General features: G+C 67.9%; 49 protein-coding genes (1 of these 49 running past the window's edge). 39 read left to right on the top strand and 10 right to left on the bottom strand.

Annotated elements, in window-relative coordinates; genetic code table 11:
* The 7 genes from ACFCV3_RS36670 to prmC form a co-directional block, all read left to right on the top strand.
* A protein-coding gene (locus ACFCV3_RS36670; RefSeq protein WP_376038434.1) for a homoserine dehydrogenase crosses the window boundary here: on the top strand, window positions 1–814 show its 3' portion. Its footprint begins 479 nt before the window's first position; 814 of the gene's 1,293 nt are visible here — the last part of the coding sequence; the start codon falls outside the window, past its left edge; the stop codon is at window positions 812–814.
* Between the two features lie 4 nt (window positions 815–818).
* Window positions 819–1,883: a threonine synthase gene (thrC, locus tag ACFCV3_RS36665; protein ID WP_376038431.1), complete on the top strand. Its 1,065-nt coding sequence runs from the start codon at window positions 819–821 to the stop codon at window positions 1,881–1,883.
* A 1-nt stretch (window position 1,884) separates the two neighbouring features.
* A complete protein-coding gene (thrB, locus tag ACFCV3_RS36660; RefSeq protein WP_376038428.1) occupies window positions 1,885–2,787 on the top strand; it encodes a homoserine kinase in 903 nt (300 codons plus the stop codon).
* A 323-nt stretch (window positions 2,788–3,110) separates the two neighbouring features.
* A complete protein-coding gene (gene rho, locus ACFCV3_RS36655) occupies window positions 3,111–5,228 on the top strand; it encodes a transcription termination factor Rho (RefSeq protein ID WP_376038425.1) in 2,118 nt (705 codons plus the stop codon).
* Between the two features lie 110 nt (window positions 5,229–5,338).
* The gene (gene rpmE, locus ACFCV3_RS36650; RefSeq protein ID WP_376038422.1) at window positions 5,339–5,545 is read left to right on the top strand and encodes a 50S ribosomal protein L31; all 207 of its coding nucleotides are present in this window, start codon (window positions 5,339–5,341) and stop codon (window positions 5,543–5,545) included.
* A gap of 86 nt (window positions 5,546–5,631) precedes the next feature.
* Entirely contained in the window at window positions 5,632–6,708 is a 1,077-nt protein-coding gene (prfA, locus tag ACFCV3_RS36645) for a peptide chain release factor 1 (RefSeq protein WP_376038419.1), read from the top strand.
* Window positions 6,705–7,526 (top strand): peptide chain release factor N(5)-glutamine methyltransferase, encoded by an 822-nt coding sequence (gene prmC / locus ACFCV3_RS36640; RefSeq protein WP_376038416.1) that lies wholly within the window; start codon window positions 6,705–6,707, stop codon window positions 7,524–7,526. The genes prfA and prmC overlap by 4 nt, the downstream gene beginning before the upstream one ends.
* Here prmC and ACFCV3_RS36635 read toward each other — a convergent pair.
* Window positions 7,523–7,648: a hypothetical protein gene (locus ACFCV3_RS36635; protein WP_376038413.1), complete on the bottom strand. Its 126-nt coding sequence runs from the start codon at window positions 7,646–7,648 to the stop codon at window positions 7,523–7,525. The two genes, prmC and ACFCV3_RS36635, sit on opposite strands and share 4 nt — an antisense overlap.
* 174 nt (window positions 7,649–7,822) lie before the next feature.
* On the opposite strand from ACFCV3_RS36635, the gene ACFCV3_RS36630 reads away from it, so the two are divergent.
* Window positions 7,823–9,652 (top strand): RICIN domain-containing protein, encoded by a 1,830-nt coding sequence (locus ACFCV3_RS36630; protein WP_376038410.1) that lies wholly within the window; start codon window positions 7,823–7,825, stop codon window positions 9,650–9,652.
* Here the strand turns inward: ACFCV3_RS36630 and ACFCV3_RS36625 are convergent.
* A complete protein-coding gene (locus ACFCV3_RS36625) occupies window positions 9,649–10,668 on the bottom strand; it encodes an adenosine deaminase (protein WP_376038407.1) in 1,020 nt (339 codons plus the stop codon). The two genes, ACFCV3_RS36630 and ACFCV3_RS36625, sit on opposite strands and share 4 nt — an antisense overlap.
* A gap of 120 nt (window positions 10,669–10,788) precedes the next feature.
* Between ACFCV3_RS36625 and ACFCV3_RS36620 the strand changes: the two genes are divergently transcribed.
* From ACFCV3_RS36620 to ACFCV3_RS36555, 14 genes are all read left to right on the top strand, one after another.
* A complete protein-coding gene (locus ACFCV3_RS36620; protein ID WP_376038405.1) occupies window positions 10,789–11,619 on the top strand; it encodes an L-threonylcarbamoyladenylate synthase in 831 nt (276 codons plus the stop codon).
* Window positions 11,619–12,740, top strand: a complete 1,122-nt coding sequence (locus ACFCV3_RS36615) for a glycosyltransferase family 4 protein (RefSeq protein ID WP_376038403.1) — start codon at window positions 11,619–11,621, stop codon at window positions 12,738–12,740. Before ACFCV3_RS36620 ends, ACFCV3_RS36615 begins: the two co-directional genes overlap by 1 nt.
* A 227-nt stretch (window positions 12,741–12,967) precedes the next feature.
* Complete coding sequence (locus tag ACFCV3_RS36610; RefSeq protein ID WP_376038402.1) at window positions 12,968–13,732, top strand: hypothetical protein; 765 nt, start codon at window positions 12,968–12,970, stop codon at window positions 13,730–13,732.
* Between the two features lie 367 nt (window positions 13,733–14,099).
* Entirely contained in the window at window positions 14,100–14,564 is a 465-nt protein-coding gene (locus ACFCV3_RS36605) for a hypothetical protein (RefSeq protein ID WP_376038399.1), read from the top strand.
* Between the two features lie 90 nt (window positions 14,565–14,654).
* Window positions 14,655–14,870 carry a hypothetical protein gene (locus ACFCV3_RS36600; protein ID WP_376038397.1) on the top strand — a complete coding sequence of 72 codons (216 nt, stop codon included), beginning with the start codon at window positions 14,655–14,657 and terminating at the stop codon, window positions 14,868–14,870.
* A gap of 118 nt (window positions 14,871–14,988) precedes the next feature.
* Complete coding sequence (gene atpB, locus ACFCV3_RS36595) at window positions 14,989–15,771, top strand: F0F1 ATP synthase subunit A (protein WP_376038394.1); 783 nt, start codon at window positions 14,989–14,991, stop codon at window positions 15,769–15,771.
* An 88-nt stretch (window positions 15,772–15,859) separates the two neighbouring features.
* Window positions 15,860–16,093, top strand: coding sequence for an ATP synthase F0 subunit C (gene atpE / locus ACFCV3_RS36590; RefSeq protein WP_376038391.1), 234 nt, complete (start codon window positions 15,860–15,862; stop codon window positions 16,091–16,093).
* A 32-nt stretch (window positions 16,094–16,125) separates the two neighbouring features.
* Complete coding sequence (locus ACFCV3_RS36585) at window positions 16,126–16,695, top strand: F0F1 ATP synthase subunit B (protein WP_376038388.1); 570 nt, start codon at window positions 16,126–16,128, stop codon at window positions 16,693–16,695.
* Entirely contained in the window at window positions 16,695–17,492 is a 798-nt protein-coding gene (locus ACFCV3_RS36580) for a F0F1 ATP synthase subunit delta (RefSeq protein ID WP_376038386.1), read from the top strand. The genes ACFCV3_RS36585 and ACFCV3_RS36580 overlap by 1 nt, the downstream gene beginning before the upstream one ends.
* A 93-nt stretch (window positions 17,493–17,585) precedes the next feature.
* Window positions 17,586–19,223 (top strand): F0F1 ATP synthase subunit alpha, encoded by a 1,638-nt coding sequence (atpA, locus tag ACFCV3_RS36575; RefSeq protein ID WP_376038383.1) that lies wholly within the window; start codon window positions 17,586–17,588, stop codon window positions 19,221–19,223.
* Between the two features lie 6 nt (window positions 19,224–19,229).
* Window positions 19,230–20,141 carry a F0F1 ATP synthase subunit gamma gene (locus ACFCV3_RS36570; protein ID WP_376038381.1) on the top strand — a complete coding sequence of 304 codons (912 nt, stop codon included), beginning with the start codon at window positions 19,230–19,232 and terminating at the stop codon, window positions 20,139–20,141.
* A gap of 5 nt (window positions 20,142–20,146) precedes the next feature.
* On the top strand, window positions 20,147–21,601 hold the full coding sequence (gene atpD / locus ACFCV3_RS36565) for a F0F1 ATP synthase subunit beta (RefSeq protein ID WP_376038379.1): 1,455 nt from the start codon (window positions 20,147–20,149) through the stop codon (window positions 21,599–21,601).
* The gene (locus ACFCV3_RS36560) at window positions 21,601–22,005 is read left to right on the top strand and encodes a F0F1 ATP synthase subunit epsilon (protein WP_132400591.1); all 405 of its coding nucleotides are present in this window, start codon (window positions 21,601–21,603) and stop codon (window positions 22,003–22,005) included. The genes atpD and ACFCV3_RS36560 overlap by 1 nt, the downstream gene beginning before the upstream one ends.
* A 129-nt stretch (window positions 22,006–22,134) precedes the next feature.
* Window positions 22,135–22,566, top strand: coding sequence for a DUF2550 domain-containing protein (locus ACFCV3_RS36555; protein WP_344154731.1), 432 nt, complete (start codon window positions 22,135–22,137; stop codon window positions 22,564–22,566).
* A gap of 14 nt (window positions 22,567–22,580) precedes the next feature.
* Here ACFCV3_RS36555 and ACFCV3_RS36550 read toward each other — a convergent pair whose 3' ends face one another.
* On the bottom strand, window positions 22,581–22,931 hold the full coding sequence (locus tag ACFCV3_RS36550) for a TraR/DksA family transcriptional regulator (protein WP_376038376.1): 351 nt from the start codon (window positions 22,929–22,931) through the stop codon (window positions 22,581–22,583).
* 72 nt (window positions 22,932–23,003) lie between these two features.
* Between ACFCV3_RS36550 and ACFCV3_RS36545 the strand changes: the two genes are divergently transcribed.
* The 4 genes from ACFCV3_RS36545 (at window position 23,004) to ACFCV3_RS36530 (ending at window position 29,203) form a co-directional block, all read left to right on the top strand.
* Entirely contained in the window at window positions 23,004–23,819 is an 816-nt protein-coding gene (locus ACFCV3_RS36545; protein WP_376038373.1) for an ATP-grasp domain-containing protein, read from the top strand.
* A 161-nt stretch (window positions 23,820–23,980) separates the two neighbouring features.
* The gene (locus ACFCV3_RS36540; RefSeq protein ID WP_376038370.1) at window positions 23,981–24,607 is read left to right on the top strand and encodes an RNA polymerase sigma factor; all 627 of its coding nucleotides are present in this window, start codon (window positions 23,981–23,983) and stop codon (window positions 24,605–24,607) included.
* Entirely contained in the window at window positions 24,607–25,722 is a 1,116-nt protein-coding gene (locus tag ACFCV3_RS36535) for a CU044_5270 family protein (protein ID WP_376038368.1), read from the top strand. Before ACFCV3_RS36540 ends, ACFCV3_RS36535 begins: the two co-directional genes overlap by 1 nt.
* Before the next feature lie 88 nt (window positions 25,723–25,810).
* A complete protein-coding gene (locus ACFCV3_RS36530; RefSeq protein ID WP_376038366.1) occupies window positions 25,811–29,203 on the top strand; it encodes a S8 family serine peptidase in 3,393 nt (1,130 codons plus the stop codon).
* Between the two features lie 58 nt (window positions 29,204–29,261).
* Here ACFCV3_RS36530 and ACFCV3_RS36525 read toward each other — a convergent pair whose 3' ends face one another.
* On the bottom strand, window positions 29,262–30,014 hold the full coding sequence (locus ACFCV3_RS36525) for an SGNH/GDSL hydrolase family protein (RefSeq protein ID WP_376038364.1): 753 nt from the start codon (window positions 30,012–30,014) through the stop codon (window positions 29,262–29,264).
* 112 nt (window positions 30,015–30,126) lie between these two features.
* On the opposite strand from ACFCV3_RS36525, the gene ACFCV3_RS36520 reads away from it, so the two are divergent.
* The 3 genes from ACFCV3_RS36520 to ACFCV3_RS36510 are packed head-to-tail and all read left to right on the top strand — an operon-like array spanning window position 30,127 to window position 32,671.
* The gene (locus tag ACFCV3_RS36520) at window positions 30,127–30,801 is read left to right on the top strand and encodes a response regulator (RefSeq protein ID WP_376038361.1); all 675 of its coding nucleotides are present in this window, start codon (window positions 30,127–30,129) and stop codon (window positions 30,799–30,801) included.
* Window positions 30,798–32,198, top strand: coding sequence for an ATP-binding protein (locus ACFCV3_RS36515; protein ID WP_376038359.1), 1,401 nt, complete (start codon window positions 30,798–30,800; stop codon window positions 32,196–32,198). Before ACFCV3_RS36520 ends, ACFCV3_RS36515 begins: the two co-directional genes overlap by 4 nt.
* Window positions 32,195–32,671: a hypothetical protein gene (locus ACFCV3_RS36510; RefSeq protein ID WP_376038357.1), complete on the top strand. Its 477-nt coding sequence runs from the start codon at window positions 32,195–32,197 to the stop codon at window positions 32,669–32,671. The genes ACFCV3_RS36515 and ACFCV3_RS36510 overlap by 4 nt, the downstream gene beginning before the upstream one ends.
* On the opposite strand, the gene ACFCV3_RS36505 is transcribed toward ACFCV3_RS36510, so the two are convergent.
* A complete protein-coding gene (locus ACFCV3_RS36505) occupies window positions 32,664–33,863 on the bottom strand; it encodes an acyltransferase family protein (RefSeq protein ID WP_376038355.1) in 1,200 nt (399 codons plus the stop codon). The two genes, ACFCV3_RS36510 and ACFCV3_RS36505, sit on opposite strands and share 8 nt — an antisense overlap.
* A 103-nt stretch (window positions 33,864–33,966) precedes the next feature.
* On the opposite strand from ACFCV3_RS36505, the gene sppA reads away from it, so the two are divergent.
* A complete protein-coding gene (gene sppA / locus ACFCV3_RS36500) occupies window positions 33,967–35,619 on the top strand; it encodes a signal peptide peptidase SppA (protein ID WP_376038353.1) in 1,653 nt (550 codons plus the stop codon).
* On the opposite strand, the gene ACFCV3_RS36495 is transcribed toward sppA, so the two are convergent.
* The gene (locus ACFCV3_RS36495; RefSeq protein WP_376038351.1) at window positions 35,616–36,200 is read right to left on the bottom strand and encodes a cob(I)yrinic acid a,c-diamide adenosyltransferase; all 585 of its coding nucleotides are present in this window, start codon (window positions 36,198–36,200) and stop codon (window positions 35,616–35,618) included. The two genes, sppA and ACFCV3_RS36495, sit on opposite strands and share 4 nt — an antisense overlap.
* Window positions 36,201–36,250: 50 nt before the next feature.
* Between ACFCV3_RS36495 and murA the strand changes: the two genes are divergently transcribed.
* Complete coding sequence (murA, locus tag ACFCV3_RS36490; RefSeq protein ID WP_376038349.1) at window positions 36,251–37,537, top strand: UDP-N-acetylglucosamine 1-carboxyvinyltransferase; 1,287 nt, start codon at window positions 36,251–36,253, stop codon at window positions 37,535–37,537.
* 70 nt (window positions 37,538–37,607) lie between these two features.
* A complete protein-coding gene (gene fabV / locus ACFCV3_RS36485) occupies window positions 37,608–38,801 on the top strand; it encodes an enoyl-[acyl-carrier-protein] reductase FabV (protein ID WP_376038346.1) in 1,194 nt (397 codons plus the stop codon).
* On the opposite strand, the gene ACFCV3_RS36480 is transcribed toward fabV, so the two are convergent.
* Window positions 38,756–39,340, bottom strand: a complete 585-nt coding sequence (locus ACFCV3_RS36480) for an NADAR family protein (RefSeq protein ID WP_376038343.1) — start codon at window positions 39,338–39,340, stop codon at window positions 38,756–38,758. The two genes, fabV and ACFCV3_RS36480, sit on opposite strands and share 46 nt — an antisense overlap.
* An 80-nt stretch (window positions 39,341–39,420) precedes the next feature.
* Complete coding sequence (locus ACFCV3_RS36475) at window positions 39,421–41,928, bottom strand: DEAD/DEAH box helicase (RefSeq protein WP_376038340.1); 2,508 nt, start codon at window positions 41,926–41,928, stop codon at window positions 39,421–39,423.
* Between the two features lie 76 nt (window positions 41,929–42,004).
* Here ACFCV3_RS36475 and ACFCV3_RS36470 point away from each other — a divergent pair, with 76 nt between their 5' ends.
* A complete protein-coding gene (locus tag ACFCV3_RS36470; RefSeq protein ID WP_376038338.1) occupies window positions 42,005–42,907 on the top strand; it encodes a hypothetical protein in 903 nt (300 codons plus the stop codon).
* On the opposite strand, the gene ACFCV3_RS36465 is transcribed toward ACFCV3_RS36470, so the two are convergent.
* Window positions 42,890–43,213 (bottom strand): hypothetical protein, encoded by a 324-nt coding sequence (locus ACFCV3_RS36465; protein WP_376038335.1) that lies wholly within the window; start codon window positions 43,211–43,213, stop codon window positions 42,890–42,892. The genes ACFCV3_RS36470 and ACFCV3_RS36465 overlap by 18 nt on opposite strands.
* A 136-nt stretch (window positions 43,214–43,349) precedes the next feature.
* Between ACFCV3_RS36465 and ACFCV3_RS36460 the strand changes: the two genes are divergently transcribed.
* From ACFCV3_RS36460 to ACFCV3_RS36450, 3 genes are all read left to right on the top strand, one after another.
* Entirely contained in the window at window positions 43,350–43,664 is a 315-nt protein-coding gene (locus tag ACFCV3_RS36460; protein WP_376038332.1) for an STAS domain-containing protein, read from the top strand.
* Between the two features lie 79 nt (window positions 43,665–43,743).
* Window positions 43,744–45,726, top strand: coding sequence for a protein meaA (locus ACFCV3_RS36455; RefSeq protein WP_376038329.1), 1,983 nt, complete (start codon window positions 43,744–43,746; stop codon window positions 45,724–45,726).
* Between the two features lie 94 nt (window positions 45,727–45,820).
* Window positions 45,821–47,863 (top strand): sialate O-acetylesterase, encoded by a 2,043-nt coding sequence (locus ACFCV3_RS36450; RefSeq protein WP_376038326.1) that lies wholly within the window; start codon window positions 45,821–45,823, stop codon window positions 47,861–47,863.
* Here the strand turns inward: ACFCV3_RS36450 and ACFCV3_RS36445 are convergent.
* Window positions 47,856–48,356: a pyridoxamine 5'-phosphate oxidase family protein gene (locus ACFCV3_RS36445; RefSeq protein ID WP_376038323.1), complete on the bottom strand. Its 501-nt coding sequence runs from the start codon at window positions 48,354–48,356 to the stop codon at window positions 47,856–47,858. The genes ACFCV3_RS36450 and ACFCV3_RS36445 overlap by 8 nt on opposite strands.
* An 86-nt stretch (window positions 48,357–48,442) precedes the next feature.
* Between ACFCV3_RS36445 and ACFCV3_RS36440 the strand changes: the two genes are divergently transcribed.
* The 3 genes from ACFCV3_RS36440 (at window position 48,443) to ACFCV3_RS36430 (ending at window position 57,533) form a co-directional block, all read left to right on the top strand.
* On the top strand, window positions 48,443–50,299 hold the full coding sequence (locus ACFCV3_RS36440; RefSeq protein WP_376038320.1) for a hypothetical protein: 1,857 nt from the start codon (window positions 48,443–48,445) through the stop codon (window positions 50,297–50,299).
* A gap of 134 nt (window positions 50,300–50,433) precedes the next feature.
* The gene (locus ACFCV3_RS36435; protein ID WP_376038317.1) at window positions 50,434–51,417 is read left to right on the top strand and encodes a LuxR C-terminal-related transcriptional regulator; all 984 of its coding nucleotides are present in this window, start codon (window positions 50,434–50,436) and stop codon (window positions 51,415–51,417) included.
* A 113-nt stretch (window positions 51,418–51,530) separates the two neighbouring features.
* Complete coding sequence (locus ACFCV3_RS36430; protein ID WP_376038314.1) at window positions 51,531–57,533, top strand: DNRLRE domain-containing protein; 6,003 nt, start codon at window positions 51,531–51,533, stop codon at window positions 57,531–57,533.
* Window positions 57,534–57,671: the final 138 nt, after the last annotated feature.

The following is a 57,671-nucleotide window of genomic DNA, read 5'->3' as shown; positions in this document are numbered from 1 at the left end:
CAACGGGACCACGAACTTCATCCTGGACAAGATGGAGTCGACCGGGGCGGGCTTCGACGAGGCGCTGGAGGAGGCCCAGGCCCTCGGGTACGCGGAGGCCGACCCGACCGCGGACATCGAGGGTTTCGACGCGGCGGCCAAGGCGGCCCTGCTGGCCAGCCTGGCCTTCCACACCAGGGTCTCGATCGCCGACGTGCACCGCGAGGGCATCACCGAGGTGACCGCGACCGATATCGCCTCGGCCCGGGAGATGGGCTGCGTGGTGAAGTCGCTGGCGATCTGCGAGCTGGACGAGCTGACCGACTCGGTCAGCGCCCGGGTCTACCCGGCGATGATTCCGCTCACCCACCCGTTGGCCAGTGTTCGCGATGCGTACAACGCCGTTTTCGTGGAATCCAAAGCGGCCGGCGAGCTGATGTTCTATGGTCGTGGTGCCGGCGGCGCCCCGACGGCCAGTGCTGTCCTCGGGGATCTCGTGTCCGCCGCGCGCAACCGGCTCAAGGGTGTGCCGGGGGTCGGCGAGTCGTCGTACACCCAGCGGGCCGTCCGCCCGGTGGGCGAGGCGGTGACCCGCTACCACGTGTCCCTGGACGTGGCCGACAAGGCCGGTGTCCTCGCGGCAGTGGCCCAGGCCTTCGCGGAGCACGACGTGTCGATCCAGACCGTGCGCCAGGAGGGCCGGGGCAGTGACGCCGAGCTCGTCGTCGTCACGCACCGCGCGACCGACGCCGCGTTGTCCGCGACCGTGGAGGCCCTGCGCGACATGGACATCGTTCGTGAAGTCAGCAGTGTGATGCGGGTAGAAGGCGAGTAGAACAATGGCGCACCAGTGGCGTGGCGTGATCGAGGAATACCGCGACCGGCTCCCGGTCTCGACGGACACCCCGGTGGTCACGCTCGGCGAAGGCGGTACGCCGCTGGTGGCCGCGCAGTGGCTGAGCGAGCAGACCAACTGTGAGGTCTGGCTCAAGATCGAGGGCAACAACCCGACCGGGTCGTTCAAGGACCGCGGGATGACGGTGGCGATCTCGCTGGCCGCGCAGGCCGGTGACAAGGCCGTGGTCTGCGCGTCGACCGGTAACACCTCGGCGTCGGCCGCGGCGTACGCTGCCCGGGCCGGGATGCTGCCGCTGGTGCTGATCCCGGCCGGCCGGATCGCGAAGGGCAAGCTGGCCCAGGCGATCCTGCACGGGGCCAAGCTGGTGTCGATCGACGGGAACTTCGACGACTGCCTGCGGATCGTCCGCGAGCTCGGCAAGCACTACCCGGTCGCCCTGGTGAACTCGGTGAACCCGGTCCGCCTCGAGGGGCAGAAGACCGCGGCCTTCGAGGTCTGCGACGCGCTCGGCGACGCCCCGGACCTGCACCTGCTGCCGGTGGGCAACGCGGGCAACATGCCGGCGTACTGGAAGGGCTACCGCGAGTACGCGAAGGACAAGGTCGCGACCAGGACGCCGCAGATGTGGGGTTTCCAGGCCGAGGGCGCGGCGCCGATCGTGCGCGGCGCGATCGTCGAGAAGCCGGACACCGTGGCGACCGCGATCCGGGTCGGCAACCCGGCGTCCTGGACGCTGGCCGAGACCGCGCGGGACGAGTCCGGCGGCCGGATCGAGATGCTCACCGACCAGCAGATCCTCACCGCCCAGGGTGAGCTCGCGGCCAAGGAGGGCGTCTTCGTCGAGCCCGCGTCGGCGGCCGGGGTCGCCGGTCTGCTGCACGCGAAGGCGCAGGGCTGGCTGCCCGGCGGCTCGACCGTGGTGATCACGGTCACCGGTCACGGCCTGAAGGACATCGACACGGCCCTCGACCACGCCAAGGCGGATGAGACTCCGGTCACGCCCGCGGACACCGACGCGGTGGCACGCGTCGCGGGTCTCGTCTGACATGGGCGAGGGTGGCCGTCCGTGTAACCAGGTGCGCGTCCGCGTCCCCGCGACGAGCGCGAACCTCGGCCCGGGGTTCGACGCGTTCGGGCTCGCTCTCAGCCTGTACGACGAGTTGGTCGTGATGCCGGGCGGATCCGGGGTGACCGTCGAGGTCACCGGCGAAGGGGCGGACGACGTACCGCGGGACGAGTCGCATCTCGTGGTCCGGTCGATCCGGGCCGGACTCGAGGCGCTCGGAGTGCAGGTCCCCGGTTTCACGCTGCGGTGTGAGAACCGGATTCCGCACGGGCGTGGGCTCGGGTCGTCGTCGGCCGCGATCGTCGGCGGACTGGCTGCGGCGTACGGGCTGGCCGGTGAGCCGGTGGATCGGGAGCGGCTGCTCCGGATGGCGAACGAGCTCGAGGGCCATCCGGACAACGTGGCTGCTGCCGTGTACGGCGGATTCACCGTTGCCTGGCTCGAAGGTGAGGACGGACGGGCAGTCCGGCTGGACCCTTCGGACGGTCTTGGCGCGGTCGCGTATGTGCCGGCGAACCGGGTGCTGACGAAAGAAGCCCGCGGTCTGCTGCCGAGCGCCGTACCGCATGGAGACGCGGCAGCGAATGCCGGTAAGGCCGCGTTGCTCGTGGTGGCGTTGACGCAGCGGCCGGATCTGCTGCTGACGGCGACCGAGGATCGGCTGCACCAGGAGTTCCGTGCGCCGGCGATGCCGGAGAGCCTGGCGCTCGTGCACAAGCTGCGGGGGAGTGGGCTGGCCGCGATCATCAGCGGGGCCGGACCGACGGTCCTCGTGGTGGGCAGCCCTGACCGGACCTCTCCGGCCCCGCCGGACGGCTGGGAACGGCACGACCTGCGCGTCGATCCAGTCGGTGTACAGGTCTGGTCGATGGAGGCCGGGTGAGCCAGGGAATAGCGGGGAACTGACACGCGTTGAACCCCCTGAGCCAGGCGTACGACCCCTCGGGGTGCTAGTCTCGACTCACCCGATCCCCTCCAGGTGATCGGTGAACTCTCGTCACGATCCGGGCTGTGCTCCCGGCACCCTGTGTTGTGTGGCGACCCCCCAGTGAACGTGATCTTGCGCCGCCTGCGCCGGGGATGTCCGGGGGGACTCAGATCGAGCGAGAGTCTCTTGAACCCCACGTGCCACTTCGTTCGGCCGTGGGCGCTGAAACGGTCGATGGTGCTGTCGCACCTCGACGATCCGTGTGGGAAGGACCTCACGTGACAGAAACTGTTGAAGCCTCCAGCTCCGACGCCGCGGCTGGCACCGCGACGCGTCGCCGCAAGGCTGGTGGCGGCCTCGAGGGCATGCTGCTCCCCGAGCTCAAGCAGCTCGCCGGGACGCTCGGCATCAAGGGCACCGGCGCACTGCGCAAGGGCCAGCTGATCGAGGCGATCAAGGCCGCCCAGACGGGCGGCTCTTCCAGGGCGAAGGCGACCCAGCCCACCCTGACAGAGTCGGTCGTGGAGGGGGGCGCGGAGGCGCCCGCCAAGGCTTCCGCCGTGAAGCAGGCGCCGGCCAAGCGTGAGGGCGGCAGCCGCCGGACCCGCGCCGCCGCCGCGGCCACGGCCGAGGAGACTCCGGCCGTCGAGGCCCCGAAGGTGGCCGAGCGGCAGCAGCCGGCTCCGGTCGTGGAGACTCCGGCTGCCGAGGCGCCCGCCGTCCAGGCGGCGCAGAACGGCACGGCCGTCGAGGCCCGGACCGAGCAGCCGGCCGACCGCGAGCAGAACCGGGAGAGCCGGGACCGCAACCGCGAGAACCAGGGCCGCGACCGGGACCGCAACCGCGACGGCCAGAACCGCGATGGCCAGAACCGCGACGGCCAGAACCGGGACAACCGCGACGCGAACCGCGAGAGCCAGGGCCGGGACCGCGACCGCGACCGCACCCAGGGTCGCGACGGGGGCCGGGACGGCAACCGCGAGCAGAGCCGGGACCAGAACCGCGACCAGGGTCGCGACAACCGGCAGCAGGACCGGCAGCAGGAGCAGGGCGGCGAGGAGGGCGACAGCCGTCGCCGGCGCCGCCGGGGCCGCGACCGGGACCGCAACCGCGACGGCCAGCCGGTCACGTCCGGGCGCGACTCGGGCCGGGACTCCGGCCGTGACTCGGGCCGCGATCCCGGCCGCAACCGTGGCCGCGGCGAGCGGTTCGACCCGGAGCCGACGATCAGCGAGGACGACGTACTCGTCCCGGCCGCCGGCATCCTCGACGTACTGGACAACTACGCCTTCGTCCGGACCAGCGGCTACCTGCCCGGCCCGAACGACGTGTACGTCGCCCTCTCGATGGTCAAGCGCTACGGCCTCCGCAAGGGTGACGCGATCACCGGTGCGGTGAAGCAGCCGCAGGAGGGTGAGCGCAAGGAGAAGTTCAACCCGCTGATCCGGATCGACACCGTGAACGGGTCGGACCCGGAGATCGCCAAGCAGCGGCAGGACTTCAACAAGCTGACCCCGCTGTACGCGACCGAGCGGCTCCGGCTGGAGACCGAGCCCGGCATCCTGACCACCCGGATCGTCGACATCGTCAGCCCGATCGGCAAGGGCCAGCGCGGCCTGATCGTCTCGCCGCCGAAGGCCGGTAAGACGATGGTGCTGCAGGCGCTGGCGAACGCGATCACCACGAACAACCCCGAAGTGCACCTGATGGTGGTGCTGGTGGACGAGCGGCCCGAAGAGGTCACCGACATGCAGCGCACGGTCAAGGGTGAGGTCATCGCCTCCACCTTCGACCGTCCGGCCGACGACCACACCACGGTCGCCGAGCTGGCCATCGAGCGCGCCAAGCGGCTGGTCGAGCTCGGCCACGACGTGGTCGTGCTGCTCGACTCGATCACCCGGCTCGGCCGCGCGTACAACATCGCGGCCCCGGCCAGCGGCCGGATCCTGTCCGGTGGTGTCGACTCCTCGGCGCTCTACCCGCCGAAGCGGTTCTTCGGTGCGGCCCGCAACATCGAGGACGGCGGCTCGCTGACCATCCTCGCGACCGCGCTGATCGAGACCGGCTCGAAGATGGACGAGGTGATCTTCGAGGAGTTCAAGGGCACCGGCAACATGGAGCTCCGGCTGCGCCGCGAGTTCGCCGACCGCCGGATCTTCCCGGCCATCGATGTCGTCGCCTCCGGTACCCGCCGCGAGGAGCTGCTGATGAGCAAGGACGAGACCCAGGTCGTCTGGAAGCTGCGCCGGGTGCTGTCCGCCCTCGACGGCCAGGCCGCCCTGGAGCTGCTGATCGGCAAGCTCAAGGAGAGCAAGTCGAATATCGAGTTCCTGCTCCAGGTCAACAAGACCACCCCGTCGGCCGGTTCGACCCACAGCACCACGAACGGCGACTGAAGCACCCCTGATTACCAGTTTGCCGCCGCAAAGTGGCAAACTGGTACGTCGGTTCCGGTTCACGTTCACGCCGTGGACGACCCGGAGCACCTGATTCCTAGGAGATTGTCTTGAAGAGCGACATCCACCCGACCTACGTGGACACGAAGGTGACCTGTTCCTGCGGCGCGCAGTTCGAGACGCGCTCCACCGCGGAGAGCGGCTCCATCCACTCCGACGTGTGCTCGCAGTGCCACCCGTTCTACACGGGCAAGCAGAAGATCCTCGACACCGGCGGCCGGGTCGCACGCTTCGAGAAGCGCTACGCAAAGAAGTAGCTGTCCTACCGCGCGCCGGTTCGCCCTCACGGGTGGACCGGCGCGCGGTTTGTATGTCCAGGGGTTCCCGAGAGGAGGAGTGCGCAATGTTCGAGGCGGTTCAGACGCTCAAGGCGGAGTACGCCGAGCTGGAACGGCAGATGTCCGACCCGGAGCTGCACTCCGACCAGGCGAACGCGCGTCGCGTCGGCAAGCGGTACGCCGGCCTGGCGCCCGTCGTACGGACGTATGACGAGTGGCTGCAGACGGCGGACGACATCGAGGCGGCTCGGGAGCTGGCGGCTGAGGACCCGGCGTTCGCCGAGGAGGCCGTGAAGCTGGCCCACCGGCGGGACGAGCTGGCCGAGAAGCTGCAGATGCTGCTGGTGCCGCGCGACCCCAGTGACGACAAGGACGCGATCCTCGAGATCAAGGCCGGTGAGGGCGGCGACGAGTCCGCGCTGTTCGCCGGGGACCTGCTGAAGATGTACCTGAAGTACGCCGAGTCGCAGAACTGGAAGACCGAGATCATCGACGCCGCCGACTCCGATCTGGGTGGGTACAAGTCGATCACGGTCGCGGTCAAGGCGAAAGGCACGCCGGAGCCGGGCGAGGCGCCGTACGCGAAGCTGAAGTTCGAAGGCGGCGTGCACCGGGTGCAGCGGGTGCCGGTGACCGAGTCGCAGGGCCGGATCCACACGTCGGCGGCCGGTGTCCTGGTGCTGCCGGAGGCCGAGGACGTCGATGTCGAGATCGACCTGAACGACCTGCGGATCGACGTGTTCCGCTCGTCCGGTCCTGGTGGGCAGAGCGTGAACACGACCGACTCCGCCGTCCGGATCACCCACCTGCCGACCGGCATCGTGGTCTCGATGCAGAACGAGAAGTCCCAGCTGCAGAACCGCGAGCAGGCGATGCGCGTGCTGCGGTCCCGGCTGCTGGCGGCGGCGCAGGAGGCGGCCGACCAGGAGGCGTCCGACGCCCGCCGGTCGCAGATCCGGACCGTCGACCGCTCCGAGCGCGTCCGCACCTACAACTTCCCGGAGAACCGGTTCTCCGACCACCGCGTCGGCTACAAGGCGCACAACCTCGACCAGGTGCTCGGCGGCGAGCTGGGCCCGGTCATCCAGGCGCTGACCGAAGCCGATCTGACCGCACGGCTCGAGGCTGTCGACTCCAAGTGAAGGCTCTGATCGCTGCGGCCGCGGACCAGCTCCGGGCAGCCGGGGTCGCGTCTCCGGAGTTCGACGCGGCCGAGCTGCTCGCGTTCGTCACCGGTTCGAGCCGGTTGAACCTGCGCGCGCCTTCCGACGCAGAGCGCCGTACCTATGAGGAGTTGATCGCGCGGCGGGCTGCCCGGGAGCCGTTACAGCACCTGACCGGTACGGCGGCCTTCCGGTACCGCGAGCTCGCCGTCGGACCGGGCGTCTTCGTGCCGCGGCCCGAGACCGAGGTCATGGTCGGCTGGATCCTCGACCGGATCGCCTCCGTGAAGTCCCCGCTGGTGGTCGACCTGTGCTCGGGTTCCGGCGCGATCGCCGGTGCGGTCGCGACCGAGCGGCCGGACGCCGTCGTACACGCCGTCGAACTGTCGCCCGAGGCATGCGTCTGGGCCCGCCGCAACCTGGCCGGTACCGGCGCCACCCTGCACGAGGGTGACATCGACGGCTGCCTGCCCGAGTTCGACGGCACAGTCGACGCCGTCATCAGCAACCCGCCGTACATCCCGCTGACAGCCTGGGAGTCAGTCACCGCTGAGGTCCGCGACCACGACCCGGCGCTGGCGCTCTGGTCCGGCGACGACGGCCTCGACGAGGTCAAGGTCGTCGCAGTCACTGCAGCCCGCCTCCTGAAGCCCGGCGGCTGGTTCGCCTGCGAACACGCCGACGTCCAAGGCGAATCCGCCCCCGCCGTCTTCGCCGCCACCGGCTACTTCACCGAAGTCCGCGACCAGTTGGACCTGGCCGGCCGCCAGAGGTTCGCAACCGGCCGCAGAGTCTAGAACTCGAACGCCACCACCGCGAGCACCAACAGAACCCCCGCCAGCACCAGCTCGGCCCGGGCCCCCTTCACCATCCAGAACGCACGCACCCGGTCGACAACGTCGTACCAACCACTGGTCATCACGGAGTGTCCTGTAACCCGCCTCGGCCGTGGCTAAACGTTGTCATCACAGTCGAAAGTCTCGCTTGTGAACCCTTTTTCGCGCAGGATGGCGCGGGATCGTGGTTGGTTCGTCGCCCACTGTCAACAGCCCGCTGACAGTCGGACCGGCCGCGGGTGAGGAGTGAACTTCCCATGTCCGTCCTGCCCAAACTGGGGGTCCTGGCCGCGACGGTCGCGCTGGCGATCAGTACGCCGATCCTGACTCCGCCGGCGCAAGCGGCGCCACCGGGGCCCAAGCCGAAGACCGAGGCTGAGTTGTGCGCCGGTATGCACCGGCTGGTGCTGCCTGGGACCGACCAGTGCACGCGGGGGCCTGAGCTGCTGCCGAACGCTGATCTGAGTGAGGAGGCGAAGCCGCTGCCGAAGGCTGTTGCCGAAGCGACCATGGCTGCCAATGCGATCGTCTGTGACGGCAATGGCGTGGCAGGTAAGCGGGTGCAGGTTCTGTACGCGCGGGAGTCGCAGCAGGCCAGCCGGTTGCAGCTGTTCCTGCCGTCGTTCCGGGCGTGGTCGCACGAGATCGACGCGGCCTACAACGACAGTGCCTTCCAGACCGGTGCCAGCCGGCACATCCGCTATGTCACGGACGCGGTGTCCGGTGGCTGCCAGGTGAATGTGAAAGAGGCCGTTCTGCCGACCGGCGGGCTGGAGACCTGGAACTCGATGGTCACCGCGCTGCAGAACCTCGGCTACAAGGACAGCACCCGCAAGTACCTCGTGTACGCGGACGCTCAGAAGGTCTGTGGTGTCGGGACTCTGTACGGCGATGACCGGCCGGGCCTGGACAACGCGAACAACAACAACACCGGCTACGCCCGCGTGGACGCGTCTGCCAACTGCTGGGGCTTCAATGCCGCGGCACACGAGCTCGGCCACAACTTCGGCGCCGTACAGTCGTCTGCCCCGAACTACAACGGGCACTGCAACGACGAGTACGACCTGATGTGTTACGGCTCGGACACTCGGGTGGTGTGCGCCGACAAGGACAACGACCGGCTGCTGGACTGCAACAAGGACGACTACTTCAACACCAACCCGCCGGCCGGCAGCTACCTCGCCACGCACTGGAACCTCGCCAACAGCGACTGGCTGATCAAGAGCGCCACTCCGGACCCGCGGCCCGGGCCACGGCACGGACAGATCTACGAGTTCGTCAGTCCGTCCAGTGGTGAGGTGATCGACGTTGTCGACGGTTCGACGGCCAACCTGGCGAACCTGAGCCACCGGCCGCGCAGCGGTGCGACCAGCCAGCAGTGGCGGTTCCAGTACGAGACGGGCTGGCAGCTGCAGAACGTCAACAGCGGCAAGTGCGCAGACAGCGCCTTCAGCGGTACGGCGCCGGGCACGAAGGTGCTGCAGTACTCCTGCAACGGCCAGGACGGTATGCGCTGGACACTGCACCCGCTCGGTGGTGACGTCTACGGCATCATCAACACCCTGTCCGGACTGGCCATGACGGATGCGGGACCGCACCCGGCAGCACTCGAGCAGCAGCCGTTCACCGGCGCCGCCACCCAGCAGTTCAAGCTCCGGCCGGTCAGCGTGCCCAACGGTACGTACCGGATCCGCTCCGAGCTCGGCAAGGACCTGGACGTCGTCAACTGCCAGGGCACCGACATTCGGATGTGGGACCGCGTCGTCGGCAGCCCCTGCCAGCGGTGGCAGGTCACTGCGGTCACCGACAACGTCTACAAGATCGTCGACAGCAACACTGGCAATGCGGTCGAGGTCAGTGGCTGTGTGACCACGGATGCCAGGCCTGTGCAGCTAGCGCCCAGCTCCACCAACACCTGCCAGCAGTGGCGGATCAGTGCGCTCTCGAACGGCGCCTATCAGATCCTCGGCGTCGGTAGTGGCAAGTCACTCGACGTTGCGGGCTGTAGTGCGGCAGCAGGAGCCGACGTGATCATCTGGCCGTTCCACGGCGGCGCCTGCCAGCGCTGGTACTTCGACGCCGTCTAGCTGTTCGCCGCGACGTAGGCGTCGATCTCGGCCGTCAGGGTGTCCTTCACCGCGTCCTCGGCGAAGGACACCCGCACGGCGGTCTTGGCGAGCTCGCCGACCCCTGCGTTGTCCAGACCGAGCAGATCCGCGGCGACGGCGTACTCATTCGTCAGCGTGGTGCCGAACATCGGCGGGTCGTCGGAGTTGATCGTGACGACCAGTCCGGCCTCGACCATCGCCTTCAGCGGGTGCACGTCGTACGACGCGACCGCGCGCGTGGCGAGGTTGGAGGTCGGGCTGACCTCGAGCGGGATCCGGTGCTCACCCAGGTAGTCGACCAGGGCCGGGTCCTGCATGGCCGAGGTACCGTGGCCGATCCGCTCGGCACGCAGTACCCGCAGGGCGTCCCAGATCGTCTCCGGACCGGTCGTCTCACCCGCGTGCGGGACGCTGTGCAATCCGGCTGCGATGGCCTCGTCGAAGAACGGCTTGAACTGCGGCCGCGGTACGCCGATCTCCGGGCCGCCGAGCCCGAATCCGATCAGCCCGTCCGGACGGATCCTGGTCGCGACCCGCAGCGTCTCCTCGGCGCCGGCGAGGCCGGTCTCACCGGGGATGTCGAAGATCCACCGCAGGGTGATCCCGAGCTCCTTCTCGGCCGCCGTCCGGGCGTCCTCGATCGCCTCGCAGAACGCCTCCGGCGCGATCCCGCGCAGCTGCGACGTGTACGGCGTCACGGTCAGCTCGGCGTACCGCAGGTTCTGCGCGGCCATCTCGCGGGCGATCTCGTAGGTCAGCAGCCGGACGTCGTCCGGTGTCTTGATCAGGTCGACGACGCTCAGGTAGATCTCGACGAACTTCGCGAAGTCGGTGAACTGGAAGTACTCGGCCAGCGCGGCCACGTCGGCCGGTACCGGCGAACCGGGGTGCCGGGCGGCCAGCTCGGCGACGATCCGCGGCGAGGCGGAGCCGACGTGGTGGACATGCAGCTCGGCCTTCGGCAGCCCTTCGAGGAACTCACGCGTCACAGTCATGCCGTGGATCCTAAGGAGATGCGGGGCTGGTTGGCCGGAAAATTAACAATTGACGGTCAAGTTTGCCGGGAAGTCGGGCCGGTTTAGGCGTGGGACCGGGTGAGTGGCACGATTCGGTGCGTGAGTGAGCGCTTCGATTTCACGGGTGACGAACTGGCCCCGGCGTACCGTGCGGCCGTGGACGCGATCGAGGCCGGCGACCTGGTGGTCCTGCCGACCGACACCGTCTACGGACTGGCCGCGGACGCCTTCAAGTCCGACGCCGTCCAGCGGCTGCTGGACGCGAAAGGCCGCGGCCGCGACATGCCGCCGCCGGTGCTGATCTCGGTCGTCGAGTCGCTGGACGCGCTCGCCACCGACGTCCCCGAGGCCGGCCGCAAACTGTGCGAGAAGTTCTGGCCCGGCCCGCTGACCGTGATCTGCCACGCCCAGGGCTCACTGATGTGGGACCTCGGCGAGACCCAGGGCACCGTCGCCCTCCGCGTGCCGGACCACGAGAACACCCGCGAACTCCTCTCCCGCACCGGCCCCCTGGCCGTCAGCTCCGCCAACAAGAGCGGCCAACCAGCAGCCCTCGACGTCTACGACGCCGAAGAACAACTGGGCGACACGGTCGCGGTCTACCTGGACGGCGGCGAGGTAACCGGCGGAGAGCCCTCCACCATCATCGACATCACCACCGAAACCCCCCGAGTAATCCGCCTAGGCGCTCTCTCCCTCGCCCAACTCCGCGAAATAGTCCCCGAGGTCACCGCGGACGACGAGCCCACAGCTGACAACAAGCCCGCCGACGACAAGCCCGCCGACGACAAGCCCGCCGACGTGGTTGCCGACGAGAAGCCGGCCGATGTGGTTGCCGACGAGAAGCCGGCCGAGCCAACCGACGTGGCCGCGGAGGCGTCCAAGCAGGGTGAGAAGCCTGCTAACCCTGATGTGAGGCCTGCGGACTAGTGCGCGAGTACCTGCTGGTCCTGTTCGTGGCGATGGCCACGACCTTCCTGCTGACCGGTGTGGCCCGGCAGATCGCGCTTCGGTACGGCGCCGTGGCCAAGGTCCGCGCCCGGGACGTGCACAAGGTCCCGATCCCGTACTTCGGCGGCGTCTCGATCCTCGGCGGCCTGATCGCCGCCTTCGCGGTCGCCTCCAGCCTGCCGTTCCTCGGTGACAGCCTGCAGGTCGCCCACGACGGCCGCGCGATCCTGATCGGCGGCGCGGTGATCTGCGCGGTCGGCGTGATCGACGACCTCTACGAACTCGACGCGATCACCAAGCTCGCCGGTGAGGTCCTCGCCGTCGGCGTGATGGTTGTCCAAGGCATCCAGCTGTACTGGCTCCCGCTCCCCGGCGGCGTGGTCTCACCCTCAGCAGCACTCCTCGCCGTACTGACCGCAGGCATCCTGCTCGTCTCCTGCAACGCCGTGAACTTCGTCGACGGCCTCGACGGCCTGGCCGCCGGTGTGACGGCGATCGGTGCCCTCGCGTTCTTCACCTACTCCTACCTGCTGAACGTCGAGCAGGACCTCGACCGCGCCACCACCTCGACCCTCATCACGGTCGCCCTGGCCGGCGCCTGCCTCGGCTTCCTGCCGCACAACTTCTTCCCCGCAAGGGTCTTCATGGGCGACTCCGGCGCCCTCCTGATCGGCCTGATGCTGGCCGCGTCCACCATCAGCCTCACCGGCCAGATGGACCCGTACGCCGTTCCCTACGAGGTAGGCGGTTCCAGCCTCCTGCCCGCACTCCTGCCACTCGTCCTGCCGATCGCCGTCCTCGCGATCCCCGCACTGGACCTGACGCTGGCCTACATCCGCCGTACCAAAGCCGGCCGCTCACCCTTCGCCGCCGACAAGCTCCACCTCCACCACCGCCTCATGCAACGCGGTCACTCCCACCGCCGAGCCGTCCTCCTGATGTACCTCTGGACCATCCTGATCGCCTTCGGCGTAGTCGTCCTAGGCCTGGTCCTCACCTGGTGGACCGCCCTGATAGTCCTCACCATCGCCGTCATCGCCGTAGTCCTCACCACCGGCCTCCCGCACCGCCGCACGGCCAAACCCCTCAGCAAAGTCTGATCCGGCAGCAGCTGACGCCTCACCCCGGCCTCACCGATCGGTTTGGGCCGGCTACGGCCAGAGCATGACCACGGCCGGCCTGCAGCTCCGCCACTCCGGGTACGGCCAGCAGGTTACGGACTCGAGTAGCACCAGGTACGGGCGGAGTACGGGCAGTGCCGAGTTGGTGGTGGGACGTAATACTCACCTCCTCGAAACTCGACCGGCTTCTGAAGGAACGACCAGTCATGAACGAAACTACGTATCGGCGAGTCGCGGTGATCAGCCGCCGAGTCGTCTTCGTCCTGGGCAGTGTCCTGTTCGTGGGCGGGGCTCTCGCGTTGCTCAACGGCCGCGTGGCGCTGGGTATCGCACTCGTCGTGGTTGCCGGCCTCGCCGTCGTGGCGCGTGGTCTCATGACGTTGAAACGTGGGCTGCGTGCCGTGGCCGCCCAGGAGCGGGCCGACGTGCCTGACGGCCCGGTGCGCGGCAGTGATGCTCCGGCGCCGGTGGACGAGGTGGTCGGGGCGCTGGTTGGGATGAACAGCGACGGGCTGCCCTACCGGATCGAGGCCACGCGGACAGCCGGCGGCGTTCGTGTCGACGTGCGTTGGCGGACCGAGGAGATGCGTTGGCAGACGCTCTTCGTCCGTGGTTCGCAGGCTTACGCCTGGCGCATGGAGGTCGACCTCGATCCGGCCACGGCGCGCTACAAGTTCGTCGAGTACTCCGGCCAGGCATCCTTCCGTGGAGCGGCTGGACCTCTGGGGGCGATGGCCGAAGCCGACTGGACCTGGCGGAAGGGCAAGACGTCCGGTTCGAGGTCGGCGACCTTCGTCGAAGGAGCCGACGGGCAAGTCCGGGTGACCGGGGCGGGCGGGACCCGTACGTCGTGGGAAGGGGCCGTCACGATCAGGCCGGCTGACGCCAAGATCCCGGTGTTCACCGTCTTGCGTACCAACGGCTGGCGACCACGCTTCGACTGGTTCGGAGCGCGGCTTTTCGAGAAGTAGCCCGCTGGTCGGTCGTTGCACGTTGTGGCAAATGGGTCGGCTGTACGGGTTTGTACCTGTCTGGGGCCTGCGGTCAGCTGAGATGGTCTTGCCGCCCGGGGGTGGTCCCCTGTCCCGCCCCCGGGCACCGTTCACCTTTCGCCGTGCAGCCTCCGGCGCTGGACAGCGGCCGGGTGGGGACCAGACCACTGGGGTGGGTGGGCTACCGATAAGGTGTGGCTGTACAGCGGCAGGGGACTCGTTTTGCTGACGGTGCAGACTTTGTGCTAGTTTTCACAAGCACCAGCAAAGAACTTTGACACCCCTGACCCCGCCCACCCGACGACCTGGCCGCGAGACCTGGTCGCCCGCAGGACGGAACCACCAGATGGCTCCCATGGCCCACACCCCGAAAGTCGCCGGCCAAGTCACTCGGCACCCGGCGCTGGCGATGCTGCGCGGCGCGTTGGTCGCGGCACTTGTGGTCGGCCTCAACGCCGCCGCTGTCTCGGCCGTTGCCGCTGGTCTGAAGGGTTTGTGGGGCGCGCTGCTCGGGTTGCTGATGGTGATCGTGTTCTCCGGCCTCGGGCTGTTCGCGCTGCACCTTTCGCGGCACACGTCGCCGCAGATGCAGCTCGCGATGGCGATGGCGTCGTACACCGGCCGGATCGCGATCTTCGGCGGTCTGCTGGCCCTCGCGATCAACTCGGAAAGCCTTGCCGCACACGTGAATCTGACCGTGCTCGGCATCGTTGCCCTGGTCGTCGTACTGGGCTGGATGGCCGGCGAGATGTGGGCCTGGTCCCGGCTGCGGGTGCCGATCTACGACCTCGACAACGAGGTGAACCCATGACCACGCCCTGTAACGGTTTTGAGGCTGTGACTGAGGTCGCGGGTGCCGATGTGACCCGGCGTGTCGCGGGCTGGTACCTTTCGGGTGCCAATGAGCGAGCACAAGGATCCGAAGCCGACACCCAGCAATTCGGGCGACGGCTGGCGGGTCCTGTCCTACTTGATCGGCGGTGTCCTGATCTACGGGGGCATCGGCTTCGGGCTGGATCGCTTGTTCGGCACCCAGTTCCTGTTACCGGTGGGCATCGTGCTCGGTGCCGGGCTCACCATCCTGATGTTGCACTTCCGGTACGGGTCGCGGTCCTGATCCCTTCGGGGAACGGTCCGATCCGCACCGGGTCTGACGTTGTTGACCGCCATGCCCTGAGCCGCCCTGCCCTTAGCCACAAGGCGTCCGACTTGAGCACGACGCGAGAGGAGACCCGGTGATTGCCGGCGTTCCGACCGAGTTCACCCCGCCCGGTCCACAGAATTTCGACACCCCGCCGATCTTTCACGGCGTGGACTGGTTCACCAAGCCCGTCCTGGTGGCCGCGCTGACCGTCGTCGTCATCGTCTGGTTCTTCTGGGGTGCGTCCCGTAAGGCGGCCGTGGTCCCGAGCAAGCTGCAGTTCGCGGGCGAGCTGGGCTACAACTTCGTCCGCAACTCGATCGCGCGCGACGCGATCGGCAGCCAGGACTACATGAAGTTCGTGCCGTACCTGACCGGCCTGTTCTTCTTCATCCTGCTGAACAACGTTGCCGCGACGGTGCCGCTGATCCAGTTCCCGACCTTCAGCCACATCGGCTGGGCGTACATCGCCGCCATCATGAGCTGGGTCATCTACAACGCGGTCGGGATCAAGAAGAAGGGCCTCTGGGGCTACTTCAAGCACCAGACGATGCCCGCCGGTGTGCCGGTCTGGCTGATGCCGCTGATGATCCCGATCGAGTTCATCTCGAACATCCTGGTCCGGCCGATCTCGCTGAGCCTGCGGTTGTTCGCGAACATGTTCGCCGGTCACATCCTGCTGCTGGTGTTCGTTCTCGGCGGCGAGTACATGGTGTTCGAGTCCGGCAGCCTCGCGCTGGGCGGCGTCGGCATCATCACCTTCCTGATGGGCCTCGCGATCGCCGGCCTGGAGCTGTTCGTCCAGTGCATCCAGGCGTACATCTTCGTGGTCCTGACCGCGCAGTACATCGGCAGTGCCATCGCCGACGAGCACTGACCCCAAGTACGCAAGGCCGCAGTACCCCTAGACCCGTAGTTGACGGAAACCCGGATAGCCCCTATCCGTACCGAAAGGAAACACCGAAATGAGCATGGCTCTCGAAATCACCGGTGACATCGCCGTTCTGGGCTACGGCCTGGCCGCGATCGGCCCGGGTGTTGGCGTCGGCCTGATCTTCGCTGCCGTCATCAACGGCACCGCTCGCCAGCCGGAGGCTCAGAACAAGCTCCAGTCGATCGCGTGGATCGGCTTCGGCGTCACCGAGGTTCTGGCCATCATCGGTATCGCCCTGGCGTTCGTGTTCAAGGCACAGGGCTGACCTTCTCTTCCTCTGACTGACAGGACACAGATATGACGACGATGGTGCTACCGCTGGCCGAGGCGGGCGAGACTGCCAGCCCGCTGCTGCCGCACACCGCCGAGATCATCTTCGGGTTCGTCTTCCTGATCCTGCTGGCCATCGCCTTCGCCAAGGTCGTCGTACCGAAGTTCGAGAAGGCGTACGCCGATCGGACCGCGGCGATCGAAGGCGGGATGAACGAGGCCAAGCAGGCCCAGGCCGAGGCGAAGGCGGCTTTGGAGAAGTACAACGCGCAGCTGGCCGAGGCCCGCTCGGAGGCTGCGAAGATCCGTGAGGACGCGCGTGAGCAGGGTGCGCAGATCATCGCGGAGATGCGCGAGCAGGCGAACGTCGAAGCCGAGCGGATCGTTTCGCACGCGCGCACCCAGATCGACGCCGAGCGGACGCAGGCGGTGGCCTCGTTGCGCGGTGAGGTCGGGACGATGGCGACCACGCTGGCCGGTCGGATCGTCGGGGAGTCGCTGGAGGACGAGGCCCGGCAGCGCCGGACCGTCGAGCGGTTCCTGGCCGAGCTCGAGGCATCGGAGTCGGCGCGCGCGGCCGTCGGAACGGACGGCTGATGCGCGGGGCATCGAACGCGTCGCTCGCCAAGGCCCAGGAGGCCCTGGCGAGTGGCGCCGTCACCGAGGGGCTGGGTGCCGAGCTGTTCTCGGTGGCACGGCTCCTGGACAGCACCGGTGCGTTGCGCCGGGCGCTGACCGACCCGGCTCGTTCGCAGGACCAGCGCACCGCGCTCGTCCAGCAGTTGTTCGGTGGCAAGATCTCCGCCCAGGCGCAGGAGATCCTGACCATCGCTGTGGCCGGTCGCTGGGTCAGCGGCCGTGACCTCGGGAACGCGCTGGACCAGCTGAGCGTCGAGGCCGAGGTGGCCTTCGCCGACAGCGGGCGCAAGCTGGACGACGTCGAGGACGAGCTGTTCCGGCTGGAGCGGATCGTCACGGCCGAGCGGGGGCTGAGCGACAGGCTCAGCGACCGCAACATCCCGGTGGCTGCCCGTCAGGAGCTGCTGGCCGGACTGCTGCGTGGCAAGGCCGACCCGGTGACGGTGCGGCTGGCCGAGCGGGCCGTCGACGGCCGCGGACGCAGCTTCGCCGGCTCGCTGCGGTCCTACCAGGTCGCGGCCGCGGCCCGGCGCAGCGCCAGCATCGCCACGGTCCGGGTCGCCACCGACCTGTCCGAGGCGGAGCGGACGCGGCTCGCCACGGCGCTCGGACGCCAGTACGGCCGGGACATCCAGCTGAACGTGATCGTCGACCCGAAGGTGATCGGCGGCGTGCGGGTGGACATCGGTGACGAAGTGATCGACGCAACCATCGCGGCCAGGCTCGACGAGGCGCAACGGCGCATCGCGGGCTGATCGCCCCCTTAACGACAGAACAGCGGCGCTAAGGGCGGCAAACCTTTAGAGCCACAACAGGCCAGCAAGGGTCAAGGAAGCAGGAAACACGAAATGGCTGAGCTCACGATCAGGCCGGAGGAGATCCGGGACGCCCTGGATCGGTTCGTCACCGACTACCAGCCGGCCGAGGCGGCCCGCGAAGAGGTCGGCACTGTAATCGACGCCGGTGACGGCATCGCGCACGTCGAGGGCCTGCCCTCGGCGATGACCAACGAGCTGCTCGAGTTCGAGGACGGCACCAAGGGCATCGCCCTGAACCTCGATGTCCGTGACATCGGTGTGGCCGTGCTCGGTGAGTTCGGCGGCATCGAGGAGGGCCAGCAGGTACGGCGTACCGGCCAGGTCCTGTCCGTCCCGGTCGGTGACGGCTACCTCGGTCGCGTCGTGGACCCGCTGGGCGCCCCGATCGACGGCCTCGGCGAGATCGACGGTATCGACGGCACCCGCGCCCTGGAGCTGCAGGCGGCCGGCGTGATGGACCGCCAGGAGGTCCGCGAGCCGCTGCAGACCGGCATCAAGGCGATCGACGGCATGATCCCCGTCGGCCGCGGCCAGCGCCAGCTGATCATCGGCGACCGCAAGACCGGTAAGACGGCGATCGCGGTCGACACGATCATCAACCAGAAGGCCAACTGGGAGTCCGGCGACCCGAAGAAGCAGGTTCGCTGCATCTACGTCGCCATCGGCCAGAAGGGCTCGACGATCGCCTCCGTGCGCGGCGCGCTCGAAGAGGCCGGCGCGATGGAGTACACCACCATCGTCGCCTCCCCGGCGTCCGACCCGGCCGGTTACAAGTACGTCGCTCCCTACACCGGCTCGGCCATCGGCCAGCACTGGATGTACCAGGGCAAGCACGTCCTGATCGTGTTCGACGACCTGAGCAAGCAGGCCGAGGCCTACCGCTCGATGTCGCTGCTGCTGCGCCGCCCGCCGGGCCGTGAGGCCTACCCGGGTGACGTCTTCTACCTGCACAGCCGTCTCCTCGAGCGCTGCGCGAAGCTGAGCGACGAGCTCGGCGCCGGTTCGATGACGGGTCTGCCGGTCATCGAGACCAAGGCGAACGACGTCTCGGCGTTCATCCCGACCAACGTCATCTCGATCACCGACGGCCAGATCTTCCTGCAGTCGGACCTGTTCAACGCCAACATCCGCCCGGCCATCGACGTCGGTATCTCGGTGTCGCGTGTTGGTGGCGCCGCGCAGGTCAAGGCGATGAAGAAGGTCTCCGGAACGCTGAAGCTCGACCTCGCGCAGTTCCGCGCGATGGAGGCGTTCGCGATGTTCGCCTCCGACCTCGACGCCACCTCGCGCCGCCAGCTGGACCGTGGTCAGCGTCTGGTCGAGCTGCTCCGCCAGCCGCAGTACTCGCCGTACGCGGTCGAGGACCAGGTCGTCTCGATCTGGGCCGGTACCACCGGCAAGTTCGACGACGTACCGGTCGCCGACGTGCTGCGCTTCGAGCGTGAGTTCCTCGAGTTCCTGCGCCGTGACGGCAAGGTGCTCGACGGCATCCGCGAGTCGAACCTCTTCGAGGACGACGCCCAGCAGGCCGTGGTGGCCGCGCTGGACGCGTTCAAGCCGACCTTCCAGACCTCCGACGGGCAGCTGCTCGTGGGTCGCGAGGAGAGCGAGGCCCTGGCCGAAGAGGACGTCGAGCAGGAGCAGATCGTCCGGCAGAAGCGGGGCTGATCGTCCATGCCGGCAACCCAACGCGAGCTGAAGGATCGCCGTGACTCCGTCACGACGATCAAGAAGCTCACCCGTGCGATGGAGCTCATCGCGGCGTCCCGGATCGTCAAGGCGCAGCAACGCGCCCAGGCGGCCGGTCCGTACGCGCGTGAGCTCACCCGTGCCGTGTCGGCGGTGGCGACGTTCTCGAACGTCGACCACCCGCTGACCACGGAGAAGCCGAACCCGAAGCGTGCCGCGGTGCTGTTGATCACCTCGGACCGCGGCCAGGCCGGCGCCTACTCGTCCTCGGTCATCCGCGAGGGGGAGCGGCTGAACCAGCTGCTCCGCGAGGACGAGAAAGAGATCGTGCCGTACCTCACCGGCCGCAAGGGCATCGCGTACTACACCTTCCGGCAGCGCGAGGTCGCGCAGTCGTGGAGCGGCGAGTCCGACGCGCCGTCGTTCGCCCGGGCCCGCGAGGTCGCGGACAAGCTGATCGAGGCCTTCCTGACCCCGACCGAGGAGGGCGGCGTGGACGAGATCCACATCGTCTTCACCCGGTTCGTGTCGATGCTGACGCAGAAGCCGGACGTGATCCGGTTGCTGCCGCTGGAGGTCGTCGAGGGCGAAGAGGCCCCGGCCGACGAGGACGTGCTGCCGCTGTACGAGTTCGAGCCGTCCGCCGAGGACGTGCTGGACGGGCTGCTGCCCAAGTACGTCGCCAGCCGGATCCACTACTGCATGCTGCAGGCGGCGGCCTCCGAGCTGGCCAGCCGGCAGCGCGCGATGAAGTCGGCCACGGACAACGCGCAGGATCTGATCGAACGACTGACCCGCGAGTACAACCAGGTGCGGCAGTCGGCCATTACCCAGGAAATCAGCGAGATCGTCGGTGGCGCCAACGCGCTGGCTGACGCCAACGCCGGGAGCGAGTGAGAGAGATGACAGCGACGGTTACCGAGAAAGACAACAGCGGCGCGGCCGGTGCCGTGGGCCGGGTTGCCCGGGTCATCGGCCCGGTCGTCGACATCGAGTTCCCCGCGGACGCGATGCCGGAGATGTACAACGCCCTCGAGGTGGACATCACGCTGGCCGATGTCACCGCGACGATCACCCTCGAGGTTGCGCTGCACGTCGGCGACAACATCGTCCGGGCGATCTCGATGAAGCCCACCGACGGTCTGGTCCGGGGTACCGAGGTGCGCGACACCGGTGCCGCGATCTCCGTCCCGGTCGGCGACGTCACCAAGGGCCGCGTGTGGTCCGTGACCGGCAAGTGCCTGAACCAGGACGAGTCCGAGTTCGAGATCACCGAGCGCTGGCCGATCCACCGCAAGGCGCCGGCCTTCGACCAGCTCGAGTCCAAGACCGAGATGCTCGAGACCGGGATCAAGGTCCTCGACCTGCTCACGCCGTACGTCCAGGGTGGCAAGATCGGCCTGTTCGGCGGTGCGGGTGTCGGCAAGACCGTCATGATCCAGGAGATGATCTACCGGATCGCCCACAACTTCGGTGGTACGTCGGTGTTCGCCGGTGTCGGTGAGCGCACCCGTGAGGGCAACGACCTGATCCACGAGATGGAAGACGCGGGCGTGTTCAAGGACACCGCGCTCGTCTTCGGTCAGATGGACGAGCCGCCGGGCACGCGTCTTCGCGTCGCGCTGTCGGCCCTGACGATGGCGGAGTACTTCCGCGACGTGAAGGAGCAGGACGTACTGCTCTTCATCGACAACATCTTCCGGTTCACGCAGGCCGGTTCCGAGGTCTCCACGCTGCTCGGCCGGATGCCCAGCGCCGTGGGTTACCAGCCGAACCTGGCCGACGAGATGGGCGTTCTGCAGGAGCGGATCACCTCGACGCGTGGTCACTCGATCACCTCGATGCAGGCGATCTACGTGCCCGCCGACGACTACACCGACCCGGCGCCGGCCACCACGTTCGCGCACCTGGACGCGACCACCGAGCTGTCGCGAGTGATCGCGTCGCGTGGTCTGTACCCGGCCGTCGACCCGCTGACCTCCACGTCGCGGATCCTCGACCCGCAGTACATCGGCCAGGAGCACTACGACGTGGCCGTCCGGGTGAAGCAGATCCTGCAGAAGAACAAGGAACTGCAGGACATCATCGCCATCCTCGGTGTCGACGAGCTCTCCGAAGAGGACAAGATCACCGTCGCCCGCGCGCGCCGGATCGAGCAGTTCCTCTCGCAGAACACCTACATGGCGGAGAAGTTCACCAACACGCCGGGTTCGACGGTGCCGCTGAAGGACACCATCGAGTCGTTCAAGAAGATCGCGGACGGCGAGTGCGACCACATCGCCGAGCAGGCCTTCTTCAACGTCGGTTCGCTCGACGACGTCGAGCGGCGTTGGGCTGAGCTCCAGAAGGAGCTGTAATGGCTGAGGAAAGCAGCAAGCACCTCGAGGTCGCGCTGGTCGCGGCCGAGCGGGTGGTCTGGGAGGGGCAGGCGACGATCGTGATCGCCCGCACCACCGACGGTGACGTCGGTATCCTCCCCGGCCATGCCCCGCTGCTGGGTCTGCTGCAGGGTGGCACCGTCCAGGTGCGGACCGTCGACGGGGACTTCCTCGTCGCGGCCGCCCCGGACGGCTTCATCTCGGTGGCGAACGACCGGGTCTCGATCCTGGCCGAGAACGCCGAGATGGGTCACGACATCGACCTGGAGGAGGCCCGTCGCGAGCTCGAGCAGGCGCTCGCGACCGGTACCGCCGGTGAGGCCGACGCGGACGAGGTCCGCGCCGCCGAGGCCCGGGTCCGGGCCGCCGAAACAGCATCCTGAAGTACCGCGGGTGGGGTGGGGCCGATCACGGCTTCACCCCACCTGCCATAATCGGACAACGTCACTGACAGTACGGGTTCTCCGGCGGTGCCGGGATCAAGTGGGCACCGGAAATGGGGTCGGCAGGGTATGAGAACAGTCCTCGATGTCGTCGGGGTCTGTCTGGCTGCCGCCGTACTGCTGATCATCGCTTTCGCGTGCCGTCGTCGCTGGTTGACCAGGGACGGCGGCACGTTCGATTGCAGCCTGCAGCTCGCCGAGAAGGACCACGGCCGCGGCTGGGCCCTCGGCCTGGCCCGCTATGTCGGTGACGACCTGCAGTGGTTCCGCGTCTTCAGCCTCGCCTGGTGGCCCAAGCTGACCGTCAACCGCCGCCAGCTCGAAGGCATCAAGACCCGCCGCCCGATGGGCAACGAGCCCCTCGTCACCTACGCCGGCCACGTCATCGTCGACGCCGAGCTCCGCGATCGCACCGTCCATTTCGCGATGACCGAAGAAGCCCTCACCGGCGTCCTCGCCTGGATGGAATCCGCACCCCCCAGCACCCAGACCTACCTCTGACGTCGCCTTCTGCGCTAGGACGCGCAGGTGATGCAGGTGCGGGCTGCCGGGCGGGCTAGCAGGCGCTCTGGGGCGATAGGCGCGCCGCACCGCTCGCAGCTGCCGTAAGTGCCGCTGGCGATGCGTTCCAGGGCTGCATCCACCTCAGCCAGGTGGCTGCTGGCCGTCACGAGCATGGAGCTGGTCTGGGAGCGTTCGAAGGCGATGGTGGCGCCTTCGGGATCGTGCTCGTCGTCGGTAGCGGTGAGCAGGGTGGCCTCGACGATCGCTGTGAAGTTTCGGGTGAGGGATGCGATCAGGGCGGACGTGCGCTTGCGGTCCGCGGCCAGCAGGTCGCGGAGTTCGGTGAGGTCGGTTGTTGGCACCTGACCAGCGTCGCACCGAATCACGACACCCGCTGTCGCGTATGGCGGGCGAGATTTAGGGAGGATGGGGGCATGCTGCTGGTGCCTGGTGATCCCCTGAACCCGCGGCGCGTGGATCCGCACTTCGCGGCACAGGCGGCTGCCGCGCGGGAGCTGGGCGTGCCGGTGGCTCGGATCGACCATGACGCGCTGACGGTCGATGGCGTGCCGGCTGCCGACGATGCGGTGTATCGCGGGTGGATGCTGACGACCGGGCAGTACGACGGATTTGCGGGCGCGCTGGGGGAGCGTGGGGTCTCGCTGAGGACCGGTGCGGACAGCTATCGGGCGGCGCACGAGCTGCCGGGCTGGTACGACGCGCTGCGTGAGGTGACGCCGGAGTCGGTGTGGACGGTGGGGGACGACGTTGCCGCGTTGGTGACTGCAGTGGGTGAGCTGGGAGAAGGCCCTGCGGTACTGCGGGACTACGTGAAGTCGATGAAGCACTACTGGGACGAGGCTGCCTACATCCCGGACGTTGCGGACGCGACTGCGGTTGAGCGGGTGGCGCGGCGGTTTCTGGAGCTGCGGGAGGACTCGTTCGCCGGAGGGTTCGTCGTACGGCGCTTCGAGCGGTTCACCGGCGTGGAGGCGCGGACCTGGTGGGTTGGCGGGCGATGCGTGCTGGTGACTCCGCACCCGGACACGCCAGACGACGTACCGGACGGGCTGGACCTGGTGGAGGTCGAGCCGCTGGTGGCAGACCTGGCGCTGCCGTTTGTGACCGTAGACCTCACGAGGCGTGCCGACGGCGCATGGCGCGTTGTGGAGCTGGGAGACGGGCAGGTCAGTGACTGGCCTGCATCGCACGACCCACACGAGCTGATGGCCGTGCTGTTTCAGCGCTGATTCCTTCGCGCCGCATGTCCTCCAGCGGGCGTGGCTGCGCGTCTACCCGCAGGCACTGGTTGTGCTGACGCGGGTGTGACGGGGGTCACGAGAAGGGGTCTGGGGACATCGGGCAAGAACAGGGCGAGCCGATTGGCGACCCAGCAGATGTGAGGAGTCCGATGACGCCCGACGTGGCCTTGGCGGCCATCGCGTTCCAGGGCCGGGTGCATGCTGCCCCCAGCTCGGCGGACGAGGACAGTCGAGTGCTGGAGGCGTCAGTGCGTGAGCCTGACCGGTTCACGCACATCTTCGACCAGTACTTCGGGCAGGTGCACTCATACGTTGCCAGACGGCTCGGCAGCGACCTGGCGGACGATCTGGCCTCGGAGACGTTTCTGATCGCGTTCCGGCAGCGGGAGCGGTTCAACAGCCGCAACGGAGTCGTCCGGGCCTGGCTGTACGGCATCGCGACCAATTTGATCCGGCGGCACCGCCGCAACGAGGTCCGGGCCTGGAGAGCGACCAGCAAGCTACCGCTCCCGGAGCCGACCAGCGGGCACGAGGAGCGGGTAGCGGCGCAGGTGACCGCGCAGGGCGTCAGCCGTGAGCTGGCCGCTGCACTGGCCAAGGTCTCCGCCAAGGACCGCGAGGTGCTGTTGCTGGTCGCTCTCGGCGAGCTCACGTACGACGAAGTCGCCGCCGCGCTCGGAATTGCGTACGGCACGGTCTGCTCGCGGTTGTCCCGGGCCCGGCGCATCATCCGCGAATCTCTCGGCCACACCGATCCGACAGGAGCTGACTCCTGATGAACGAGCTCGAGTCGATCCGCAAGGCCTTTCCCGAGGACGACGGGCCCAGCCCGGAGGTGTCGGCCGCCGCACGCCGGCAGCTGCAGTCCCTGATCCACGAGGAGAAGCACCGCAGCCGATCCACGCTGGCACGGGCCGGCTGGATCGGCGGTGCCGTCACAGCGACCACGGCGATCGTGACGGTGGTGGCCCTCGGCGTACCACTGCTGCAAGGTGCCGGCTCCGGAGACGTCGGTGTGGCACCCGCGACCCTGACACCGCCGCGGCTGGCCAGCGCCAGCGAGGTGCTGATCGCCGCAGCCGTCAAGCAAGAGGCCGACGAGAAGGTGTCCGGCAAGTACTACCGGGTCCGCACCTTGCACGTGGACACAGGCACGCGGGTCGGCAACCCGAAGTACACGCTGAAGCGCCAGAGCATCACCGAGCGGTGGATGCCGATGAAGCCCGGTGTCGAGTCCTGGTTCGGCTGGGTGGAGCTCGGCTACAGGCCGGCCACCGCCGGGGACGAGGCCAAGTGGCGCGCGCAGGGCGCACCGAAGTCCTGGGTGCAGAGCGAGCTGGTGAACCCGATCACCACTGAACCCACCAAACCGGTGGTCAACAAGATGTCCTTCGAGAACGTGCCGCCGGGCTACTACCTGTCGGGGGACAAGCCGCTCACCGCGCAGCAGATCGCCGCTCTGCCGACCGATCCGGTCAAGCTGCGTGCGATCCTCGCGCGCGGAGCGGACAGCAGGAACGAACAGCTGGTGAACTACACCGTGTACGCCGCGGCCGGGCGACTGCTGTTCGAGGCGCCCTCGCCGCCGAAGCTGCGCGGCGCCGCACTGCGGGTGCTGTCGACGATCCCCGGCGTGACGATCCAGCAGAACGTCAAGGACCCCCTGGGCCGCGTCGGGACGAAGGTCTCGCTGAAGACCGACTTCGGCCGGATGAAGCCCGGTGCCGAGCCCACGCTGTTCAGCGACGGGCGGATGGACTACATCATCGATCCGGTCCACGGCCGGCTGCTCGCCTCCGAGACCGGCGGGTTCAAGGCCGGCGCGGACATCGTCCTCGAGTCCGGCTGGACCGACGACCGCCCGATGCCGCCCTCGATGGCTATTCGCTGATCCACCCCTAAGACCCGGTGCCGGCTCTCCCCGAGCCGCCGCCGCGCTTCACCCTGCCCGGAATACGCCCTTCCACCGAGGTGAATCCTTGCCCAAGAAAGCCCTAGCAACCGCAATAGCGGTAGCACTCGTCGTATTGTCCTCGACCGTCCCACCTGCTGCAGGTGCTGAGAAGTCAACCGTCACGAGCGATTCGCTCGCCTTCACGCTGGTGACCGGCGACAAGGTGTTCGCCCGGCGGACCAGTAGCGGTGTCGTTCCCATCGACGTCCGGCCCGGTCCCGGCCGGGACCGGATGGCGTTCCACAAGCTTGCCTTGGGCAAGCAGCAGTTGGTGGTACCGCTGGACGCCATGCCACTAGTGAACTCCGGTGTGGTCGACTCCCGGCTGTTCGACGTTGCCCTGCTCGGTGAACTCGGGCTGGAGGACAAGTCAGCGCCGAAGCTCCCGCTCCTGGTCCAGTACGCCGCTAGCGGTACCGCTAGCGCAGTCCGGAGCGCGCTGCCGGAGGGAACCGAGGTCAAGCGGGACCTGCCGATCATCGACGCCGTAGCGATCGGTCAGCAACGCGCTCAGGCCGGAGACCTGTGGTGGAGCTGGCTGAACAGCCCCCAGGCCAAGCGTCGTACCGGACTGGCCGGCACGGTGAAGAAGGTCCTGCTGGACGGCGGTGTCACACCGAACCTGGACCGCAGTGTGCCGCAAATTGGCGCACCGACCGCGTGGGAGGCCGGACTCACCGGCAAGGGGGTCAAGGTCGCCGTACTCGACAGCGGGTACGACGCCACCCACCCGGACCTCAAGGACCGAGTCGTTGCCACCAAGGGCTTCACCGGTGACGACGTGCTGGACGTCATCGGGCACGGTACGCACGTTGCTTCGACTGTGGCGGGCACAGGCGCCGCATCGGACGGCAAGTACCGCGGGGTCGCGCCGGACGCCGACCTGCTGATCGGCAAGGTCTGTGGCGGGCGCAACTGCGAAACGTCCGCCATCATCGCCGGCATGGAGTGGGCTGCGAACTCCGGTGCGCGGGTCGTCAACATGAGCATCGGCGGCGGTCCGTCCGACGGCACGGACATCCTGTCGGAAACACTCAACAAGCTGACGGCTGACACCGGCACGCTGTTCGTCGTCTCGGCAGGCAACTTCGGTGCTGCGTCGACGGTGTCCGAACCAGCCGCCGCAGATGCCGCACTGGCGGTCGCGTCGGTGACCAAGTCCGACGGGCACAGCGCATTCTCCAGCCAGGGACCGCGATTCGGCGACCTGGCCGTCAAGCCCGACATCTCGGCACCGGGCAGCCGCATCGTCGCTGCGCGGGCCGCGAACACCCCACTCGATCCGTTCGCGATCAATGCGTCGTACGCCGAACTCTCGGGCACCTCGATGGCCGCACCGCATGTCGCGGGCGCTGCTGCTCTCCTGGCGCAGGCGCACCCGGACTGGAAGGCGCCCCAGCTGAAGTCGGCCCTGATGGGCGCGTCACTGGGTCTGCGCGACCAGAGCATCTACACCCAGGGCGCAGGGCGCGTGGACGTCGCAGCAGCGCTCAAACAGCCGGTGCTCGCCATGCCGAGCAGTCTGAACCTGGGACTGCAGGCTGCGCCGCACAGCGACGACAAGCCGGTCACCAAGCCGGTGACCTACTTCAACAACAGCGCGGAGCCGGTGCGCCTGTCGCTCAAGCTCAACGGCGCCAAGCTCTTCAAACTGAGCACCGCCTCGCTGCTGGTGCCGGCTAACGGCAGTGCGACGGTCGACGTCACCGCAGACACCTCGGGGCCGGAGGCCGAGGGTGCGTACGGCGCCTGGCTGGTTGCCACCGGCAACGGCAAGGCTGTTCGTACCAACGTCGGTGTGGGCAAGGAGATCACCAGCTACGAGCACAAGGTGCAGATGCTCGACCGGAACGGTGAACCTGCAGTCAACGACGACAAGCACGTCTCCGGCACCTATCTGATCGATGTGGAGCGTCTGGCGATGTACTCCGTCTCGGCGGGCGAGTCGGAGAAGCTCCCGCCCGGCCGCTACATCGTCGACGGCTACACCGCGACGCTGAACGACAACGGCGTCGGCTTCGCTGAGGTCACCTACTTCACCGAGCCCAACCTGGTCATCGGTGCCGCCGGCCCGATCACGCTCGACGGCCGTCAGGCACGCAAGCTCGCGGTCCGGCAGCCGGTCACCGACGCGACCGCGGCGGCCACCGGGATCGGCGTCGCCCGGACCATCGGCGACGGTACCTACGTCGGCGGCGTCGGCGTCGACAACGCCGGTACGGCGAACTTCGTCCCCACCATGTACGTCGTTCCGAACCGGACTGTGGCGCCGAACAAGTACACGGCCTACGCCCATGTCGCCTGGGTCGGCATGGCGGACGGACAGGACCCTGGCGGCGACCAGTACCTCGACAGTCCGTACTTCTACCACGACTCCGCGGTCTGGCCCGGCCAGATCCCGGCCAACCCCTCGGTCATCACCGACCCGCGTGACTACGCGCACGTGGACGCGTCGTACGCCGGAGAGCCCGGCTACCGCGCCAACAACTACACCTTCCCGGCACTGCCGCAGCGGGACGCGAGTGGGCACTGGGTGCCGGCGTTCGTCTTCACGCCGGCCGCCGGGATGAACCTGCCGTTCCGCCGCGACGAGTACTACTCGACCAAGAACGTGTTGTGGTCCTTCAGCAACGAGGTCTACAAGTACACGCCGGAGGGAGGCTATGAGTACCTGACTCTGGTCGACTCGGAGCCGAAGGCCTACCCGGCCGGCCGGACGACGCAGGTCGACTGGCAGCGTGGTGTCTTCGGCCCCAGCCTGCCCGACCCCCGGATCGGCAACCCGGGGCGCGACGCACTGCCCTGGTCAGCCCGGGACGGCGACAGTCTGGGCATCTACGTGCCGTCCTTCGCGGACGGCGTGCCCAACCGACTGGGTGACGCCACCCTCGCGTCTGAACACACCACGCTGATCCGCAACGGTCAGGAGATCGGTGCGTCCGATTCACTCGGGATCCAGACGTTCGCGGTCCCGCCGGACGAGGCGACGTACCAGCTGACCAAGGTGACCAAGCGGGCGGACAGCTGGACCAAACTGTCCCCGGAGATCTCGTCACGGTGGACCTTCCGGTCCAAGCGGACCCCGGACGGTGTGGACACCGCCCTGCCGTTGCTGAACGTGCGTTACTCGCCACAGCTCGACGAGCGGAACCGTGCGCCACAAGGGCGATTCGAGTTCCCGGTGACTGTGCAGACGGCGTTCCAGGCACCAGTCCGGCCGATTGTCGGCCTGCAGCTGTCGGCGTCCTTCGATGACGGCAAGACCTGGCAGGAGGTGCCGGTACGACGTACCGGGGCGGCGGTTTGGAAGGCGTCGCTCGACCAGACGCCCGGTTTCGTCACGCTGCGGGCTCAGGCGCTGGACGCAGCCGGCAACCGCGTCGACCAGACGATCACGCGGGCTTACGAGGTGAAGTAGGGCCAGAACTCCTGGTGGCTCACGGTTGAGGGGCCGTGAGCCACCAGGCCCGACCTGGTCAGCAGCCCTTGAAGCGCTTGTCGGTGGCCCAGCCGGTGTTCGCCCAGCTGTCTGCGGCCGCAGGGGTGAACGTGGGTGTCGCTGTTGCGAGCTGGCCGACCAGCCAGTTGGCGAAGCGGGCGGCGCCTTGGGGGCAAGTGTGGATGCCATCTGAGCTGCGGTCGGCCTTGCCGTTCTTCTGCTGCGCGTAGGTGGTTCCCCAGACTGCTGAGGCGTCCAGTACTCGCGCCTGGCCGGCGGATTCGGCTGCTACCTCGCGCGCTACTGCCGTCGTACGGGCGAGCTCTGCCAGGTGCGGTCGGTAGAAGTCGTCGGCCTTGATCGGCGGGGCGGTGACGAAGACAAGCTTCGCACCGGCTGCCTTGACCGCGGCGAGCAGCTTCCGGTACGCCGCCTTCTGCTCCGCGTGAGTGCCCCAGTCGTACGTCGTCACCTGGTAGACGACCGTGGTCGGCCGGGTGGCGGTGATGGCGGCCGGGAGCTTCTTCCAGCCTTCGGCGGCGAACGGCCCGACCACATTGCCGCCACCGGCTGCGGCCAGCGACTGGAAGCCGACCCCGCTGGCTTTCAGCGCCGCTCCCAGCGCCAGTGACTCGCCCTCCGCGATCGAGTCACCCAGCAGCAGCACCTTGGCGCTGCTGCTCTCGGCCGAGGTCTTCGGTGGCTCGGCCCCGGAGCTGGTGGTGGTGGAGCAGGCGGCGATCGACAACAGGCCCAGCAGGCCCAGAACAAGGTTTCGCGTCTTCGTCATGAGGTGAAGCCTGCCGACGCGATGTCCTGGTCCGGCCGCCGCAATGTCGCGGTTGTGTCGCAGGAGCTCGCGGTGCGCACCGATCGCTGCGCATCCTGCCCATACTGGCGAGGTGCCGGCCATCTTGCTGATCGAGGACGACCCGCTGGTACGTCGTGGACTCGAACTCGCGCTGAGCCGGCACGGCCATGACATCCGGACAGCCGAGACCGGGGAGGACGGTCTGCGCGAGTTCAGCTCGGACGCACCCGATCTGGTGGTGCTGGACCTGATGCTGCCAGGTGTCGACGGGCTCCAGGTGTGCCGCCGGATCCGGGCGGCCGGTGCGGTACCGGTCATCATCCTGACAGCACGCGGTGACGACTTCGACGTGGTCGAGGGGCTCGCGGCCGGCGCGGACGACTACGTGATCAAGCCGGTCCAGCCGACTGTCCTCGATGCCCGGATCCGCGCCGTACTGCGGCGCACTGACAGCACTCCGGATGGTGTCCGCAGCTACGGCGAGCTACAGATCGACACCACGGCTCTCACAGTGGCGGTGCGGGGCGCTCCGGTGCTGTTGACGCCGACCGAGCTGCGGCTGCTGCTCACGCTGTCGCAGTCACCAGGCCGGGTGTTCAGTAGGCAGCAGTTGCTTGAGGCGGTGTGGGAGCACGACTACCTCGGTGACTCGCGACTGGTCGACAACTGCGTGCAGCGGCTGCGGGCAAAGATCGAGACCAGCCCGACAGCACCGCAGTACGTGCAGACCGTTCGAGGGTTCGGCTACCGCTTCGGACCGCTGTGACGCTGCTGACAGGTTTGCGGGCTCGGCTGGTGGTCGCATTCGTGCTGGTGACGGTGGCGGGTGCTGCCGCCGCGGCGTGGTCCAGCGCCCGATCGGCAAGCGATGCGCTGGTCACCTCGAACCAACAGCGCCTGACTGAGTCCACTGCGCAACAGCTTGCGGCGATCACGCCGGAGCTCAGCTATCCGCCGGATCAGGCCGCTCTCGACCGGGTCCGGCTTGCGGTGGGGGAGAACACGCTGGTCACCTTCCGGAGCCTGCGATCCGCTGACGGAGCTACGGCGTTGATCACCGACGCGCTGCGCACCGCCGTACGTGAAGAGCAGCGCCTGGTGGCACAGCGCATCACCGCCGACGGCAAGTCCTGGCTACTGATCGGCACACCGGTCATGGTGACCGCAGTGGACGGATCACGGACCCCATCCGGCGTCGAGGTGTATTCGGTCCGGGACCTCACCGGCGTCGAGCAGCAGATCGACCACCTGACCAGAAGCGCGATCGGTACGTCGGCGCTCGCGCTACTGCCGGCTGTTCTGCTTGCGCTGCTCGCCGCCCGCAGTGTGCTCAGACCGGTGCGCGAACTGCGCGACACTGCCCACCGGCTCGCTGCGGGCGACCTGTCGGCGCGGACAGCGCCACAGGGTGCGGATGAGCTCGCCGACCTCACGCACACGGTGAACGACATGGCGGCGTCGTTGCAGGAGTCGATGGCGGCGATGCACCGGATGCAGAGCGATGCACGCCGGTTCGCGGCCGATGTCTCGCATGAGCTCCGGACTCCCTTGAGCACGCTCACCGCAGTCGTCGAGGTGCTGGCGGCGACAACGGCCGAGCTGGAGCCGGACGCCAGAGAGTCCGCAGAGCTTGCCATCACCGAGACCGAGCGACTGGTCCGCCTGGTCGAGGACCTGATGGAGGTCTCCAGGTTCGATGCAGGTACGGCCCAGCTGCGGCTGGAGGAGACCGACCTCGCCGGTGCGGTTCGCGACTGCCTGCGCGCCCGCAGCTGGCTGGACCAGGTCGACCTGGTCGCCGCGGACGACGCCGTACTGCGGTGCGATCGGCGGCGGCTGGACGTGATCGTGGCCAACCTGGTCGGCAACGCGTTGCGGCATGGCGCACAGCCGGTCATGGTGCGGGTCTCTGTCGACGCCGACGAGGCAGTGGTCGAAGTGACCGACAACGGCTCAGGGTTGTCGGAGGAGGTGCTCCCGCATGTGTTCGACCGGTTCTACAAAGCCGATGCTGCCCGGACCCGTACGCCGGGCAGCGGACTCGGGCTCGCCATAGCGCTTGAGAACGCCCGACTGCACGGCGGTGACCTCACCGCTGCCAACAACCCGCGTGGTGGCGCCCGCTTCACCCTGCGGCTGCCGCGCGATCCGGAGCGGACATGAGACGGCTCCTAGCCCTTCTGGGCGTACTCACGCTGGCAGGCTGCGGGATCCAGCCATCTGGCGTGTCGGACGGCGGCGAAGCCCCAACTGGTCTGGCTGCAGGCCCGACCCTGTACTTCGTTGATGCGTCCCAGCACCTGGTCGCTCAGCCACGCATGGGCGGTCGACTGGGCACCATCGCCGACGCGCTCGCCTTGCTCATGACCGGCCCCGGCGATTCCGGCAACCTGCACACGGAGATCGCTTCCGGCGGGACGACCCGGTTCGGTGTGGCAATCAATCCAGACGTCATCGAGCTGACCGTGCCGCTGACAGCCGACGACGTCACGTCGCTGGGCATGGACCAGATCGTCTGTACGGCGGTCGCCGTGCACATCCAGAGCGGCGGATCGCGAAGTATGAAGGTGCGGCTCGTCTTCACGCTCACCACACCGGAGTCGGACCGCTTGCGGACGTGCCCGCTGATCAGTTGAGACCGGTGATGTCGATCAGCGTCGGGTCCGGTGCGGGCAGCAGCAGCCACAGCGCGGCCAGTCCGACCATCACCGCCACGAACGCGATCAGTCCGGTCCGTCCCTTGGCCCAGTTCGCCCGGAAGCGGATCGGGTCCTCGACCAGGTACTTCGACAGGGTCGCCAGAGCGATCGAAACCGCGCAGACGACGACGGTGCGGAGCCAGCCGGTGATGTGGTCCGGCAACAGCACGATGACGGGCCAGTGCCACAGGTAAAGGCTGTAGGAGATCTGTCCCAGTCCGCGCAGCGGACGCCAGCCCAGGCCTTTGGCCAGCAGCGAGTCCGGGGCTTGCGTGCACAACACGATCAGTAGTGCCGCGGCCAGCGAGTGCGCGAACAGTCCGCCGGTGAACAGCCACTGCGACTCCACCCCGTCGACCAGGACCCACGCCGTACCAAGACCTGCTGCCAGCAGCGCCACCACTGCGCCGATCCGACCGCCGACGGCTTTGAGCACTGCAGTGCGGACTGGGTGGGTTGCCACCAGAGCGCCTAGCAGCAAGGAGAACGCACGGGTGTCCGTGCCGGTGTAGACCCGTGTGGGATCCGCCGGGCTCAGCAGCACGATCATCAGCACCAGCGAGGCCACAGCTCCGGCCGCCGCGACCAGCGCGACTCGCTGGTGCGCCTGCCGCGACAGCCGGGCGATACCGAGGACGACGAGTGGCCACAGCAGGTAGAACTGCTCCTCCACGGCGATGCTCCACAGATGCCCGAAGACTCGCTCTGCGCCGAACCGTTCCCAGTAGCTGGCCGACTCGGCCAGCAGGTGCCAGTTGATCAGGTTGGCCTGGACCCACGGCCCGTCAGTGAGCGCTGTGCGTACCAGGTCCGGTGCGCCCACGAACCACACCAGTACGGTCACTCCGACGAGCATCACGGCCAGTGCGGGCAACAGACGCCGGATCCGGCGGCCCCAGAACCCGGCCAGCGACACCACCCCGGTTCGTTCGACCTCGCGAAGCAGGAGATCCGTGATCAGGTAGCCGGACAGCGCGAAGAAGAGATCGACTCCGAGGAACCCGCCGCCCAGCTGGCCGGTGTGGAACAGCAGGACCCCGGCGATCGCCACACCTCGCAGACCGTCGAGCGCGGGCAGGTGCGCCCTGCGCCGAGTCGTCACAGGTCTGGTCAGCTCTGCTTGCGTCATGCCTCCGACGATCGCCGTCGCGAGTGGCGAGAACGTCCGCGGACTGTCGCAAACTGGTCGCAGCTGGTCCCATCGGCTTGATGGTCCGGTCTAGGGTCGAGATATGGGCCTACTGCTGGAACTGGATCTGACTCGGGGCGTGCTCGAGACGCCGCCCGCCTCACCGGTGGCCGCGTTCCGTGCGCGGCACCTGCCGACGCTGCGTGAGCTGGTCGCAGCGCTGCGCAAGGCGGCACGGGACGACTCCGTGGCCGGTCTGGTCGCGCATCTGGGTGGTGCGCGGCTCTCGCTGTCCCAGGTGCAGGACCTGCGGGACGCACTGGCGGACTACCGCACGTCGGGGAAGCCCGCGGTCGCGTGGACCGAGTCGTTCGGTGAGACCGGTGGCGGGACAGTGCCCTACTACCTCGCGACCGCGTTCGACGAGATCTGGGTGCAGCCGTCGGGTGAGCTCGGCATCACTGGTGTCACCATGCAGGCGGTCTTCATTCGTGGGGCGCTGGACAAGGCCGGAGTGATTCCGCAGTTCGGCAAGCGGCGTGAGTACAAGACCGCTGCAGACACGTTCACCGAGAAGGAGATGACCGGTCCGGCCCGCGAGATGGCGTCGCGGCTGGCAGAGTCGGCGTACGAGCAGATCGTCGACGGAATCGCCGTACGGCGTCGGCTGTCGCCGGAGCGGGTTCGCGAGCTGGTCGACAGCGCGCCCCTGCCTGCACAGGCCGCTCTGGACGCCGGACTGGTCGATCGGCTCGGTTACCGGTCGGATGTCTACGACGAGCTGGAGAAGACGCTCGGCGAGACCCCCAGGCTGCTGGCGGAGCGCTATGTACGGCGTGGGCCGCGGACCCTGGACGAGCTGCAGCGACGACTCCCGTGGCCGCCGAAGCCGGTGGTTGCGGTGGTGCGCGTCTCCGGCGGCATCACGGTCGGCCGGAACGCGAACAGTCCGCTCGGCGGGCCCGGATCCGGCTCGGACACGATCGGTGCGGCTCTGCGGGCGGTTGCGGACGACGACAAGGTCAAAGCCGTCGTACTGCGCGTGGACAGCCCAGGTGGCTCGTACGTCGCTTCTGACGCGATCCGGAACGAGGTTCTGCGCCTGCGGTCGACGGGGAAGCCAGTGATCGCGTCGATGGGCAGTGTGGCCGCATCAGGCGGGTACTTCGTCGCGATGCCGGCCGACGTGATCGTCGCGCAGCCCGGCACCATCACCGGTTCGATCGGCGTGCTGACCGGCAAGGGCGTCGTACGGGATGCACTCGCGCGGATCGGGATCTCGCAGCAGGCCGTGTCCGAGGGGGAGAACGCGCGGATGTTCTCCGCGCAGGAGGAATTCAGCGACGATCAGTGGGATCGGCTGGAGGAGACGCTCGACCGGATCTACCTGGACTTCGTCGCCAAGGCCGCGCTGGACCGCGGGCTACCGGAGGAGAAGCTGGAGGCGTTGGCACGCGGTCGGGTGTGGACGGGCGCGGACGCGTTCGACCGCAAGCTGGTCGACGAGCTCGGTGGCTTCCAGCACGCGCTGACCCTGGCCTGCGACCGCGCTGGGCTCGACCGCGACAACATCCAGCTCACTACCGTCCCGCACCGCAATCTGCTCGACCAGCTCCGGGCACCGACCACTACGGACGACCTGGCCGTCACAGCACAACCGCTGACGCTGGACGGCCTGGCCAGTGGGCTCTACACCGCGCTCGGTCTCCCACCGGCCGGACTGCTCCGGATGCCGCTGAACTGGCAGCTGGCTTAAGAGGTTCGCTCGCCGCCCGGCACCCAGAGGACGTCGCCGCCGGAGGACAGGTTGGCGACGCGGCCCAGGATGAAGAGCAGGTCGGACAGCCGGTTCAGGTACGTGATGGCGAGCAGGTTCACGGTCGGGCCGTGCACTTCGACCGCTGCCCAGGCGGTGCGCTCGGACCGGCGGACCACCGTGCGGGCGACGTTCAGGTAGGCGGCACCGACAGCGCCGCCGGGCAGGATGAACGAGCGCAGCTTGGTGAGACGGCCGTTGTACTCGTCGCACCAGCCCTCGAGGCGGTCGATGTACTCCTGCGTGATCCGCAAGGGCTCGTAGGCCGGGTTCGGCGTGATCGGGTTGCACAGGTCCGCGCCGACGTCGAACAGGTCGTTCTGGATCCTGGTCAGCAGCAACACCAGGGTGCTGTTCAGGTGTCCGGCCGCGATCGCGACCCCGATCGCCGAGTTCGCTTCGTCCACGTCGCCGTACGCCGCCAGCCGCGGATCCGTCTTCGAGGTGGTCGAGTTGTCGCCCAGGCGGGTCTCGCCTGCGTCACCGGTGCGGGTGTAGATCCGCGTCAAGTTCACAGCCATGGCAGGGACTCTACGCAAAGGTCGGTACGTCTAAACGCTACAGTCGACCAGTGGAACGGTTTCGGATCGCGGGTGAGGCACGGCTCGAGGGAGCTGTGGAGGTGGCTGGGGCGAAGAACAGCGTGCTCAAGCTGATGGCGGCGGCACTGCTGGCGGAGGGGACGACGACGCTGCGGCAGGTGCCCGGCATCCTGGACGTCACCTTCATGGCGCAGCTGCTGGACACCCTGGGCTGCTCGGTCACCGTGGATGCGGAGGCCGGGCTGGCGACGATCGCCGTACCGGCGGAGATCGGCTACCAGTGCGACTACGACCTGGTGCGCAAGCTCCGGGCCTCCATCTCGGTGCTGGGGCCGCTGCTGGGCCGCTGCGGCCGGGCCGAGGTCGCCCTGCCCGGTGGGGACAACATCGGCTCCCGTGGACTGAACATGCACGTCGCCGGACTGGAGGCGATGGGCGCGAAGGTGCACATCGAGCACGGTTTCGTCATCGCCGAGGCGCCGCAGGGCCTGCACGGTGCTGAGGTGTGGCTGGACTTCCCGAGCGTCGGGGCCACCGAGACGATCATGATGGCCGCCGTACTGGCCCGCGGGACGACGGTCATCGAGAACGCGGCCCGCGAGCCGGAGATCCAGGACATCGCGGCGCTGCTGGTCTCCATGGGCGCCCAGATCGACGGTGCCGGGTCACCGCGGATCGAGGTCACCGGTGTCAGTGGACTGCTGAAGCCGGTCGAGCACGTCGTCGTACCGGACCGGATCGTCAGCGGCAGTTGGGCCTTCGCGGCTGCCATCACGCGTGGTGATATCACGGTCACGAACGGTCACGCCGAGCATCTTGAGTTGCCGCTGGACAAGCTGCACAAGGCCGGCGCCGAGATCGAGGTCCTGAGTTCCGGCTTCCGCGTCCGGATGAACGACCGGCCGAAGCCGGTCGACGTGGTGACGCTGCCGTACCCCGGGTTCGCCACCGACCTGCAGGCTTTCGTGATCGCGCTGAACGCGCTCAGTGACGGCGCCGCGATGGTGACTGAGAACCTGTTCGAGGGCCGCTTCACGTTCGCCCAGGAGCTCACCCGGCTCGGCGCCCAGATCCAGACCGACGGTCACCACGCGGTCGTCCGCGGCGTTCCGCGGCTCTCTGGAGCCCCGGTCGTCGCCTCCGACATCCGGGCCGGTGCTGCCCTGGTCCTGGCCGGCCTCGCCGCCGAGGGGGAGACCCTGGTCTCCGCCGCGCACCACGTGCACCGTGGCTACACCGACTTCGCCGGCAACCTCCGCCGCCTGGGCGCCGATGTCACCGTCGAGCCGGACGACGCGGAACTGTACTGGAACTGAGTCGGCGTTCTTCCGGCACTCTTCCGGAACTCCTGGCCGGTAGCTTCGTTCGGCGGGTTAGGGTCCTGGCATGAGTGAGCGCGTGGTCAAGCCAGTAGGCCGAGGTTTCCTGTTCCTGGACTCGCATCCGGCGGGGTGCGCCCGGGTGGTCAGAGACCTGGCCGCCGCGGTCGTGCCACCGATCGTCGAGCCGTGCGTGCCCGAGGAGTCCCCGGTCGTGCTGGTGATCGGGTCCAGCTCGGGCTACGGGCTGGCCACCACGATCGCCGGTCTGACGGCCTTCGACGTCAAGGGCATCGGGATCGCCTTCGAGAAGGACGCGACCGCCCGCCGGACGGCGACCGCCGGCTGGTACCGCACAGCCGAGACCGCGAAGCTCGCCGACGAGCTCGGCCGGGACTTCACCTTCGTGAACGCCGACGCCTTCGCCGACACCACGAAGACCGAGGTGCTCGACCTGATCGCCGAGCGGTTCGGCAAGATCGACCACCTGATCTACAGCGTCGCCGCACCGCGCCGGACCGACCCGCGCACCGGCGAGACCTACCAGTCCGCGCTGAAGACGATCGGAGCGCCGTACACGACCAAGTCCCTCGCGTACGACGGCACCGAGCCGCAGCTGACCGAGGTCACGGTCGACCCGGCGACGGACGACGACCTCGCCCAGACCGTCAAGGTGATGGGCGGCGAGGACTGGGCCCGCTGGGTGGCCGCCCTGCAGGAGCGCGACCTGATGAGCGAGTACTTCAACACCGTCGCGCTCACCTACATCGGCTCCGACCTCACCAGCGCCATCTACCGCCAGGGCTCGATCGGCGCCGCCAAGGCCGACCTCGAACAGACCGCTCTCACGCTCACCAAGGAAGGCATCCGCGCCTACACCTCGGTCAACGGCGCCGCCGTCACCCAAGCCTCCTCCGCCATCCCCGGCATCGGCCTCTACACCAGCCTCCTGCACAAAACCCTCGGCGACACCATGCAGACCCCCATCCAGCAGTCGGTCAGCCTCTGGAACCAACTCACCGGCGCCACCCCCAAGGATCTCGACGAGGACAACCGCATCCGCCTCGACCGCTGGGAGCTCACCCCCGAAACCCAGGCCGAGGTCCGCGCCGCCTGGCAGTCCGCCACCCAGGAAACCCTCACCGAAGTAGCCGACACCGCCTGGTTCTTCACCGAAATCCGCCGCCTCTACGGCTTCGACGTACCAGGCGTCGACTACGAAGCCGAGGTCGAGGTCAACGTCCCCTGGCCGGCCAAGTAGTCGCGAGCCGCCATCAAAGCAAACCCGAGCAGATTGGTCCCGCGCCATCGGGCCGGGGCCAGGGCCGCCTCGTCGTCTGCTGCCAGGCCGATGCCCCAGACCCGATCGACCGGGCTGGCCTCGACCAGGACGCGTGATCCGGTGCCGAGCAGGTAGTCGCGCAGCTCCGGATGGGCGCTGAACTTGTGGATCGAACCATCCACGACCAGCCCCATCCGGTGCTCCTGCCAGGTCGCCTCGTCGAAGTTGCGTACGGCGCGACCGGCAGCCTTCGCGGCGCCGGCATTGCGGGCCGAGCCCACGGCCTCGAGAGCAACGTCGTCGCCGAACAGCCGGGCCTTTCCAGCCATCATCCAGTGCTCGGCCGTCGGATAGCGGACGTCATCCACGACGAACGGCGCCGGGAACCACTGACTGAAACAGCTCGCGTCGACAACTCCAGGACGCCGCGGCCGATGCCCCCAGAACGTCACATAGCGGTACCGCCGACCCCGCGCGAGCCCTTCCAGCAGCTCGGCAACACTCCGCGGGCTACTCATGGAGAGCAGTATTCGGGAAGGGGCAGTCGCAGGCGAACCATTTGATCAACAGCACCTGGAGTTCCACTACTTCGGTGCGGCTACAACGGTTTGAAGGAGACCATTTCGAGGGCTAGTTCGCCGGCTTCGTCGGAGGCGGTGAGGTCTACGGTGGCGGTGATGCGCCAGTCGTGGTTGCCTTCGGGGTCGTCGATGATTTGCTGGACTTCCCAGTAGCCGGGGTGTTCTTCGACGATGAAGAGAGCCGGGCCGCGGGCGGCGGGGCCGGTGTTGAGGGTGTCGTGTTCGGCGTAGTACGTCGTACCGGCTTCGGCCCAGCGGGCGGCGTCCCAGCCGGAGTCGGTGTCGAGCTGGCCCAGCTCGGCCCAGCGGTGGCGGGCGACGAGTTCGACGCGGCGGAAGACGGCGTTGCGGACGAGGACGCGGAAGGCGCGGGTGTTGAGGGTGATGCGGCGCGGGCCGACCGGGGTGACCTCGACCTCTTCGGTGACCGGGTTGGTGAGCTCTTCCCACTCGTCGAGCAGGCTGGAGTCGGTCTGGCGAACGACCTCGCCGAGCCACTCGATCAGGTCGGTGAGATCGTCGTTCGCCTTGTCCGGCGGGACGGTCTGGCGCAGCGCCTTGTAGGCGTCGCTGAGGTAGCGCAGCACGATGCCTTCGGAGCGCGCGAGACCGTAGTACTGGATGTACTCGCCGAACGTCATCGCCCGCTCGAACATGTCCCGGACCACGGACTTCGGCGACAGCCCGGCCTCGGCGATCCACGGGTGGGTCTGCCGGTAGATCTCCAAAGTTGCCTCGAGCAACTCTTCGAGCGGCTTCGGCCAGCTGATCTCCTCGAGCAGTTCCATCCGCTCGTCGTACTCGATGCCGTCGGCCTTCATCCCCTGGACCGCCTCGCCCTTGGCGTGGTGCAGCTGCGCCATCAGGATCGCGCGCGGATCCTCCAGCGTCGCCTCGACCACCGACACCACGTCCAGCGCGTACAGCGGGTCCTCGGGATCGAGCAGGTCGAGCGCGGCCAGCGCGAAGGTCGACAGCGGCTGGTTGAGCGAGAAGTCCTTCTGCAGATCAACGGTCAGCCGCAGCGACCGGCCGAACTCGTCGGGCTCCGGCAGCCGCTCGACGACACCGGCGGTCACTAGCGTGCGGTAGATCTGGATCGCACGGCGGATCAGGTGCCGCTGCTGCTTGGTGTCCTCGTGGTTGTCCTGCAGCAGGTGCCGCATGCTCGCGAACGCGTCGCCGTCGCGGGCGATCACGTTCAGCAGCATGGCGTGGTTGACCCGCATCCGCGACTGCAGCGGTTCGGGTTCGGCGGCGACGAGCCGGTCGAAGGTGTCCTCACCCCAGGTGACGAAACCCTCCGGCGGCTTCTTGCGCTGGACCCGGCGCTGCTTCTTCGGGTCGTCACCGGCCTTCGCGAGCAGCTTCACGTTCTCCACGACGTGGTCGGGCGCCTGAACGACGACCGTGCCGGAGGTGTCGTACCCGGCCCGCCCCGCCCGGCCCGCGATCTGGTGGAACTCGCGCGCCTTGAGGATCCGCTGCCGGCGCCCGTCGTACTTGCTGAGCGCGGTCAGCAGCACCGTCCGGATCGGCACGTTGATGCCGACGCCGAGGGTGTCGGTACCGCAGATGACCTTCAGCAACCCGGCCTGCGCGAGCTGCTCGACCAGCCGCCGGTACTTCGGGAGCATGCCGGCGTGGTGGACGCCGATCCCGTGCATGATCAGCCGCTGCAGTGTCTTGCCGAAGCCGGAGCCGAACCGGAAGTGCCCGATCAGCTCCTTGATCTTGTCCTTCTCCTCCTTCGTGCAGACGTTGATGCTGGTCAGCGCCTGGGCGCGTTCCAGGGCCGACGCCTGGGTGAAGTGGACGACGTAGACCGGGGCCTGATGGGTGACCAGCAGCTCGGCGAGCGTCTCGTGCAGCGGCGAGGTGACGTACTTGTAGATCAGCGGAACCGGGCGCTCGCCCGAAGAGACGATCGCGGTCGGCTGGCCGGTCCGGCGGGACAGGTCGATCTTGAACCGCTCGACATCGCCGAGGGTCGCGGACATCAGGATGAACTGCGCCTTCGGCAGCTCGAGCAACGGCACCTGCCACGCCCAGCCACGATCCGGCTCGGAGTAGAAGTGGAACTCGTCCATCACCACCTGACCGACATCGGCCGCGGCGCCCTCACGCAACGCGACGTTCGCCAGGACCTCCGCCGTACAGCAGATGATCGGCGCGCCCGCGTTCACCGACGCGTCGCCGGTCAGCATCCCGACCTTGTCCGCACCGAACACGTCGCAGAGCGCGAAGAACTTCTCCGACACCAGCGCCTTGATCGGCGCGGTGTAGAACGTCCGCTTCCCGTGCGCGAGCGCAGCGAAGTGCGAGCCGGTGGCGACCAGGCTCTTCCCGGACCCGGTCGGGGTGGACAGGATCACGTTCGATCCGGTCATCACCTCGATCAACGCCTCTTCCTGCGCCGGGTACAACGAGATCCCCTGCTCCGCCACCCAGCGCGCGAACGCGTCGTACAGCTGGTCAGGCTCGGTCGTCCCCGGCAACATCTCGGTCAGCGTCATCGGGGCCATTGTCCCTCACGCGCCGAATCGTGTTGCACACAGCTGCGGCCCGGCCGCACCATGTGACGCAGGGGATGGGGGTTCCATGGCAGCGACCGTCGATGCGAAGACAGTGATCCAGTCCGTCGACCCGAAGCGTCTGGCGGGCTCCGCGCTCATCGGCACGTTGACCCTGGAAGCGATCCTGCTGTTCTCAGCGGGAGCCAACAACGCCTTCACAGCGCGGCAGTTGCCCAGTCACGTGCTGGCCGTGATCGTGGGCACGCTGGGCGGCTGGATCTTCGAGCTGTTCCGGCAGCTGCTGTCGGCGACGTCCAACTCGCTGACAGAGCTCGGTCGGCTCAACGCGAGCCTGGGCGCGCTGACCGAGCGCATCGACTACCAGGAGACCGCGCTCGGCATGCTGACCAGCTGCCCGCGCCACAACGACGCCCTCTCGAAGCTCATCAGGTCCTCGATGAGTGACAACTTCCGGAACATCCCGTACGTCGGTCCGGCCGCCTACCTGGGGTATCTGCGGAGCGCGGTCGAGCACGCGGACGGATACGAAGGTGTCCAGCGCAACACCCTGCGGTGGTACCAGGAGGGGGCCGCGACGGCGTACCTCCAGGAGCTGAAGAGCAAGCGGATGAAGTTCAAGACCCGCCTGTTCGTCATCGACGACGACGAGGCCGAGCAGATGGAGCGCGACCTCGCGGACCAGGCCCTGCTGGCGTTCTACTGGGAGCACACCGGGGACGTCGCCAGCTACTGGATCACCGTCTCCGACTACCGGCGTAACTACCCCGCACTCATCATCCCGCGCGACTTCGCGCTGTACGACCGCACCCTGCTGATCTCGTACGACGAGGGCCGGCAGATCCTGTCGTTCGACGTACTGGATCCCGGGCAGTCGCCACAGGGGCAGATCTTCCGGACCCTGAACGAGCTCACCCGGCACCAGGACGCCGCGTTCCGCCCGGTCCCGCGCTCAGCGGGTGTCGAGTAGCCCGCGCGCGGCGGCTTCGTCCTTGGGCCAGACGTAGACGGTCCAGCCGTCCTTCGTGCGGGCCGTGGTGGCCTTGATACCGAAGTCCTTGAGTTTCGCGACGGTGATCCGGGCCTCGTTGTGACTGGCCTCGGTCCGTACGTCGATCAGCAGGCCGAAGGCGTCCCGCTCGGCCGGGTGGAGGTCGACGCGGCGGACCAGGGAGCCGCGTTTGGCCTTCGAGAAGGCCCAGCGGCACAGCAGCACCATCACCCCGGCGAAGGCCAGGGCCACGACGGGGAACAGGAAGTACCGCTCGGCGGACACATACCCCATTGTGGCGCAGAAGAAAATCTCGTGGGGTCTTGGCAACCTTCCGTGTCTCCAGGGAGTCTTTACGAACACAACGCTATGCACAGCGGCCGATCACTCGGGGGCCGCCGGACGAGCGGAGGGCACGGACATGACAGCACCGACCCATGACAACGTCATACACCTGACCGGCATCCTGGACGTCCGCTCGGTGGGCGATGTCCGGCAGACTCTCAACCACCTGATCGACACCTCACAGGGCGACGTGATCGTCGACCTCGAAGCCGTGGACGCGGTCGACGCCACCGGCCTGGGTCTCTTGGTGGCGACCCATCGCCGGACCCAGCTCCTGGGCCGTCAACTCGTCCTGTGGCACCCCCTCCCGTCCGTGGTGCGGATCCTGGCGGTCACCCGCCTGCACCGCATCCTGCACGTGGAGCGCACACCGCTACCGATGACGGCCTGACCGAATGTGACGCAGCCCCCTCGTGACACGAGTCACGAGGGGGCGACTCACAAGCTCACACAGTCCTACTCTCGGGTACATGACGACTGGTGAGCGGGACCGGCCGTGGGTGATGCGGACCTACGCGGGGCACTCGTCCGCGGCGGAGTCGAACGCGCTGTTCCGGCGGAATCTGGCCAAGGGGCAGACGGGGCTGTCGGTGGCGTTCGATCTGCCGACGCAGACCGGGTACGACGCCGACCATCCGCTGGCCAAGGGCGAGGTGGGCAAGGTCGGCGTACCGGTGGCGCATCTGGGTGATGTGCGGGCGCTGTTCGACCGGATTCCGCTGGCGCAGATGAACACCTCGATGACGATCAACGCACCGGCCATGTGGCTGCTGGCGCTCTACCAGGTCGCGGCGCAGGAGCAGGGTGCGTTGCCGTCCGAGCTGACCGGTACGACGCAGAACGACATCGTCAAGGAGTACCTGTCCCGTGGCACGTACGCGTTCCCGCCGGACGCGTCGCTGCGGCTGACCACCGACCTGATCGCGTACACGGTCGCGAACGTGCCCAAGTGGAACCCGATCAACATCTGCAGCTACCACCTGCAGGAGGCCGGGGCGACTCCGGTGCAGGAGCTCGCCTTCGCGCTCTCCACGGCGATCGCCGTACTGGATCGGGTGCGGGACGGTGGTCAGGTGGATCCGGAGCGGTTCGGTGACGTCGTACAGCGGATCTCCTTCTTCGTGAACTCGGGTGTGCGGTTCATCGAGGAGATGTGCAAGATGCGTGCGTTCGTCCGGCTGTGGGACGAGCTGACGCTGGAGCGGTACGGCATCACCGATCCCAAGGCGCGACGGCTCCGGTACGGCGTCCAGGTGAACTCGCTCGGTCTGACCGAAGCGCAGCCCGAGAACAACGTGCAGCGGATCGTGCTGGAGATGCTCGGAGTCACGCTCTCCAAGAACGCCCGGGCGCGCGCAGTGCAGTTGCCGGCGTGGAACGAGGCGCTCGGTCTCCCGCGGCCGTGGGATCAGCAGTGGTCGCTCCGGATGCAGCAGGTGCTTGCGTACGAGTCCGACCTGCTCGAGTACGACGACATCTTCGACGGCTCGCATGTCATCGCGGCCAAGGTGGATGAGCTGGTAGCGGGAGCGCGTGCCGAGATCGACCGCGTGCAGGCCATGGGCGGTGCGGTCGTGGCTGTGGAGAGCGGCTATCTGAAGTCGGCTCTGGTCGGTTCACACGCCGAGCGCTGGCAGCGGATCGAGTCCGGTGAGCAGGTCGTGGTCGGCGTCAACAAGTTCGAGAACACCGAGCCGTCGCCACTGACCGCTGACCTGGACACTGCGATCCAGACCGTCGACCCGGCTGCCGAGCAGGCCGCTCTGACCTCTCTGCGCGAGTGGCGGTCGCAGCGGGACCAGAAGGCGGTCGAGACGGCCCTGGCGAAGCTGCGCGACACTGCGAAGGGTACCGACAACCTGATGCCCGCCACGCTGGAGTGCGTCCGGGCCGGCGTGACCACAGGCGAGTGGTCCGGCGTGCTGAGGGAGATGTTCGGCGAGTACCGTGCGCCGACTGGCGTGTCCGGATCGGTGGGTGTGTCGGCCGGTGGTGAGGCGATCGCTGCGGTCCGGGAGAAGGTGTCCGAGACTGCGACCGAGCTGGGCGGCCGGCTGCGGTTCCTGGTTGGTAAGCCTGGACTGGACGGTCACTCGAACGGCGCTGAGCAGGTCGCCGTCCGGGCTCGTGATGTCGGCTTCGAGGTCATCTACCAGGGCATCCGCCTGACACCCGAGCAGATCGTGGCGGCCGCAGTGGCCGAGGACGTGCACTGCGTCGGGCTGTCGATTCTGTCCGGCTCGCACATGGAGCTGGTCCCGGCCGTCGTGGCCGGTCTGCGCGAGGCTGGGCTCGAAGACGTTCCGGTGGTTGTCGGCGGTATCGTCCCCGACGCTGACGCCCGGGCGCTGCTGGCGTCCGGTGTGGCCGCCGTCTACACGCCGAAGGACTACGACCTGACCGGGATGATGTCCGACATGGTCGATGTCATCCGGGCTGCGAACAAGCTCTAGCGACGCGCGAAGGATTTTGCCGGGCAATCGTTGTCCAATGGTAGGTTTCCGACTCCCGTACGTCGACATCGCCCCTCTGTCGAGAGGTCCTCATATGCCCCGCTCGTCGCCCGCCGTCCTGACCACGATTCTCGCCACCGTCGCGGCCCTCGGAGCTGTTGTCAGCCCCGCGTCGGCTGATCCCCAGGCCGCCGGTTGCGACGCAGCCGCCGCGGGATACACCACGGCCCTGCAGATCAACCTGCCCACGTCCGCGAGCTGGCTCAACACGACCCCGCCGTACACGGTGAACAACACCGCGGCGATCGGCTCGAACTTCGATCGCGTCGGCTACTGCCTCGAGCTGAACGGCCCGAACGGCGTCCAGTGGGTGTGGACGGCGATGGCGCCGTTCACCAGCGACGCCAAGCGGCTGGGCCTGCAGACGTCCACCGGACACATCTTCCGGCAGCAGGTCGGCGACCTCGAGGTCGCTTCCAACGTGGCCGGCGTGACGACCGGAACGGGTCAGACCGGGTACGTCGAGATGTGGCCGAACCGGTACGACGGGTCTGTCAGTGGCCAGGTGCCCAACGCCTCTGGGAGCACGTACGACGCCGACGACAGCCCGACGACGGTTCTCGGCCACGGCTCGTTCCAGATCCACCAGATCGGGGCCACCAAGCCGTCGAGCGTGCCGGCCAAGCCGGTGCTCTCGATCAACAGGTTCAGCGAGTCGACCAGCAACACCCTGTCGCTCGGCATCGGCGCCAACACCTCCGGAGCGCCCGACTGGACGCTGACCAACAACGCGGCGACGTACACGCAGCGCAAGCTGACCGTCTACGCCCGCCCGTCGCTGGTGAAGCTGACCGAGATGCCGCAGGACCTGAAGCTGATCCCGCGCGACAGCCAGAACGGCGCCAACCCCGCAGTGGCCGGTGAAGTCACCGCAGCGGGGGTCGATCAGGTCGAACTGCGCGTCACTGGTCACGGCGAGACGCAGACCTTCACCGCTCCGGCCGGCGCGCCGTTCCGGTTCACGCCCCGCATCGAGGCGGGACTGTGGGACTACACGTTCGAGCTGAAGGCCATCGGGCCCGGTATCGACCGGGTCGTGGCCAGGCGCACCGGCATCGTCTCCGGTGACGTGTATGTGGTGCAGGGGCAGTCGAATGCCCAGGCAGCCAAATACACCGGCGCTGCGAACGTCGAAGAGTCGCGCTATCTCAGGAGCTTCGGCAGCTCGACCATCGAGTCGGCGCTCTCTGGCACCGACCGGGTCTGGCACTACGCGACCGGCGACATCACCAAGCAGCCCGGCTCGGCCGGCCAGTGGGCGATCCGGATGGGCCGCCGGATCACCGACACGTACGGGGTTCCGGTCGCGCTGTTCAACGGCGCCCACGGCGGGAAGCCGGTCAGCTTCTTCCAGCGCAACGACACCACCCCGAACGACCTGACGACCAACTACGGACGCCTACGCAGTCGCTTGCAGGCCTCCGGAGTGCTCAGCAAGGTCAAGGGCGTGTTCTGGTACCAGGGCGAAGCGGAGAGCGACAACGCGTCAGTCCACGTCTCCGGCTTCACCTCACTGCTGGCGGACTGGCGCACGGAGATGACAGCTGCGAAGTACTTCGTCTACCAGGTCCGGACGTCGCCCTGTAACAACACCACGACCATCAACCTCCGCGAGGCGCAGCGCAAACTCGGCCCCTCCCATGGCGTCACCCTGCTGTCGACGACCAGCCTGTCCGGCCACGACGGTTGCCATTTCGCCTACGCCGACGGCTACCGCGAGATGGGCGACCAGACGTTCGCAGTAGTAGCCAGGGAGCTGTACGGCGGCCCGTCGGCCGGTGTGGCTCCGCCGAACCCGGCCAGTGTCACCAAGAGCGGCGCGACCCTCACTGTGAAGCTCCGGTCGGCTGATCCGCTCACGGTGGAAGCCGGAGTGCGCGCGGACTTCCGGCTGGTCGGCTCCAACGTCACGGTCAGCGCGGTGGCCTACCAAGCCGATGGCTCGCTCAAGCTCACTCTGTCCGGTACGCCGACCGGTGCGACCGCACTCGTCTACCAGGGGCACCTGAAGTCGGGGCCGGCGATCACCAATGCCACCGGGACCGGCCTGCTGGCCTTCAACCTCGCTATCAGCTAGCCGGTACGGCGCTTGCCTGCTCACCGAGCAACTCCTCAACCGCCTTGGGCAAAGTGGTCTCGAAGTCGAGCAGCTTTGCCCAGGTCAGCGTCACGGTGATCAGCGTCATCTCGGTGTAGAGGCTCTTGACGCCGACGAGCCAGTCGCCGTACTGCTCGTCGGTCATCACCTTGCGGCCGGCCACCAGGTAGCCCTCCGGGATGCCCTGGACCAGCTCGACCTCGGCCGTGCCGCGGAGCAGCAGCACCTTGGGTGGGAAGGCGCCCTTGTCGATGGTGAGGGCGACCTTCGGGTTCTTCTTCAGTGCGGCGACCTTGGCCGACCTCGGGATGGTCGCGATCTCCAACCGGCCGCCGTTCATCCAGAAGCCGATCGGGATCACCCGCGGGTCGCCGTCCAGGCCGGTGTACGCGAAGCGGGCCGGCTCGGGGCCGTTCAGGAGCTGCTGGGCGTAGGGCTTGGCGAGGATCTCGGCGATCTGTTCGGCGTTCATGGTTCGCTCCTATCGGGTCAGCGGGTTGCTCTCACTGCAGGGACGAAGCCGCGAAGCGGTCCTCGACATCAGTAGGTTGGGGAACTGTGGAATCTTTCGGATTCGGTCCCGGAACCGTTCAGATCGCCGATGACGGCGCGGTCGCGCAGGTGCTGCACCCTGACGGTCGCGACGTACTCCAGTACGCCGCGCAGCGCGCCTGGGGCAAGGGTTTCCTGATCACTGACCGCGGTAGCCACCGCTTCGACCACCCGGCGCTCGTCCGCTGGCGGAGCACTGGACTCGACCTCCTCTACCAGCTGGGCGGTCTGGAGCTCCGGGTCGGCCGCCGCTTCGGTGAGCACTGGACGGAGACATACGAGCTCCGCAATCCGACCGCGGAGCCGGTGGAGGTCGGCTCCCTCGCGATCAGTACGCCGTACCGCGATGTGTACCGCTCTAGTCGCGAGAGCCTCACCGGTGCTGTCCATGCGCACATCTGGACCGGTGGGGCGGACGCATGGGCCTGGGCGATCCCGATGGACGGCGGTGGTCCTGGTCTGGGCCTGCAGCTCAAGGAAGGCGAGCTCTGGGCGTACTCCGTCGAGTCCCGCGAACCAGACAGCAGCAGCAACACCCGTGGCCACCTGTACCTGCACGTCACCGACCACGCACGCGCACCGCACGCCATGGGCGGTCAGCCGCAGCTCACGCTCGCCCCAGGAGCGTCGTACCGCTGGACGTGGCAGCTCGGCTGGTACGACGACCTGTCCGCCTTCCACGCGGACCGCGAACCACGGCTCGTGCCGGACCGGCTGACGGCCGAGGTGGGGGAGACGATCGAGGTGCGTGGCCACGGCCCGGTCGCCAGTGACGAGCCCGGTCTGAAGTACGTCGAGGCCGACGGTGCGCGAGTCGCACTGCTGTTCCACGAGCCGCTGCGGGTAATCGCAGAGCGTCGCGTGCGGTTCGTCCTCGACCACCAGCGTCGTCCGGAGCTACCGGACAGCCGCCAGTACGCCTTCGTGCCGTACGACGTCGAGAGCGGGCTGACTGTCCTGGCCGATGACTGGCGGGACTGGTCCGACGGGCGTGAGCGCATCGGTATGGCGCTCCTGCTGCAGGAGGTCCGCGACCAGGGCTGGGGCGACCGGCGTGAGCTCGATGAAGCGCTGGCTGGGTACGAGCGCTTCGTCCACGACTACCTGGTCGACGACGACGGCACAGTCCACGAAGACAGTGCGAACCGAGAGCACATCAGGCTCTACAACTTCCCGTGGTTCGCACGCTTCCTGCTGGGCCAGGGCGACCGGGACGGTGCAGCACGCGTCCTCAACCGGTACTACGAGCTGGGCGGCGATCACTTCCTCGCCTTCGACCTCGGGCCGCTGCTGACCGAGCTGGGGCTGCATGAGCATCTCGTCCGGCATGCGCGAACGTTCCTCCAGTACGGCGACGAGCTGCCGCCGCATGAGGTCAACTACGAGCAGTCGATGGTGGCGCCGCTCCTGGAGCTCCTGGTCGCGGCGTACCGGATTGCGCCGGACCAGATCGACGGCGCCGAGCTGAGCCGCAGACTGCCGTGGCTGACCGCGTTCGCGGCTGACCAGCCCGACGCGCGGCTGTGTCACGTACCGATCCGGCACTGGGACGGCTACTGGTTCGGACGGCTGCGGCTCTGGGGTGACGTCTTCCCGCACTACTGGTCTGTGCTCAGTGCAGCCGTGTACGACGCTTGGCCGCGGGAGCTGGTCACCGAGCAGCAGGCGGCCTGGCTGGATGCCGCAGCGGATGCGATTCTGCGCGCGAACCTGGTCAACTTCGCCCCGGACGGTACGGCGACCTGTGCGTTCGTCTACCCGAGTTGTGTGAACGGTCAGCCGGCGCACGTCGCGGACCCGCTCGCCAACGACCAGGACTGGGCGCTCGTGTATGCCCTGCGTTCTAACGATAGAAGGTGTTAAGAGCACCACAGGCGAGTGAGAGATGCCACCGGCAGTTTACGAAAGATAGCTACCTTCGCCGGGGTGGCGGATGGTAACTTCACGACACAGAAGGCCATCCGCCCTGGTGGCCGATCGTGGTGGGGGATGTCGCCGTGGTTGCAGGAGTCACCGCCGGTTTCAGCCGGCAACCGCAGGAGTTGTCCGAACACGAGAAGCTCGTCCGCGAGCTACTCCCTGATGATGTGGCCGATGCGTATCTCGAGCTGACGCACGCCGGTGCTCGCGTGGCCTATCCGGAGGACCCGATCGATCAGGAGCTGCTCAGCCGGCACCTGGCCTACCTGCAGCACGGTCAGGACGCCGTACTGCTCCGGGCCGTTGATCCGTTGATCGCCGTGACCGGACTGCTCACCCAGGTGCATCACGAGCTCACCAAGCAGCACGACCGGCTCTTGCAGGGCTATGTCGCTGCTGCCGAGATGCATCAGCTCCAACTGCATGACCGCCGGTCCGAGCAGGTGCCGTCGGTGCTGGCGCAGGTGCTGACCGATCCGGACGAGCTGACTGCCCGCTGGACGACGTCGATCCACACCGTCCAGTGCACGTACCGCTCCATCCTCACCGAGGAGGGGCCCGCGGCCGCACTGCCGTCGCTGATCAACGGTCAGTGCAGCTCAATGCAGTTCCGCGAGCTGTGCACACCGGAGTACCTCGCTGAGCATGGCGCGCACCTTGCGGTCAGTGCGGGCGTCGAAGTTCGTACAGTTCGCAACCTGCCAACTCGGATGGCGATCGTCGACGACCACTTCGCCCTGGTCGGTCTGGCCGGCGGTGGGAGCACTGGCGCGCTGCTGGTCCGCTCGGCGCCGCTGGTGGCCGCACTGACGCAGTACTACGACCAGTTGTGGGAGTCCGCCACGCCAGTCGTGCAGGCGCAGACAACGGGCCTCGGTGGGACAGAACGCGAAGTGCTCCGGCTGTTGGTCCACGGTCTCAAGGACGACGCCATTGCCCGCCACCTGCAGCTCAGCGTTCGCACGGTACGCCGTCACATCGCTGCCATCATGGAGTTCGTCGACGCGCCGACCCGCTTCGCCGCCGGCGCAGCAGCCCAACGGCTGGGGTTGCTCGGGTGAACTCTGCGGGCTGGAACTGACCGGTTCCGGAAGCTGTCCACTAATGCCCTGTCGAGCCTGCTTCGAGAACCGCACTCTGGGAGCGTCCCGCCCCCAAGTTCTCGAGGTTCCCCATGTCCGCATTCCCGAGATCTCGTTTGTTCGACGGACTTTCCAGCCGGCCTTTGGCTCGCTGGGTTGCCGTCACCGCAAGTGTGGCGCTGGTTGCGACGTTCCTGCCCCAGGACGCCGTCGCGGTGGCGCCACCGATCACCGAGACCACGACCACTCCCGATCTTCCGCTCGAGCGACCGGATGATGCCGCTGCCGCAGTGACGGCGCGGATCACCGGCAAGCCGGTCCTGATCACCGGCCGTACCACCGAGACGACCGAGTTCCGCGCGCTTCCTGACGGCCGGATCGAGGCCACCGTTGCCGGCGGCCCGGTCCGGATGCGCGATGCCGACGGCGACTGGATCGACGTCGATGTCACCCTGGCCCGGCAGGCCGACGGCACGGTCGCTCCGATCGCGCACCCGTACGGCCTGAAGCTGTCCGGTGCAGCCGGTGCGGGTGACCACCAGCTGGTCTCAATAGGTGCCAAGGGCAAGCGTTCCGCCCTCGGCTGGTCCGGCGAGCTGCCCGCCCCCGAGCTCGACGGAACCATCGCGACGTACCGCGAGGTGAAGCCCGGCGTCGACCTCGTGGTCGAAGCGACCCGCACTGGCTACGCCCAGCGGTTGCTGGTGAAGAACCGGTCCGCTGCGGCGCAGCTGACCCAGATCCGGATGCCCTGGTCGACGACCGGGCTGACCGCCAAGTCCGACGGCAAGGGCGGTCTCGCGGTCCGCTCCGGCGCCACGCAGTACGACGTACCGGCTCCGATGATGTGGGACGCGACGGTGGACGAGGCGTCGGGTGAGCACACCCGGCGGGCACAGGTCGGTCTCGGACTCGCCAAGAACGCACTACTGCTCACACCTGACGCAGGGTTCCTCAAGGACCCGAAGACCGTCTATCCGGTGACGATCGACCCGACGCAGTCAGTAGGTGCGAGTTTCGATGCGTTCGTCGAGTCCTCGTACGCCAGTGACCAGTCCGCTGCGACGGAGCTCAAGCTGGGCACGCACGACGGCGGTACGACGAAGGCGCGCTCCTACCTGCGGTTCGACAACCAGGAGTGGTTGTGGGACAAGCAGATCCAGTCCGCCACGCTGAACTTGTGGGAGCACCACTCCTACTCCTGCGCCGCCAGAGAGTGGCAGGCCTATCGGACGCCGGACGTCACCAGCGCGATCCGTTGGACGAACCAGCCGACCTGGAACGATCGCGTGGGGACCTCGACCCAGACCAAGGGTTTCGGGACCGGCTGTGGCGACGGCTGGGTCACCATCCCGGTGACGGCCGCGTTCCAGTACACGGCGACCAACAAGCTCGCCAAGACGAGTATCGGGATCAAGGCGGCCAGTGAGACCGACAGCTACGGCTGGAAGCGGTTCGCGTCCCGTGAGGCGGCGGCCAACCCGCCGTCGGTGACGGTCGTCTACCAGACCAAGACGTCGGTCGACGCAGTCGCTACTGCTCCTGACACCACCTGCGCCACCGGTGCGACCCGGCCGTACATCTCCACCCTGACACCGCAGTTGCGGGCGCAGGTCAGCGACGGTCTGGCTGCCAACGTGTACGGGGACTTCGAGTACAAGCAGGTCGGAGCGACCGCCAGCACCACAGTGACCGAAGGGCCGGGTGCATCCGGTTCGTGGCTCGGTACCTACATCCCGGACGGCACGTTCGCCGAGGGCGGCAGCTACGCCTGGCGAGTCCGCGGCTCCGACGGTACGGCGCCTGGCGCGTGGTCGAACTGGTGTGAGTTCACCGTGGACACCATGTCCCCGGCCGCGGCACCGACTGTCGCCTCGACGACCTATCCGGTGTCGGAGTGGTCCGGAGCGGCCGGTACCTCCGGCACCTTCAACTTCGGCGCCTCTGGTGTGAGCGACGTGGCCGCCTACGAGTACGGCGTCGACACGAACCCGCCGGACCAGGTCGTGAATGCAGCCACCCTTGGAGCCAGTACGTCGGTCTCGATCACCCCGACCACCGACGGACCGCACACGCTGTGGGTCCGCACGCGGGACCGGGCCGGCAACCGGTCGCCCCTGACGCCGTACCAGTTCGCTGTCGGCGGGGGAGCAGTGCTGACCCCCAAGCCGGGTGACGTGAGTGCAGCCAAGACCGCCATCACCGGTGCGGGACGCAGTACGGCGACTGGTGTCACCTACCAGTGGCGTCGCGGCGACACCGACACCTGGACCAACATTCCCGCCGGCCACGTCACACTGGCTGCCGGTGGCGGCGCGGTGACCTGGCCGCTGCCCACCTCCGGAGGCGGCCAGTTCCCCAAGCTGAACTGGGACATGGAGGCAACACTCGCTGCCGTCGACGCCCTGTCGATCCCGCGCGACGGGCCGCTGCAGATCCGTGGCGCGTTCAGTGGCGGTACGGCGGCCAACTCCGGCGGCGTGAAGCTGACCTTCGACCGCAATCTCGCGACGGCGGCGTCGAAGCCGATCGGACCGGGTGAGGTCAACCTGCTGACGGGCAACGTCACCCTCTCCGACACCGATGTGACAGTCGAGGCCTATGGCAGCGACCTGACCGTCAGCCGCACCTACAACAGCCGGCAGGCGGCCAAGACCGATCCGTCCGGCATGTTCGGACCGGGCTGGATCTCTGGTGCGATCGTGGACGAGGCGGAGACGCCGTACACGTCGCTCGAGGTCTTCGGCTCACTCCGGCAGATCGGCACCCCGGATGGTGACACCGTTGGTTTCACTGCTCGCGATGGGGTGAACTTCGACCCCGAGGTTGGCCAGGAGACGCTCAAGCTCGTTTACACCAGCTCGACCGACACCTACAAGCTCACTGACGACCGTGGCACGGCTGTGGTCTTCGGCCGAGTGACTGGTTCGGCGGTGGGCAAGTACTTCCCGACGACGACCACACTGCCGGGCAGCAACCAGACCACGTCGTATTCGTGGGAGCGGGTGACCGTCAACGAGGCTGAGGTGGTCAGGCCGACCAGAGTGGTCGCACCGGTACCGGATGGCGTGAACTGCACGACCCTGTCGCGTGGCTGCCGTGCACTGAACTTCACCTACGCAACCGCCACCACAGCGACCGGTAGCACGCTCGGCGACTACATCGGCCGGGTGAAGCAGGTTTCCTTCACTGCTTGGGATCCCGACCTCGCCACTCCGGCGCTGCGGACCGTTCCGATGCGTCAGTACAGCTATGACTTGACCGGACGGCTGCGGGCGACCTGGGATCCGCGGATCGGCACGAGCGCTCAGGAGACGTACAACTACCAGGCCGACGGCGTACTGGCGTCGGTGAAGCCGGCCGGACAGGAGCCGTGGCAGCTCAGCTACGCCACCACGGCGAACGACCCTGCTGCGGGACGTCTGCAGAAGATGACCCGGGCCGCGGCGACCGAGACTGTTGTCTACAAGGTCCCGCTGACCGCGCCGTACGACCTGTCCCCGGCACAGACCAAGCGCTGGGGCCAGCCGGAAGCGCCGACTGACGCAACGGCTGTCTTCCCGGCAGATCAGCAGCCCAACGGTTCCAACTACCAGCGGGCCACCGTGAGTTACCTGGACGCCAATGGGCGTGCAGTGAACGAGGCTGAGCCGGGTGGTGCCATCTCCTCCACCTGGTATGACGGCTTCGGCAACGAGGTTCGCAAGCTTACCGCGGCCAACCGGGCCCGGGCGCTCAACCAGTCGCCGAACGACAACGAGACGGCCGAGCAGACGCTGGCCCAGAACTACTCGACCATCAACACCTACTCGCTCGACGGTATGCGACTGGAGACTGTGCTCGCACCGGAGCTCGACGTACGGCTTGATGACGGCACAGTGACCAAGGGCCGTGAACTGACCCGCACCTCCTACGACCAGGGCGCACCGAGCAGTGGTGGCCCGTACAACCTGGCCACCACTGAAAACGTTCAGGTCAGGGTCTGGGGTACCGGTGGTACGACAGTCGAGTCCGACAAGCGTTCCAAGACCACTGCCTACAACTGGTCCCTGCGCCAGCCGACCGTGGTCACTGTCGACCCAGGCGGCCTCGGCCAGACGACTCGCACCACGCTGGATCCGGTGACCGGTCTGCAGACCGGTACCACCCAGCCGTCCGGTGGAACGAGCACCAACACCCCCGCAACGCGCAAGACAATCAACTACCGGGCCACCTCCGGTTCCGGGTACGCCGAATGCGACCTGCGGCCGGAGTGGGCCAACCTGCCGTGTCGTGTGCAGCCTGGCGGCCAGCCCGCAACGGGTGCCGAGTTGGCGGCTCTGGTGACGACGTACGACATCTACAACCAGGAGCGCGTGCAGACCGAGAAGACCAGCGCAGGCGTACTTCGCACCAACACCACCACGTACGACGCCGCCGGGCGGTTGCTGGAGACCAGTGTGGTCGCCGCGGCCGGTCTGGGCAGCACACCGCCGGTCAAGCGCAATGTGTACGACGCTGCGACCGGTGACATCCTCCGCACGCAGTCAGTAGTCAACGGGACAGTCGTGTCCGAGGTGGTTCGCACCTACGACACGCTCGGCCGGCTCACGTCGTACAAGGATGCCGATGGCAACTTGTCGACAACTACCTACGACCTGCTCGGCCGGAAGGCCACCAGCAGCGACGGTCAGGGCAACCGCACCTATGGCTACGACTACCGCGGTCTGCTGACCTCCGTCACCGACAACCAGGCCGGTAACTACACCGGCGACTACAACGCCGACGGTCAGCTGGTCACCGAAACCTGGCCGAACGGCGTCAAGGTCGACACCACGTACGACCCGGCCGGCAGGAAGTCCGGCATCACCTACAGCAAGCCGGGGTGTGCCGCAGCGGACTGCACGCTGTTCCGCGAGGTGCTGACCAGCTCTGGGCAGGGCCAGACGGCCAAGCGGGTATCGACGCTGTCCAGCGAGGTCTACACACACGACAAGGCCGGTCGGGTCACCAAGGTGGAGGCAGTCGCTGGTGAGCAGTGCGTCACCCGCGTCTATGGCTTCAGCGCCGCCACCGACCGCAACGACGTCAAGGAGTACGCACCGGCCGCGGACGGCAGCTGCCAGAGCACCAGCCCGGCCAGCTCCAAGTCCTGGACGTACGACGCGGCCAGCCGGGTCACCAGCCCCGGCTACGTGTACGACGCTCTCGGTCGCACCACGACCGTGCCTGCCGCAGACACCGGTACGCCGGCCGCGGGGAACCTGACCGCGACCTACCAGGCCGACGACCTCGTGGACACCCTCACCCAGGGCGGACGGACCACCGACTACACCATCGACGTGATGGGGGAGCGGATCCGGTCCTGGTCCGACAACGCGACCGGTGCGGTGGTGCAGAACGTCAACCACTACGAGGATGACGAGGACAGCCCGGCCTGGACCCAGGAAGGGCCGGACCGCTGGACCCGCGTCGTACAGGGTCTCGAGGGCCTCACCGCGGTGGTCGACAGTGACTCGGCCGTGGCCGAGTGGCAGGTCAGCGACCTGTCCGGCGACATCGTGGCCACCATCCACGCCGGCGAGGAAGGACTGTCCACCACCAGCCAGGTGTCCGAGTACGGCCTGCCGGGTGACTCGGAGACGGTGGGCAAGCAGCGGTACGGCTGGCTCGGTGCGCAGCAGCGGGCCGCGGACGCACCGGGCGGCATCGTGCTGATGGGTGTGCGGCTCTACAACCCGGTCACCGGCCGCTTCCTGCAGGTGGACCCGGTGTACGGCGGTAGTTGCAACGCCTACGAGTACACCTGTGCCGACCCGGTCAACGGCGTGGACCTCGACGGCAAGCGGGGCTGCTGGACGCCGTGGTGCCACTACAAGACGACGAAGAAGATCCTCAAGGGTTGGTGGAAGGGCGCCAACAAGAACAAGTGGGTGCGCAAGGTGACCGGCAACCGCTACGTCAGGTCGTGCGCCGGCGGTGCGTTCGGCGTTCTGGCCTGGGACACCATCAAGGGCGGCTGGAAGAAGCTGAAGAAGAAGTGGAAGCGCTGGGGCATCGCCGGCTGTCTCGGCGGCATGTACGCCTACCACGCCAAGAGGAAGGGCTGGTGGTGAGCTGACTAGCTGAGCTGGGGTGGGCCGCGGCAACCGCCCCCCCCACCCTAAAAGCACGCGTGGGAAGAACATTTTGCTGTGTAGTATAAAAAAAAAAAAACCCCCCACAACAAATAAAAAAACAGTTTGAAGAGGTTT

It is taken from the genome of Kribbella sp. NPDC056345, assembly GCF_042262745.1.
In the GTDB taxonomy this organism is placed as follows: Bacteria; Actinomycetota; Actinomycetes; order Propionibacteriales; family Kribbellaceae; genus Kribbella.
Note: the sequence above shows the minus strand (reverse complement) of the source record. Positions and strands in the feature narration are given on the sequence as shown.

Excerpts from the sequence above, each read along its gene's own strand:
- thrC (WP_376038431.1), top strand. The coding sequence starts at position 819 with ATGGCGCACCAGTGGCGTGGCGTGATCGAGGAATACCGCGACCGGCTC.
- thrB (WP_376038428.1), top strand. The coding sequence starts at position 1,885 with ATGGGCGAGGGTGGCCGTCCGTGTAACCAGGTGCGCGTCCGCGTCCCC.
- prfA (WP_376038419.1), top strand. The coding sequence starts at position 5,632 with ATGTTCGAGGCGGTTCAGACGCTCAAGGCGGAGTACGCCGAGCTGGAA.
- ACFCV3_RS36635 (WP_376038413.1), bottom strand. The coding sequence starts at position 7,648 with ATGACCAGTGGTTGGTACGACGTTGTCGACCGGGTGCGTGCGTTCTGG.
- ACFCV3_RS36630 (WP_376038410.1), top strand. The coding sequence starts at position 7,823 with ATGTCCGTCCTGCCCAAACTGGGGGTCCTGGCCGCGACGGTCGCGCTG.
- ACFCV3_RS36625 (WP_376038407.1), bottom strand. The coding sequence starts at position 10,668 with ATGACTGTGACGCGTGAGTTCCTCGAAGGGCTGCCGAAGGCCGAGCTG.
- ACFCV3_RS36610 (WP_376038402.1), top strand. The coding sequence starts at position 12,968 with ATGAACGAAACTACGTATCGGCGAGTCGCGGTGATCAGCCGCCGAGTC.
- ACFCV3_RS36605 (WP_376038399.1), top strand. The coding sequence starts at position 14,100 with ATGGCTCCCATGGCCCACACCCCGAAAGTCGCCGGCCAAGTCACTCGG.
- ACFCV3_RS36600 (WP_376038397.1), top strand. The coding sequence starts at position 14,655 with ATGAGCGAGCACAAGGATCCGAAGCCGACACCCAGCAATTCGGGCGAC.
- atpE (WP_376038391.1), top strand. The coding sequence starts at position 15,860 with ATGAGCATGGCTCTCGAAATCACCGGTGACATCGCCGTTCTGGGCTAC.
- ACFCV3_RS36585 (WP_376038388.1), top strand. The coding sequence starts at position 16,126 with ATGACGACGATGGTGCTACCGCTGGCCGAGGCGGGCGAGACTGCCAGC.
- ACFCV3_RS36580 (WP_376038386.1), top strand. The coding sequence starts at position 16,695 with ATGCGCGGGGCATCGAACGCGTCGCTCGCCAAGGCCCAGGAGGCCCTG.
- atpA (WP_376038383.1), top strand. The coding sequence starts at position 17,586 with ATGGCTGAGCTCACGATCAGGCCGGAGGAGATCCGGGACGCCCTGGAT.
- ACFCV3_RS36570 (WP_376038381.1), top strand. The coding sequence starts at position 19,230 with ATGCCGGCAACCCAACGCGAGCTGAAGGATCGCCGTGACTCCGTCACG.
- atpD (WP_376038379.1), top strand. The coding sequence starts at position 20,147 with ATGACAGCGACGGTTACCGAGAAAGACAACAGCGGCGCGGCCGGTGCC.
- ACFCV3_RS36560 (WP_132400591.1), top strand. The coding sequence starts at position 21,601 with ATGGCTGAGGAAAGCAGCAAGCACCTCGAGGTCGCGCTGGTCGCGGCC.
- ACFCV3_RS36555 (WP_344154731.1), top strand. The coding sequence starts at position 22,135 with ATGAGAACAGTCCTCGATGTCGTCGGGGTCTGTCTGGCTGCCGCCGTA.
- ACFCV3_RS36545 (WP_376038373.1), top strand. The coding sequence starts at position 23,004 with ATGCTGCTGGTGCCTGGTGATCCCCTGAACCCGCGGCGCGTGGATCCG.
- ACFCV3_RS36540 (WP_376038370.1), top strand. The coding sequence starts at position 23,981 with ATGACGCCCGACGTGGCCTTGGCGGCCATCGCGTTCCAGGGCCGGGTG.
- ACFCV3_RS36535 (WP_376038368.1), top strand. The coding sequence starts at position 24,607 with ATGAACGAGCTCGAGTCGATCCGCAAGGCCTTTCCCGAGGACGACGGG.
- ACFCV3_RS36525 (WP_376038364.1), bottom strand. The coding sequence starts at position 30,014 with ATGACGAAGACGCGAAACCTTGTTCTGGGCCTGCTGGGCCTGTTGTCG.
- ACFCV3_RS36510 (WP_376038357.1), top strand. The coding sequence starts at position 32,195 with ATGAGACGGCTCCTAGCCCTTCTGGGCGTACTCACGCTGGCAGGCTGC.
- ACFCV3_RS36505 (WP_376038355.1), bottom strand. The coding sequence starts at position 33,863 with ATGACGCAAGCAGAGCTGACCAGACCTGTGACGACTCGGCGCAGGGCG.
- sppA (WP_376038353.1), top strand. The coding sequence starts at position 33,967 with ATGGGCCTACTGCTGGAACTGGATCTGACTCGGGGCGTGCTCGAGACG.
- ACFCV3_RS36495 (WP_376038351.1), bottom strand. The coding sequence starts at position 36,200 with ATGGCTGTGAACTTGACGCGGATCTACACCCGCACCGGTGACGCAGGC.
- fabV (WP_376038346.1), top strand. The coding sequence starts at position 37,608 with ATGAGTGAGCGCGTGGTCAAGCCAGTAGGCCGAGGTTTCCTGTTCCTG.
- ACFCV3_RS36480 (WP_376038343.1), bottom strand. The coding sequence starts at position 39,340 with ATGAGTAGCCCGCGGAGTGTTGCCGAGCTGCTGGAAGGGCTCGCGCGG.
- ACFCV3_RS36475 (WP_376038340.1), bottom strand. The coding sequence starts at position 41,928 with ATGGCCCCGATGACGCTGACCGAGATGTTGCCGGGGACGACCGAGCCT.
- ACFCV3_RS36470 (WP_376038338.1), top strand. The coding sequence starts at position 42,005 with ATGGCAGCGACCGTCGATGCGAAGACAGTGATCCAGTCCGTCGACCCG.
- ACFCV3_RS36460 (WP_376038332.1), top strand. The coding sequence starts at position 43,350 with ATGACAGCACCGACCCATGACAACGTCATACACCTGACCGGCATCCTG.
- ACFCV3_RS36455 (WP_376038329.1), top strand. The coding sequence starts at position 43,744 with ATGACGACTGGTGAGCGGGACCGGCCGTGGGTGATGCGGACCTACGCG.
- ACFCV3_RS36450 (WP_376038326.1), top strand. The coding sequence starts at position 45,821 with ATGCCCCGCTCGTCGCCCGCCGTCCTGACCACGATTCTCGCCACCGTC.
- ACFCV3_RS36445 (WP_376038323.1), bottom strand. The coding sequence starts at position 48,356 with ATGAACGCCGAACAGATCGCCGAGATCCTCGCCAAGCCCTACGCCCAG.
- ACFCV3_RS36430 (WP_376038314.1), top strand. The coding sequence starts at position 51,531 with ATGTCCGCATTCCCGAGATCTCGTTTGTTCGACGGACTTTCCAGCCGG.